The sequence below is a fragment of the Paraburkholderia dioscoreae genome (genome assembly GCF_902459535.1).
GTDB lineage: Bacteria > Pseudomonadota > Gammaproteobacteria > Burkholderiales > Burkholderiaceae > Paraburkholderia > Paraburkholderia dioscoreae.
This window is the reverse complement of record NZ_LR699554.1, coordinates 2,344,008-2,400,712: the sequence shown is the minus strand read 5'-3', so window position 1 is coordinate 2,400,712 and position 56,705 is coordinate 2,344,008. Positions and strand designations below refer to the sequence as shown.

Annotated in this window: 51 protein-coding genes and 2 pseudogenes (2 of these 53 cut by a window edge); 34 read left to right on the top strand and 19 right to left on the bottom strand. The window is 62.8% G+C overall.

What is annotated here, in order from left to right; translation table 11 throughout:
- The 5 genes from PDMSB3_RS30955 to PDMSB3_RS30935 all read left to right on the top strand — a co-directional run.
- Positions 1-504, top strand: the 3' portion of a protein-coding gene (locus tag PDMSB3_RS30955) for an NAD(P)/FAD-dependent oxidoreductase (RefSeq protein ID WP_165188725.1). Its footprint begins 627 nt before the window's first position; only the last 504 of its 1,131 coding nucleotides appear in the window; its start codon lies off the left edge, out of view; the stop codon is at positions 502-504.
- Positions 494-772 carry a 2Fe-2S iron-sulfur cluster-binding protein gene (locus tag PDMSB3_RS30950; RefSeq protein ID WP_007177865.1) on the top strand — a complete coding sequence of 93 codons (279 nt, stop codon included), beginning with the start codon at positions 494-496 and terminating at the stop codon, positions 770-772. Before PDMSB3_RS30955 ends, PDMSB3_RS30950 begins: the two co-directional genes overlap by 11 nt.
- Before the next feature lie 124 nt (positions 773-896).
- Positions 897-2,180: an FAD-dependent oxidoreductase gene (locus PDMSB3_RS30945; protein WP_165189684.1), complete on the top strand. Its 1,284-nt coding sequence runs from the start codon at positions 897-899 to the stop codon at positions 2,178-2,180.
- A 137-nt stretch (positions 2,181-2,317) separates the two neighbouring features.
- A complete protein-coding gene (locus PDMSB3_RS30940) occupies positions 2,318-3,088 on the top strand; it encodes an AraC family transcriptional regulator (RefSeq protein ID WP_007177863.1) in 771 nt (256 codons plus the stop codon).
- Between the two features lie 10 nt (positions 3,089-3,098).
- Positions 3,099-3,428, top strand: coding sequence for a hypothetical protein (locus PDMSB3_RS30935; protein ID WP_007177862.1), 330 nt, complete (start codon positions 3,099-3,101; stop codon positions 3,426-3,428).
- 110 nt (positions 3,429-3,538) lie between these two features.
- Here the strand turns inward: PDMSB3_RS30935 and PDMSB3_RS30930 are convergent, their stop codons facing one another.
- The 3 genes from PDMSB3_RS30930 to PDMSB3_RS30920 form a co-directional block, all read right to left on the bottom strand.
- Positions 3,539-3,799: a hypothetical protein gene (locus PDMSB3_RS30930; protein WP_007177861.1), complete on the bottom strand. Its 261-nt coding sequence runs from the start codon at positions 3,797-3,799 to the stop codon at positions 3,539-3,541.
- A gap of 158 nt (positions 3,800-3,957) precedes the next feature.
- Positions 3,958-4,290 carry a hypothetical protein gene (locus PDMSB3_RS30925; RefSeq protein WP_007177860.1) on the bottom strand — a complete coding sequence of 111 codons (333 nt, stop codon included), beginning with the start codon at positions 4,288-4,290 and terminating at the stop codon, positions 3,958-3,960.
- Between the two features lie 190 nt (positions 4,291-4,480).
- Positions 4,481-6,364 (bottom strand): bifunctional sugar phosphate isomerase/epimerase/4-hydroxyphenylpyruvate dioxygenase family protein, encoded by a 1,884-nt coding sequence (locus tag PDMSB3_RS30920; RefSeq protein WP_165188723.1) that lies wholly within the window; start codon positions 6,362-6,364, stop codon positions 4,481-4,483.
- Positions 6,365-6,683: 319 nt separating this feature from the next.
- On the opposite strand from PDMSB3_RS30920, the gene aroQ reads away from it, so the two are divergent.
- From aroQ to PDMSB3_RS30905, 3 genes are read left to right on the top strand one after another with little or no spacing between them, the layout of a single operon-like run.
- Positions 6,684-7,139: a type II 3-dehydroquinate dehydratase gene (aroQ, locus tag PDMSB3_RS30915; protein ID WP_007177858.1), complete on the top strand. Its 456-nt coding sequence runs from the start codon at positions 6,684-6,686 to the stop codon at positions 7,137-7,139.
- Entirely contained in the window at positions 7,136-8,050 is a 915-nt protein-coding gene (locus PDMSB3_RS30910) for a shikimate dehydrogenase (protein ID WP_007177857.1), read from the top strand. The genes aroQ and PDMSB3_RS30910 overlap by 4 nt, the downstream gene beginning before the upstream one ends.
- 45 nt (positions 8,051-8,095) lie before the next feature.
- On the top strand, positions 8,096-9,466 hold the full coding sequence (locus tag PDMSB3_RS30905) for an MFS transporter (RefSeq protein WP_007177856.1): 1,371 nt from the start codon (positions 8,096-8,098) through the stop codon (positions 9,464-9,466).
- Here the strand turns inward: PDMSB3_RS30905 and PDMSB3_RS30900 are convergent.
- The 4 genes from PDMSB3_RS30900 to PDMSB3_RS30885 all read right to left on the bottom strand — a co-directional run bounded on the left by PDMSB3_RS30900 (position 9,441) and on the right by PDMSB3_RS30885 (position 13,031).
- The gene (locus PDMSB3_RS30900; protein WP_165188722.1) at positions 9,441-10,160 is read right to left on the bottom strand and encodes a TetR/AcrR family transcriptional regulator; all 720 of its coding nucleotides are present in this window, start codon (positions 10,158-10,160) and stop codon (positions 9,441-9,443) included. The two genes, PDMSB3_RS30905 and PDMSB3_RS30900, sit on opposite strands and share 26 nt — an antisense overlap.
- A 97-nt stretch (positions 10,161-10,257) precedes the next feature.
- Positions 10,258-11,538 (bottom strand): NAD(P)/FAD-dependent oxidoreductase, encoded by a 1,281-nt coding sequence (locus tag PDMSB3_RS30895; protein WP_007177854.1) that lies wholly within the window; start codon positions 11,536-11,538, stop codon positions 10,258-10,260.
- A gap of 141 nt (positions 11,539-11,679) precedes the next feature.
- Entirely contained in the window at positions 11,680-12,462 is a 783-nt protein-coding gene (locus PDMSB3_RS30890) for an anti-sigma factor (protein WP_007177853.1), read from the bottom strand.
- Positions 12,462-13,031 (bottom strand): RNA polymerase sigma factor, encoded by a 570-nt coding sequence (locus PDMSB3_RS30885; protein WP_007177852.1) that lies wholly within the window; start codon positions 13,029-13,031, stop codon positions 12,462-12,464. Before PDMSB3_RS30885 ends, PDMSB3_RS30890 begins: the two co-directional genes overlap by 1 nt.
- A 344-nt stretch (positions 13,032-13,375) precedes the next feature.
- On the opposite strand from PDMSB3_RS30885, the gene PDMSB3_RS30880 reads away from it, so the two are divergent.
- Positions 13,376-16,456 carry a transglycosylase domain-containing protein gene (locus PDMSB3_RS30880; RefSeq protein ID WP_165188720.1) on the top strand — a complete coding sequence of 1,027 codons (3,081 nt, stop codon included), beginning with the start codon at positions 13,376-13,378 and terminating at the stop codon, positions 16,454-16,456.
- A gap of 30 nt (positions 16,457-16,486) precedes the next feature.
- On the opposite strand, the gene PDMSB3_RS30875 is transcribed toward PDMSB3_RS30880, so the two are convergent.
- The 10 genes and pseudogenes from PDMSB3_RS30875 to PDMSB3_RS30830 form a co-directional block, all read right to left on the bottom strand.
- Positions 16,487-17,728 (bottom strand): ROK family transcriptional regulator, encoded by a 1,242-nt coding sequence (locus tag PDMSB3_RS30875; protein ID WP_007177850.1) that lies wholly within the window; start codon positions 17,726-17,728, stop codon positions 16,487-16,489.
- A 30-nt stretch (positions 17,729-17,758) separates the two neighbouring features.
- On the bottom strand, positions 17,759-18,556 hold the full coding sequence (locus tag PDMSB3_RS30870; RefSeq protein WP_007177849.1) for an ATP-binding cassette domain-containing protein: 798 nt from the start codon (positions 18,554-18,556) through the stop codon (positions 17,759-17,761).
- A gap of 20 nt (positions 18,557-18,576) precedes the next feature.
- Positions 18,577-19,563 carry an ABC transporter permease gene (locus tag PDMSB3_RS30865; protein ID WP_165188718.1) on the bottom strand — a complete coding sequence of 329 codons (987 nt, stop codon included), beginning with the start codon at positions 19,561-19,563 and terminating at the stop codon, positions 18,577-18,579.
- 92 nt (positions 19,564-19,655) lie between these two features.
- Positions 19,656-20,661, bottom strand: a pseudogene (locus PDMSB3_RS30860) (substrate-binding domain-containing protein).
- Between the two features lie 479 nt (positions 20,662-21,140).
- The gene (locus PDMSB3_RS30855; protein ID WP_165188716.1) at positions 21,141-21,905 is read right to left on the bottom strand and encodes a flagellar brake protein; all 765 of its coding nucleotides are present in this window, start codon (positions 21,903-21,905) and stop codon (positions 21,141-21,143) included.
- 297 nt (positions 21,906-22,202) lie between these two features.
- The gene (locus tag PDMSB3_RS30850; RefSeq protein WP_232064363.1) at positions 22,203-22,868 is read right to left on the bottom strand and encodes an energy transducer TonB; all 666 of its coding nucleotides are present in this window, start codon (positions 22,866-22,868) and stop codon (positions 22,203-22,205) included.
- Positions 22,869-22,920: 52 nt separating this feature from the next.
- A complete protein-coding gene (locus PDMSB3_RS30845) occupies positions 22,921-23,319 on the bottom strand; it encodes an ExbD/TolR family protein (RefSeq protein WP_165188712.1) in 399 nt (132 codons plus the stop codon).
- Complete coding sequence (locus tag PDMSB3_RS30840) at positions 23,316-23,963, bottom strand: MotA/TolQ/ExbB proton channel family protein (RefSeq protein ID WP_165188710.1); 648 nt, start codon at positions 23,961-23,963, stop codon at positions 23,316-23,318. Before PDMSB3_RS30840 ends, PDMSB3_RS30845 begins: the two co-directional genes overlap by 4 nt.
- A 26-nt stretch (positions 23,964-23,989) precedes the next feature.
- Positions 23,990-26,335, bottom strand: coding sequence for a TonB-dependent receptor (locus tag PDMSB3_RS30835; RefSeq protein ID WP_165188708.1), 2,346 nt, complete (start codon positions 26,333-26,335; stop codon positions 23,990-23,992).
- Between the two features lie 551 nt (positions 26,336-26,886).
- Entirely contained in the window at positions 26,887-27,237 is a 351-nt protein-coding gene (locus tag PDMSB3_RS30830) for a DUF4148 domain-containing protein (RefSeq protein ID WP_007177841.1), read from the bottom strand.
- Positions 27,238-27,957: 720 nt separating this feature from the next.
- On the opposite strand from PDMSB3_RS30830, the pseudogene PDMSB3_RS30825 reads away from it, so the two are divergent.
- The 6 genes and pseudogenes from PDMSB3_RS30825 (at position 27,958) to PDMSB3_RS30800 (ending at position 33,653) form a co-directional block, all read left to right on the top strand.
- Positions 27,958-29,201, top strand: a pseudogene (locus PDMSB3_RS30825) (Crp/Fnr family transcriptional regulator).
- 72 nt (positions 29,202-29,273) lie between these two features.
- A complete protein-coding gene (locus PDMSB3_RS30820) occupies positions 29,274-30,038 on the top strand; it encodes a flagellar motor protein (protein WP_007177838.1) in 765 nt (254 codons plus the stop codon).
- Positions 30,039-30,111: 73 nt separating this feature from the next.
- Positions 30,112-30,813: an OmpA family protein gene (locus tag PDMSB3_RS30815; RefSeq protein ID WP_007177837.1), complete on the top strand. Its 702-nt coding sequence runs from the start codon at positions 30,112-30,114 to the stop codon at positions 30,811-30,813.
- Positions 30,814-31,098: 285 nt separating this feature from the next.
- Complete coding sequence (locus tag PDMSB3_RS30810; protein WP_007177836.1) at positions 31,099-31,470, top strand: GFA family protein; 372 nt, start codon at positions 31,099-31,101, stop codon at positions 31,468-31,470.
- A gap of 126 nt (positions 31,471-31,596) precedes the next feature.
- Positions 31,597-32,337, top strand: a complete 741-nt coding sequence (locus PDMSB3_RS30805; protein WP_007177834.1) for a response regulator — start codon at positions 31,597-31,599, stop codon at positions 32,335-32,337.
- Positions 32,334-33,653, top strand: coding sequence for a sensor histidine kinase (locus tag PDMSB3_RS30800; protein ID WP_007177833.1), 1,320 nt, complete (start codon positions 32,334-32,336; stop codon positions 33,651-33,653). The genes PDMSB3_RS30805 and PDMSB3_RS30800 overlap by 4 nt, the downstream gene beginning before the upstream one ends.
- Before the next feature lie 43 nt (positions 33,654-33,696).
- Here PDMSB3_RS30800 and PDMSB3_RS30795 read toward each other — a convergent pair whose 3' ends face one another.
- Positions 33,697-35,370 (bottom strand): FAD-dependent oxidoreductase, encoded by a 1,674-nt coding sequence (locus tag PDMSB3_RS30795; protein ID WP_007177832.1) that lies wholly within the window; start codon positions 35,368-35,370, stop codon positions 33,697-33,699.
- Between the two features lie 417 nt (positions 35,371-35,787).
- Here PDMSB3_RS30795 and PDMSB3_RS30790 point away from each other — a divergent pair, with 417 nt between their 5' ends.
- From PDMSB3_RS30790 to PDMSB3_RS30780, 3 genes are all read left to right on the top strand, one after another.
- A complete protein-coding gene (locus tag PDMSB3_RS30790) occupies positions 35,788-37,701 on the top strand; it encodes an SMP-30/gluconolactonase/LRE family protein (protein ID WP_007177831.1) in 1,914 nt (637 codons plus the stop codon).
- Between the two features lie 86 nt (positions 37,702-37,787).
- Complete coding sequence (locus PDMSB3_RS30785; protein ID WP_007177830.1) at positions 37,788-38,120, top strand: DUF2322 family protein; 333 nt, start codon at positions 37,788-37,790, stop codon at positions 38,118-38,120.
- Positions 38,121-38,162: 42 nt separating this feature from the next.
- Positions 38,163-38,918 (top strand): IclR family transcriptional regulator, encoded by a 756-nt coding sequence (locus PDMSB3_RS30780; protein WP_007177829.1) that lies wholly within the window; start codon positions 38,163-38,165, stop codon positions 38,916-38,918.
- Between the two features lie 108 nt (positions 38,919-39,026).
- Here the strand turns inward: PDMSB3_RS30780 and PDMSB3_RS30775 are convergent, their stop codons facing one another.
- Positions 39,027-39,593, bottom strand: a complete 567-nt coding sequence (locus tag PDMSB3_RS30775) for a VOC family protein (RefSeq protein WP_007177828.1) — start codon at positions 39,591-39,593, stop codon at positions 39,027-39,029.
- 145 nt (positions 39,594-39,738) lie between these two features.
- Here PDMSB3_RS30775 and PDMSB3_RS30770 point away from each other — a divergent pair, with 145 nt between their 5' ends.
- The 16 genes from PDMSB3_RS30770 to PDMSB3_RS30695 form a co-directional block, all read left to right on the top strand.
- Complete coding sequence (locus PDMSB3_RS30770) at positions 39,739-40,590, top strand: fumarylacetoacetate hydrolase family protein (protein ID WP_007177827.1); 852 nt, start codon at positions 39,739-39,741, stop codon at positions 40,588-40,590.
- 67 nt (positions 40,591-40,657) lie between these two features.
- A complete protein-coding gene (gene mhpA / locus PDMSB3_RS30765; protein WP_165188706.1) occupies positions 40,658-42,205 on the top strand; it encodes a bifunctional 3-(3-hydroxy-phenyl)propionate/3-hydroxycinnamic acid hydroxylase MhpA in 1,548 nt (515 codons plus the stop codon).
- Positions 42,206-42,270: 65 nt separating this feature from the next.
- Entirely contained in the window at positions 42,271-43,593 is a 1,323-nt protein-coding gene (locus PDMSB3_RS30760) for an MFS transporter (protein ID WP_007177825.1), read from the top strand.
- A 1,094-nt stretch (positions 43,594-44,687) separates the two neighbouring features.
- Complete coding sequence (locus PDMSB3_RS30755) at positions 44,688-44,876, top strand: Flp family type IVb pilin (protein WP_007177824.1); 189 nt, start codon at positions 44,688-44,690, stop codon at positions 44,874-44,876.
- 132 nt (positions 44,877-45,008) lie between these two features.
- Positions 45,009-45,545, top strand: coding sequence for an A24 family peptidase (locus PDMSB3_RS30750; RefSeq protein WP_007177823.1), 537 nt, complete (start codon positions 45,009-45,011; stop codon positions 45,543-45,545).
- A gap of 37 nt (positions 45,546-45,582) precedes the next feature.
- Positions 45,583-46,416: a Flp pilus assembly protein CpaB gene (cpaB, locus tag PDMSB3_RS30745; protein WP_165188704.1), complete on the top strand. Its 834-nt coding sequence runs from the start codon at positions 45,583-45,585 to the stop codon at positions 46,414-46,416.
- Positions 46,417-46,503: 87 nt separating this feature from the next.
- The gene (locus tag PDMSB3_RS30740; RefSeq protein ID WP_165188702.1) at positions 46,504-48,303 is read left to right on the top strand and encodes a type II and III secretion system protein family protein; all 1,800 of its coding nucleotides are present in this window, start codon (positions 46,504-46,506) and stop codon (positions 48,301-48,303) included.
- Between the two features lie 23 nt (positions 48,304-48,326).
- Positions 48,327-48,620, top strand: a complete 294-nt coding sequence (locus PDMSB3_RS30735) for a hypothetical protein (RefSeq protein ID WP_007177820.1) — start codon at positions 48,327-48,329, stop codon at positions 48,618-48,620.
- A 46-nt stretch (positions 48,621-48,666) separates the two neighbouring features.
- The gene (locus tag PDMSB3_RS30730; protein ID WP_007177819.1) at positions 48,667-49,869 is read left to right on the top strand and encodes an AAA family ATPase; all 1,203 of its coding nucleotides are present in this window, start codon (positions 48,667-48,669) and stop codon (positions 49,867-49,869) included.
- Between the two features lie 65 nt (positions 49,870-49,934).
- Positions 49,935-51,314, top strand: a complete 1,380-nt coding sequence (locus PDMSB3_RS30725; protein WP_165188700.1) for a CpaF family protein — start codon at positions 49,935-49,937, stop codon at positions 51,312-51,314.
- 27 nt (positions 51,315-51,341) lie between these two features.
- The gene (locus PDMSB3_RS30720) at positions 51,342-52,319 is read left to right on the top strand and encodes a type II secretion system F family protein (RefSeq protein ID WP_007177817.1); all 978 of its coding nucleotides are present in this window, start codon (positions 51,342-51,344) and stop codon (positions 52,317-52,319) included.
- 42 nt (positions 52,320-52,361) lie between these two features.
- The gene (locus PDMSB3_RS30715; RefSeq protein WP_165188698.1) at positions 52,362-53,321 is read left to right on the top strand and encodes a type II secretion system F family protein; all 960 of its coding nucleotides are present in this window, start codon (positions 52,362-52,364) and stop codon (positions 53,319-53,321) included.
- Between the two features lie 26 nt (positions 53,322-53,347).
- Positions 53,348-54,214: a sterol desaturase family protein gene (locus PDMSB3_RS30710; RefSeq protein ID WP_165188696.1), complete on the top strand. Its 867-nt coding sequence runs from the start codon at positions 53,348-53,350 to the stop codon at positions 54,212-54,214.
- A complete protein-coding gene (locus PDMSB3_RS30705) occupies positions 54,211-54,741 on the top strand; it encodes a TadE/TadG family type IV pilus assembly protein (protein ID WP_007177814.1) in 531 nt (176 codons plus the stop codon). Before PDMSB3_RS30710 ends, PDMSB3_RS30705 begins: the two co-directional genes overlap by 4 nt.
- 1 nt (position 54,742) lies before the next feature.
- Complete coding sequence (locus PDMSB3_RS30700; protein ID WP_007177813.1) at positions 54,743-55,372, top strand: TadE family protein; 630 nt, start codon at positions 54,743-54,745, stop codon at positions 55,370-55,372.
- Positions 55,373-55,419: 47 nt separating this feature from the next.
- A protein-coding gene (locus tag PDMSB3_RS30695; protein ID WP_007177812.1) for a vWA domain-containing protein crosses the window boundary here: on the top strand, positions 55,420-56,705 show its 5' portion. 55 nt of this gene lie beyond the right edge of the window; 1,286 of the gene's 1,341 nt are visible here — the first part of the coding sequence; it begins with the start codon at positions 55,420-55,422; its stop codon lies off the right edge, out of view.

Sequence of the window (56,705 nt, the reverse complement as noted above, 5' to 3'; positions counted from 1 at the left end):
CAGCCGAAAAAGGGCCACCTGCTGATCACGGACCGCTATCCCGGCCTGATCCGGCATCAGTTGCTCGAACTCGGCTACATCAAGAGCGCGCATCACGCGGCCGGCACCTCGGTGGCGTTCAACGCGCAGCCGCGGCCCACGGGGCAGTTGCTGATCGGGTCTTCGCGCCAGTTCGACAGTACCGATCCCGCCGTCGACCTGCCCGTGCTCGCGCAAATGCTGCAGCGTGCCGCGCGCTATCTGCCGGCGCTGCCGACACTCAACGGCATTCGCGCGTGGACCGGCTTTCGCGCGGCCACGCCGGACGGACTGCCGCTGATCGGCGCGGCCGGCGATTTCGCGCCCGGCGTGTGGCTCGCCGTCGGTCACGAGGGCCTGGGCGTAACGACCTCGCTCGCTACCGCGAAACTCCTTGCCGCGCAGATCGTGGCGGGCGTTGCGCCGATTCCTGTCGAGCCTTATCTGCCCGGTCGTTTTGCCAGGAAGGTGGCCTATGAATCGTAGCGGCAGCGCGGCAACCATCTGCCTGACGATCGACGGCCAGCGCATCGCCGTCGAGGCCGGCACGACTGTGGCCGCGGCGCTCGCTCTGGCGGGCGTTGGCAGCACGCGGATGTCGGTGAGCGGGCAGCCTCGCGCCGCGTTGTGCGGCATGGGCGTGTGCCAGGAATGTCGCGTGACGATCGACGGCCGGGCGCATGCGCTGGCGTGCCAGACCCTGTGCCGGGAAGGTCAGATCGTTCGTACCGACGATTCGATGGACATGCGATGAGACGGCGATTAGGCATGGTCGCCAGGAAAGCCCACCTGGCCGGATTGGACGAAGTGGCGGGCACACTATGAAACAGCAAGTCGACACCGTCGCCACGGGAATCCGCCGGACGCCCGACCACACTATGAGACACCACTTCGATATCGTCGTCGTTGGCGCGGGGCCAGCGGGCCTGAACGCAGCGCATGCCGCCGCGCGCACGGGCGCCTCGGTTGCGCTGCTCGACGACAACCCACGCGCGGGCGGCCAGATCTGGCGTCAAGGTCCGGGCTACGCGCCGCAAGCGCCGTTGCACAACCTCCTCACCGCGATAGGTGGACAGGCCAACATCTCGCACTGGCCGTCCACTCGCGTGATCGCGCCGCTAGGTCCGCGCGGGCTGCTGCTCGAATCGGCGGAACGTGGTGGCGTGTGCATCACGTACGAGCGCCTGATTCTCGCAACCGGCGCGCGTGAAAGGCTCCTGCCGTTCGCGGGCTGGACCTTGCCCGGTGTGACCGGCGCGGGCGCGCTGCAGGCACTCATCAAAGGCGGCATGCCGGTGCGTGGCGAGCGGATCGTGATTGCCGGCAGCGGTCCTTTGCTGATCGCGGCGCTCGCCACCGCACGCGCGGCCGGGGCGCGCGTGGTGGCGGTGGTGGAGCAGGCCTCGGCGTTCGATGTCGCGCGTTTTGGCGCCTCGCTGCTGGCCGAGCCGGGCAAGTTGCGGCAAGCCGTCGGCATGACGCGCGGGTTCGTGGGCCTGCCGTACTGGACCGACAGCATCGTTGAAGAGGCGCATGGGGACGGCCGCGTCGAGCGCGTCACCATCGCGCGCGGTTCCGGCAGGAAGCGCGTCACGCTCGACTGCGACCGCATCGCCTGTGGCTATGGACTCGTGCCGAACATCACGCTGGCGCAGGCGCTCGGCTGCGCGATCAGTGAGGCGGGCGAGATCGTCGTCGACGACGGGCAGCGTACGTCGGTCGAGAGCGTGTTCGCGGCGGGCGAGTGCACGGGCGTCGGCGGCGCGGAACTGGCCGGTGTGGAAGGCGAGATAGCCGGTCTCGTTGCGAGCGGCGCTACGGGCCACACCGCACTCGATACACAACGGGCCCGATGGCGCCGCTTCGGCCGACGTGTCGACACCGCTTTCGCCCTGCGGGACGCCGCGCGCACGCCACCTGCCGACACTACGCTGCTGTGCCGCTGCGAGGACGTGCGTATTGGCGAAGTCCGCGAGTTTTCGAGTTGGCGCGACGCCAAGCTGCATACCCGCTGCGGCATGGGCGCCTGCCAGGGGCGAATCTGCGGCGCGGCGGCGAGCCTGTACTTCGGCTGGCAGAGCGCGGCGCCGCGTGCGCCTTTCAGCCCGGCGCAGGTCGGCACGCTGATGGCGATGAATGCGGAGCCGCCGCCAGGCGAATGACCCGTCCGCTTGCATGCCGGCGCATATTGTTCCGCTGCCGCGCGGCCCTATAATCGACCGCACACGCCGGCCGCCCGGCCGCGACGACGAACGCATCCCCGAATGCCCCCACCAACGCACGGACCAACGGGACCCGCATGACGAACACGCTGGCTCATCCGCCCGAAACGGACGACGCAACGCTGTCGGGCATGCTGTCGCACTTCAGGCTGCTCGAGCCGGTGTTCGACGCCATGCCGGACGTCGTGTTCTTCGTCAAGGACGCCGAGGCGCGCTATGCGCTGGTCAACCGCACGCTCGCGTCCCGCTGCGGCTTCAAGGAAAAGACCGCGCTGCTGGGCAAGACCGCCGAGGACGTGTTCCCGCGCCGCTTTGGGCGCATCTACACGGCACAGGACAAGGCGATCATCAACGTCGGTAACCAGTTGATCGATCAGTTGGAACTGCATCTCTATCCCGGCAGACAGCCGGGCTGGTGTCTGACCTGCAAGCAGCCGCTGCGGAATGCGGCCGGCAAGGTGGTCGGCCTCGCCGGCATTTCCCGCGATCTGAAAGCGGACGAAAGCAGTCATCCGGCCTATAGCCGCCTCGCCACGGTGGTGCAGTCCATCCAGGAAAATTACGTCCAGCCTTTGAATCTGAAGCAGCTCGCGGCGATGGCGGATATGTCGGTCGCGCAACTGGAGCGCTACTTTCACAAGGTGTTTCATCTGACTCCGCGCCAGGTGTTGCTGAAGGCCCGGCTGGACGCGGCTACGGCGCTGCTGGTTTCGCACGACAAGGTCACCGACGTCGCCGCACTGTGCGGCTACACCGATCACAGCGCGTTTACGAGGCAATTCAAAGCGACCGTGGGCGTGACGCCGACCGAATACCGCATGCTGCTGCACGGCACTTCGCGGAGCTGAACCGCTGCACATGGCTCGTCGCAAGCATCACTACTATGTGTACGTCGTCGCGCTGGACGACAAGGTGTGGAACGAGGCGCGCTTTCGCCGCGCGAATCCTGACTACCGGTTCGACAAGCCTTGCGTGTATGTGGGAATGACGGGACTGGACCCGGACCTGCGCTTCGACCGGCATAAGGCCGGCATTCAGGCGAATCGCTATGTGCGCGACTACGGTTTGCGGCTCGTGCCCGAGCTATATGAAGTGTTCAATCCCATGCCTTACCGCGGCGCACAGGATATGGAAGTGGAACTGGCGATTGGACTGCGTGAAGCGGGATACGGCGTGTGGCAGGCATGACTTGCGCGATGCGGCCGCGGCTTACGTCGGCGGGTCTGCTCACCGCTCGATGAGGGGAAGGTTCCCGGAGCTGTATGTGCGCGCCTTTGAACCCGGATATCGAATGCGCGTTACTTCACGCCAAGGCCGCGCAGCACTGCGTTGCCCTCAGGCGTCAGACGGATATGGGAAGAACCGGCGTCGCCGGAAACCGTTTCGATCAGGCCGGCTTCGTGAAGCTGCGGAATCTCGGGTTTCGCGGACGCGTCGATCGGTGCGTGCAGCAACAGCAGCAGCGTTGCCAGTTCGTGATGGCTCAGCAGGCGGCGCAGGATGGTAGGCCGCCTGGCCGGCGCCACAGTGTCGTTCGTGTTCGGGTCGGGCTGGTTCATGGTGCGCCCCTTGTGCGGGATAGTGGTGTCGGGTGGATGATGCGGACGAAGTCTTAAACGATTCTTAAGACACCATTATCCTGTAACACCATGACACGAAGATTGCACCGGACCAAGTTACCAATTGTCACACTTACGGCTGCTTCCGCCGCAAAGCCCTATGGGGCGCAGGTTTTGCCCGCCGTCTCAATCCACAGATTATTCACGTGACGCTTGCCCGCATAAAAACGGTAAGTCGTCGCGCCATTGTCGCTGCGCACCTTGACGATATTCGAATCGCCGAAGTCGAGCATCTGGCCTTGCGGAATCGCGGTGGACTTGAACGCGGCGTTGTGGCTGGTCGCCACTTGCGTCATACACGCCACCACGTCGTTGACGGAGCGCTGCGTGGTGGTGTCCGTGACGGGCTCGCCGGCATCCGGATTCTTCTGGAAATACGCGCACGCGCTGAGAAGCAGGGGAACTGACAGGACTACGGCAAACTTCTTCATATCTCTCCTGGCATGACATTCGGCCGACAGTTCGTGCGACGCCCGCACCTGGCACAGCCGCGCGGCATGGGCCGCGAAATCAGGCGCCATTATATCGGGGCGGCGCGGCTGTCCAGCCGATCCCGCACACGCCGTGCCCGGCGGGCCCGGCTCGGCGCTCCCGATGGCGCCAGCCTGCCCAGAGAAAAGCCTATTTGCGGCGCTGCGCCTGCGCGGCGAGCCGCACGGCGGCGTTGGCCGCGCCGTAGCCGTCGTAGCCGCCGCGTCGTTCGACGACTTCCATGAAGAAACGCTGGTCGAGCTGTTCCGTGTAAGCGTGGAAAAATTCGCCGCCGCGCTCGTCGCGGTCGTACAGGATGTTGTTGGTGCGCAGCGCCGCGAGCGTCTCGTCGGGCAATGCGTAACGGGCGGAGAGATCCTCGTAGTAGTTGCGGGGGATGCGCAGCACCGGCAAGCCGTCGCCGACGAACTCGGGAAGCGCGCTGAAAATGTCGGCGGTGCTGAAGGCGACGTGGTTCAGGCCGGAACCGTGATAGGTGTGCAGCGCCTCGGCCACCGCCGTGTGACGGTCTACGGAGGCATTCAACACGATGCGCACCGACCCGTCGTGGCTGCGCAGCGCGCGGCTGCGCACGAGGCCGTACGGATCGGGCACCAGCACGCCCGGCTCGGCGTCGAACCCCAGGGCGGTTCGCAGAAACAGCACCCACGTATCCAGCGAATTCGCCGGCACCGACAGACAGACATGGTCGATGCGGCTGAGCGGTCCCACTTCGCTCGGACCGTTGATGTCGGTGAGGACGAAATCGGCTTCGAACAAAGTGGGCTGATCCGGCGTTTCGTCGACGAAATAGTTCAGGCTGCTGTCCGGCGCCTGTACGGCAGGCAGCACGCGCTCGTTCGGGCCGATCTGCCCGGAGAACGGCGCGTAACCGAAGCCGGCGGCGCGTTCGAACGCCTGATGGGCGTCGTCCACACGAAATGCCGACGCGCACAGCGACAAGCCGTGCTGCTGGAAGAACGCATTGGCGAACGAATCCGGCTCGGCGTTCAGCACGATCGAAGCCGCGCCGTGCTGATAAAGCGTCACCTCTTTCGAACGATGCCGGCCGGCCTCGCGAAAGCGCAGCTTGCCGAGCCAGTCGACGAGTTGTGCGCGCGTGGTGTGGTCGACCGCGAATTCGAGAAACTGATAACCGACGTGCGCAGGCGCCGCGGGTGAGCGGTAAAGCCCGCCCATCGGCTGCTGTGTGGTTTCGAGCAGCGCGCGGGTCTGCTCCTCGAGGAACAGCAGCGAACGATGGCCGTCCGCAGCCGTGATGGTGGTGGGCGCGGCGCGAAAGCCGTCGTTGAAAATCTCCAGTGAAAGCGGCCCGCTATAGCCGGTTTTCACGACCTGCGCGGTGAAACCGGCCAGATCGAGATCACCCTGGCCGGGAAAGCAGCGATAGTGGCGGCTCCATTCGAGCACGTCCATGGTGAGTTTCGGCGCGTCGGCGATCTGCACGAAGGCAATGCGCTCGCCCGGAATGTCGGCGATCCCCTCTACCGAATCGTTCAGCGAAAGCGTGTGGAAGCTGTCGAGCACGAGTCCGAGATTGGGATGATCGACGGCATTCACGAGTTTCCACGCGTGCCGGTAGGTCTTGACGTGCTTGCCCCACGCGAGCGCTTCGTAGCCCGCGATCACCCCGGCCGCTTCGGCGGCGCGGGCGAGCGCGCCGAGTTGGTCGGTCATCAGCGAGTCGTCGCCGATGGTGTCGGTCGACACGTTGCTGCACACCAGAATGCGGACCGTGCCCAGTTCATGCATCACGTCGAACTTGCGCTTTGCGCGCTCGAGGTTGCGTTCGAGGCGCTCAGGGCTCACACCTTCGAAATCGCGGAACGGCTGGAACAGCATGATTTTCAGCCCGAGATCTTCGGCGATGCGCCGCACGTCGGCGGGCGAGCCGTCGAAATACAGCAAGTCGTTCTCGAAGATCTCGACCCCTTCGAAGCCCGCCGCCTGGATCGCGGTCAGTTTCTCGACGAGGGTTCCGCTGATCGACACGGTGGCAATCGAACGTTGCATGGACGGCTCCTGCAAAACAATCAAAACGGCTGTTGGATAAGGCGCGCGACAGCCCGCGCGCGATGCTCGCATGTGCTGGTGACAGGTGTGACGAAATGCTTAAAATGGACCAGTTCGTTACTTGTGCCAGCAAGACACAGACCAGAATCGCCCAAATTAGACTGAATTTTAAACAGATTATACAAACTAACTAGATGGTACAAACTCGTATAAACCCCGAATGACGACGGCATCCAATGGGCGCACACTTCGTTCACGCTGCCAGAGCGCCGCAGGTGGTGCGCCCGGCTTCATGCCTTACTTTGCAGGAGTGGATGTCATGAGTTTTGCGTCAGTACTGGTCCTCAATGGACCGAATCTCAATCTGCTCGGCACGCGCGAGCCGGCCATCTACGGCTCGGAAACGCTCGATGACGTCGCGAAACTCTGCGGCGACGCGGCAGAGCGTCTAAAACTGTCGATCGACTTCTGCCAGTCGAACGCCGAGCATCAACTGATCGACTGGCTGCATGCGGCGCGGACCAAGGTTGACGGCATTGTGATCAATCCGGCGGCTTATACGCATACCTCGGTGGCGATTGCCGACGCGCTTTCTGCGATCGCAAAGCCGGTCATCGAAGTGCATATTTCAAACGTGCATCGCCGCGAGGCGTTCCGGCATCACTCGTACGTGTCGGCGGTGGCGGACGCGATCATTGTCGGTTGCGGCACGCAGGGCTATGTGCTGGCTTTGGAGCGGATGGCGACCATTCTTGAGCATAGGGCAGCGGAATGAACGCACAAGCAAACGCACAAGCAAACGCACAACCGAACGCACAAGCGAACTCACAGGCAACACCCCATTCCTGCCTGGTCGGTCTGATCGGCTCGGGCATCGGCGGATCGCTCACGCCCGCCATGCACGAGGAGGAGGGCAGCCGGCTCGGCCTGCACTACGTGTACCGCCGCATCGATCTGGAAGCGTTGAAGCTCGACATCACCGCACTGCCGGATCTGCTCATCGCCGCCGAGCGCATGGGCTTCAACGGTCTGAACATCACGTATCCATGCAAGCAGGCGGTGATTCCCCTGCTCGACGAACTGTCCGACGACGCACGCGCACTCGGCGCGGTCAACACCGTTCTGTTCAAGGACGGCAAACGCATAGGCCACAACACGGACTGGTCCGGTTTCGCACGCGCGTTCCAGCGCGGCTTGCCGGACGTGTCGCTGGAGCGCGTCGTGCAACTGGGCGCGGGCGGCGCCGGCGCGGCGGTCGCGCACGCCGCGCTGACCCTGGGCGCGAAATCGCTCACGCTATTCGATGTGGATGCCGCGCGCGCCGTGTCGCTCGCCGGCGAATTGCAGAAGCGCTTTCCCGCCGCCGCGGTCAGCGCCGGCAGTTCGCTCGCCGGGTCGCTAGCAGCTGCCAATGGCCTGATTCACGCCACACCCACCGGCATGGCGAAATTGCCTGGCCTGCCGCTGCCGGTCGAATTGCTGCACCGCGACCTGTGGGTAGCGGACATCGTCTATTTCCCGATTCGCACGGCGCTCCTGCAGGCGGCCGAGGCACTCGGCTGCCGCACGCTGAGCGGCGGCGGCATGGCGGTGTATCAGGCGGTCGACGCCATGCGCATCTTCACTGGTCTCGAACCCGACGCCGAGCGGGTGTATGGCCATTTTCAGTCGTTGTTGCAACGCTAACCGGTAGCGCCCCAACCGGTAACAGGCAGAGGAGACGAACACGACATGCACCGACCCATTCAATCTACCCACGCCGGCGCCGCAACGCCGAAAGACGTGGCGGCAAGCACCGTGCGCCGCTCGAACGCCCGCTATAAGATTCTGACGCTGCTTGCGGTGGGAACGATGATCAATTATCTCGACCGCACGGTGCTCGGCATCGCCGCGCCGCAGTTGACCAAAGAACTCGGCATCAACGCCGCGCTCATGGGACTGCTCTTTTCCGTATTTTCGTGGAGCTACGTGGCCTCGCAAATTCCGGGCGGTCTGTTTCTCGACCGTTTCGGCAGCAAGCTCACTTATTTCCTGTCGATGACCTTCTGGTCTCTGTGCACGCTCGCACAAGGACTGGTGCACGGTATCGGCGCGCTGTTCGTGTTCCGGCTCGGCCTCGGCGTTTCGGAAGCGCCGTGTTTTCCAACCAATAGCCGCGTGGTCGCGACATGGTTCCCGCAGAGCGAACGCGCGATGGCAACCGGCACGTACACGGTCGGCGAATATATCGGCCTCGCTTTTTTCAGTCCGTTCCTGTTCATGCTGATGGGCGCATTCGGCTGGCGTTCGCTGTTCTATGTGGTCGGCGGCATCGGCCTCGTATTCGGCGTGATCTGGTGGATGTTCTATCGGGAGCCGCGCGATCATCCTGCGGCGAATCGGGCGGAGCTCGACTATATCGAGGCGGGCGGCGGTCTCACGAACGCGAAGAAGACCGCCGATGCACAGGGTACCGCGGCCGGCGCTTCGACGAACGGCTTCGAATGGCGCACCATTGGACGCCTGCTCAAGCATCGTCAACTGGCGGGCATCTGCCTCGGCCAGTTTGCCGGCAACTCGACGCTCGTGTTCTTCCTCACCTGGTTCCCGACGTATCTCGCCACCGAACGCCATATGGCGTGGCTGAAGATCGGCTTCTTCGCGATCATGCCGTTCATTGCGGCGTCGATCGGTGTGATGTTCGGCGGCATTTTCTCGGACTGGCTGCTGCGCCGCGGCAAGTCGCCGAATGTGGCGCGCAAGCTGCCGATCATTGCCGGCCTGCTGCTCGCGTCGACCATCGTGCTTGCCAACTATGTCGAGAGCAACGTGGTGGTGATCGCGATTCTGTCCGCGGCGTTTTTCGCGCAGGGCATGGCCGCGCTGGGCTGGACGCTAGTGTCGGACATCGCGCCGGAAGGGTTGCTCGGCGTGACCGGCGGCATCTTCAACTTCGCGGCTAACCTCGCCGGCATCGTGACGCCGCTGGTGGTGGGTTTTATCGTCGCGGCAACCGGCTCGTTTGTCGGCGCGCTGGTGTTTATCGGCGCGATCGCTCTGGTGGGCGCGCTGTCGTACATCTTTATCGTCGGCGATATCAAGCGGATCGTGCTGGTGGATTGAACGTCCGGGACCGGACGAAACGCAGCACGGCATCAACGATCATCGCGCGATGCCGCGCGCGCAAACGCGGATGCGACGGGTCGCGCCCGAACGCGGCGCCGAAGGTATGCCGGTTGCCGATGCGGTGAAAGCACAGCGAACTGATCAGCAGATGCAGATCGATCGGATCGATGTCGCTGCGGAACTGTCCGGACGCGATGCCGCGCTTGAGCAGGTCTTCGATCGTATGAATCACGGTGACGTTGCGGCCTTTGAAGCTCTTGACCTGCTCGACGTACTTCGCGCCGTGAATATTTTCGATGGTGACGAGCCGCACGAAATCGCGCTGACGGTCGTGATAGTCGAACGTAAACTCGACTAGCGCGCGCATGCCCTCGACCGGATCGAGTTCGCTGACGTGCAGATCCTGTTCGAGTGCGCGAATGTCGCCATACACCTTCTCCAGCACCGCCTGGTACAACCCTTCCTTGCTGCCGAAGTAGTAGTACAGCATGCGCTTGGTGGTGTTCGTGCGTTCCGCGATCGCGTCGACGCGTGCGCCCGTCAGTCCCATCGCGGAGAACTCCTGGGTCGCGACCTCGAGGATGTTGCGCTTCGTCTGTTCGGGATCGTACTTGCGCCGGGTGTCGGTACGCGGACTGTCGGACGGGATGCCGTTGGTATCAGGCTCGGCAGCCTTGCTTCCCTTTTTCATTGTGTATTCGAGCGGCAGTGACGGCGCATTCTAGCATGGCGAAAATGGCGTCCGGCGCGGGGTTCCGGGCTTGAGCGGCCGCATAGGTTGGCCGACGTCAAACAGCGGGCCGGCGGCGCGCGGCGAGCGCGTCGCGTGTCTGCATGGCGGTGTAGGTGAGTTGCGCGGCCGCCAGACCGAGCGCGCCATAAGCGGGCGTCAGCCCGAACGAAGCAAACGCCTCGGGCACCGGCCGCTCTCCGGCAATCGCCGCCGCCAGCAGTTCGCCGGACACGGTGGTCGGCGCCATGCCGTGCCCGCCGAAGCCGACTGCGTACCAGACGCCGTCCGTGCTGCGGCCGATTTGCGGCATCTTGTGCCGCGCGTAGCTCATCAGGCCGCCCCATGCGTACTCGATACGCACGTCGTGCAACTGCGGATAGACCTTCAGCAGATCGCGCCGCAAGAGGCGCGCGATCACCTCGGGCGCGCGGTCGCGCACCGAGATGCGGCCGCCCCACAGAATGCGCGTGTCGGGCAGCGGCCGGTAATAGTCGAAGGCGAAACGGGTGTCGTAGACGGCGGCGCGGGTGTCGATCGCGTCTGGCAGACGTGAGCCAAGCGGTTCGGTTGCCATCACGTAGGTGGCGATAGGCAGCACGGCGCGCTCGACCCGCGGGTAGACGCGACGCGCGTAGCCGCCGCCCGCCATTACGACGTGGCGTGCTTCGAGCGCGCCGTGCTGCGTGTGCACCACGAACCCGCCGCCCTCGCGCTGCAAGCGCACGACCGGCGAGTGCTCATGAATCTGCACGCCGGCATGGGCCGCGGCGCCGGCCACGCCGAGCACATACCTGAGCGGATGAAAGTGGAACGCGTTGCGCTCGAACAGACCGCCGTGATAACGGCGCGTCTTCAGTTGCGAAGCGAGCTGCTCCGCCGGCACCGGTTCCCATTCGACGCCGAACGAATCGCGCATCAAACGCCGCTGCGACTCGAGCCGCGCCGGTTCGTCGAACCAGTTGGCGAGGATCACGCCGGCGTCGGTCGCATCGCAGTCGATGTGATAGCGTGCAATGCGCTTCCTCATCAGATCGACGGCGTCGGTGGTCAGCGTATAGAGCTCGCGGGCGCGAACTGCACCGAGAGTTTTCAGCAGGTCGGCGCAATCGAGGCTGTAGCCGCCGAACACGAACCCGCCGTTGCGCCCGGATGCGCCGAAACCCACCTGCCGCGCTTCGAGCACGGTGACGTCGGCGACGCCCCGCTCGGCGAGTCCCAACGCGGTGGACAATCCCGCCAGGCCGCCGCCGATAATGCAGACATTGGCGCCACGCCGGCCGGCCAGCGGCGCATAGGTGGAGGAACGGGTGACAGTGGCTTCGTAAAAGCTTTGCATGGAACTAGGGTAGCGGCATTCGTGCGCTCGCGTCCAGCCGTCGCGCGATGCCCGTGTCGAAGAACGGCCGGGAAGGCCGGCACCCGCATAGAGCAAATGCCGGCGTTGCCGGACCGGGAGTCGAGACGAAGCTGAGCGGCCTCAGGATACCGGCAGCAGTTTGCCGGTGTACACCACCGGACCGCTTGGCGCGTTGTGATCCGGCGAGCCGCCCGGCGCTTCGATCGAGACCGCCAGCGCCGCATAATTCTCAGGCTTCTGCTGGCCGGCTGCGACCTTGCCGTTCGCGCTGTCCGGCAGCATGCCGAGCGAGACCGGCTGGCCGCTCGCCGGAATGCCCCACAGCTCCATCGCCCGGCCCGCGGGTAGCTCGACCTTGCCGAGCGGTTGCACCGTCATGGTCGAATGGGCTTCGTCCCATGCGACCAGCATGACCGGATGCGCATCCTTATTGTTCAGCACGGCGACATGCGACACGGCTGTTTCGGTTTGCTGAGCAACGGTCGGCGCACTGACCGGCGCCGTGCTGGACGGCAACAGCGAGTGCACGGCGACCACCACGGCAACCGCGGCGAGACCTGTGACGCCGAGTGCCCAGCCGCGCCAGAACGCCAGGTTTCCGAACGGGCTGCGCGACGGTTGCGCGGGCATTTCAACCACAACGTGCGGGCGTGCCGCGTCACGCGCGGCCGTGAAGCCGAGGCGCCGTTCAATGGCTTCCCACACGGCGGCCGGCGGCATGCGCGGCGCCGCGAGTTCGGCCATCGGAGACACGCGCCGCTGCCATTCGTCGACGGCCTTGCGGATCGTCGTGTCCTGCTCCGCGTAGCGCTCGAAGCGGCGCCTGGCGCCGCCGCGCAGCGTGCCGAGCACATATTCTGCGGCCAGCAGATCGACTAGCTGGGGATAACGATGGAGATTCATCACTCGCCTCCCAGGCAGGTCTTCAACCTGGCGAGGCCGCGCCTGATCCACGACTTGATGGTGCCGAGCGGCACCGCCAGTACTGCGGCGATCTCGCTATGGCTTTGATCGCGCAGGTAGGCGAGGGCAACCGCCTGACGCTGCGCCGGCTCCAGTTGCTGCATGCAGCCGGCCAGCAGACGCGCCTGCAGGCTGACCGCGCTCAGCGCTTCGGGATCCGGGCCGCCGGTTGCTACGAGATCGTCCAACGCATCGCTCCATTCTGTTTCCTGCGTGTTGATCCGCCGCAGGTGATCGAGAGCACGGTTGCGGACGATCGCCGACATCCACGTCATGGGGGCGGACAGCGCGCGGCGATAGTCGCCGGCAAAGCGCCAGATATTGACGAAGCTGTCCTGCAACACTTCTTCGGCCCACTCATGCCTGCTCAATATACGGAGAGCGAGGCCAAACAGTTTCGGCGCGGCGAGATCATAGAGTTCACGCAGTGCCGCCGCGTCCTGTCCGGCGACACGTTCGAGCAGTTCAGCAAGCGTTTCCGGCGTCAGTTCTTGAGGATTGGCGGTCATGAAAACAGTCAGGGTGAGCTTGGCGGGCCAGGTTCGTGACGCGCATGGGCGACGTGCCTTCGGCACCGCGGAAGAGTTGACCGGATTGCCGCGGAGCCGGCACGAAGACGGTTGCCGGAGCGCCTGGCACGAATGCAAAAAGCGCCTGCAACGGCGCTTTTTCGACACGCGAAATACTTTGAATATCTCACGGCAATGGGCACTGCGCCATGCCTCGCGAATGGGTGTTGTAGCCGCGACACTCTCGGGTAAATCCGAACCGATTGCGAATTCGCGTTCCGGGCTACACTCCTTGGAAGGTGCGCCAGGTCAGAAGAGCATGGCGCCCGCTCGGGGAGAGCAGCATGAATCGGCCACTGGTTCGGTTACCGCTTCGCGCAACAGGCACGGCGCCTGTGCGGAGGTGGTTCAAATGGGTGCTGGCGGCGGCGTTTCTGTTCGCGCTGGCAGTGGCGGCGCGCTTTTGCCAGTTCGAGATCGAAACCTCGCGATTGCAGGCGCGCTATCTCTCCGAATTGACTCGCGACGTGGGTTTCTCCGTCGCCGAGGGTCCCAGTCACTCCATCCGTTTTCCCGAAGCCGACAAAGGCCCTTACGACAGCCGTCTGGGCTACGCACTGCTGCCGTCGATCCAGCAACGCCTGCTGCAACGCGGGTTTGAAATCAGCGCGCAGGCGCGCGATTCCGAGCGGATGCTGTCGCTGGCGGATAACGGCCTCTTTCTGCCGTACGAAGAAAAAGATCGGGCGGGCCTGCAACTCGTCGACGGCACCGGCGCGCCGCTCTTCGCCGCGCAGTTTCCGGGCCGCGTATACGACAACTTCGACGCGATTCCGCCGCTCGTCGTGAATTCGCTGCTTTTTATCGAAGACCGCTATCTGCTCGATCCGAATCAGCCGAACCGCAACCCGGCCATCGACTGGGGACGTTTCAGCCGCGCCCTGGCCGATCAGGGCGTGCGCGTATTCAACCGCCATCAGTCGCAACCCGGCGGCAGCACGCTTGCCACGCAGATCGAAAAATTCCGCCACTCGGCGGGCGGACGCACGGCGACGCCGCCGGAGAAGTTGCGGCAGATCGCGTCGGCTTCGGTACGTGCCTATCTGAACGGTCCGCAAACCATGCCGGCGCGCCGGCAGATCGTTGTTCACTATCTCAACTCGGTGCCGCTCGCCGCGCAGCCGGGCATCGGCGAAATCAACGGTATCGGCGACGGGCTCGCCGCCTGGTACGGCCGCGATTTCAACGACGTCAATCGCATCCTGAAAGCGCCGTCCACCGAACAGAATCTGCCGGAGCAAGGCGTGGCGTTCAGGCAGGTGCTCTCGCTGATGATCGCGCAGCGCGCGCCGTCGTATTTCCTGCATCACGGCTATGCCGAACTCGAACGGCTGACCGACAGTTATCTGCGTTTGCTGGCGAACGGCGGCATCGTGTCGATTCCGTTGCGCGATGCCGCGCTGTCCGCCGCGGTCGATCTGCACCGCGCACCCGCTAGAACGGCGAGCACGGATTCCTTCGTGTCGCGCAAGGCGGTGACGTCCATGCGTTCGCATCTGCTCGCCGCGCTCGGGGTTTCGAGTTTCTACGAACTCGATCGCCTCGATCTGCGGGCGAAAGGCACGCTCAACAACGCCGTTCAGCAAGCCGTGAGTGAACGGCTCGCCGCTGCCGCCACGCGCGACGGCGCGAAAGCCGCCGGTCTGGTCGGTTTCGAAATGCTGCGCGCCTCGGACGATCCGTCGAAAATCGCTTATAGCTTCACGCTGTTCGAGCGCCGCGACGGTGCCAACCTCGTGCGAGTGCAAACCGATAGCGTCAACCAGCCGTTCGATATCAATTCCGGCGCGCGCCTGAATCTCGGTTCAACGGCGAAACTGCGTACCGTTGTCACGTATTTGCAGATCGTCTCCAATCTGCACAAGCGTTATGCACCGCTGAGCACAACGGAATTGAAAGCCGTCAATCCCGATCCGAACGACCAGCTCACGCGTTGGGCGCTCGACTATCTCGCGCACACTTCGGACCGTTCGCTGCAAGCCATGCTCGACGCGGCGGTGGAGCGCAAATACTCGGCCAATCCCGGTGAAACGTTCTACACGGGCGGCGGCGCGCAGACCTTCAACAATTTCGAAGCGGATGACAACAGCCGTATCCTGACCGTGCATCGTGCGTTCCAGCATTCGGTGAATCTCGTGTTCGTGCGCCTGATGCGCGACATCGTCCATTACGAAATGGTGCAGACCACCGGGCCGTCGTCGCAATGGCTCGGCGATCCGGAAACCCGCAAGATGTATCTGACGCGCTTCGCCGATCAGGAAAGCCGTGTGTATATGAATCGTTTTTACACGAAGTATCACGGCAAGACGCGCGATCAGGCCATGGCGTTGCTGCTGCTCGGCGTGCGCAAGTCGCCGTCCAAAGTGGCAACGGTGTTGCGCAGCGTCGCCCCGAACGAGTCGAACGCATGGTTCAACACGCAGATGCGCGCGGCGCTCAAAAACACGCCCGCCGCCTCCGTGCTCGACGACGAGGATCTGGCGAATCTGTACGCGAAATACGCTATCGACCGCTTCAATCTGAACGACCGTGGCTACATCTCCAGCGTCCATCCGCTCGAACTGTGGACGCTCAACTATCTGCGCGAGCATCCCGACGCCACGCTCGACCAGATTCAGAGTGCGAGCCGTGACGTGCGTCTGTCGACGTATTCCTGGCTCTTCAAGACTCGTTATCACGCAACGCAGGACCGCCGCATCAAACGGATGGTCGAACTGCGCGCCTACGATGCAATCGGCAAATCGTGGCAGGCGCTCGGTTATCCATTCGCGACGCTCACGCCTTCTTATGCTGCGGCAATCGGCGCCTCCGGCGACCGGCCCGCCGCGCTCGCGCAATTGATCGGCGTGATTGCCAACAACGGCAACAAGGTGCCGACCGAAAGCCTCACTCAACTCGACTTCGCGAAAGACACGCCTTACGAAACCCATTTCCGGCGCGCGGCGGTGGCGCCGCAACAGCAGTTGTCGCCGGAAATCGCCGGCGTGGTGAAAGTTCTGTTGCGTGACGTGGTGACGGGCGGCACGGCGAGGCGTCTTGCGCAAGGCATGACGTTCCCCGACGGCCAGACGCTCGAGGTGTACGGCAAGACCGGCACCGGCGATCAGCGCTTCAACGTGTTCGCCAAAGGCGCGCGGCTGATCGAGTCGCGCAAGGTCAACCGCAGCGCGACTTTCGTGTTCGCGATGGGCGACCGCTTCTACGGCACCTTGACCGCGTGGGTGCATGAACCGTATGCCGCGCACTACGAGTTCACGAGCGCGCTGTCGGTGCAGTTGCTGAAGTCGATGGCGCCGGTGTTGCAGCCGTTGCTGGACAATCCGCCTGCAAAGACGGCTTCGGTCGCAAAGGTCGCTGCGCAATGAGCATGGATGAAGCGTGCGGGTGTTGATGAGTCACGCCGGCGGTGTTGGATAAACCGTCTCCGCTGCCGGCTTCAGGAATAGCTCATGCACCGGCGCGAAATGCGCGTAGAGCGGCAGAATCGCGCCGCCCATCGCGCGCGCATCGGCGCCAATGGCGCCTTCCAGCAATTGCGGACGCACCATGCCTTCCCATTCGATGCGGTCGAGCACGCGCTCGGTGCGTCGAATGATTTCCCGCACCAGTTGCCGGTCGAGTTCGCCGTCGATCACGACCGCTTCGAGGTCGAGCAACGCGGCCGCATTGGTCAGCGCATTGGCGATCGCGGGGCATGCGCTATCGAGCCATTGTTCGGTATGGCGCCACATTTCCGGTGACAACGCGCGATGATCGTGGGCGGCCGCAGCCGGCGCGCCCGCATCGCTCAACAGCTTTTCGAGCACGAAGCCCGACGCCGCGTGCAGCAACTGGCGCGCGGGTTTGCGCGGGCCGCCTTCGCGTAACGGAATCGAACCGACCGCGCCCGCGTTGTCGTGCGGGCCGCCATGCAAACGGCCGTCGATCACGAGACCGCCGCCGATAAACGTGCCGACGAACAGATACAGAAAATTGTGGATGCCGCGGCCCTGGCCCATCACGAGTTCGGCGGCGCAGGCGGCCGTGGTGTCCTTGGCGAACTCGACGGGCAGGCCCGTCATGGTGGCGACGCGCGAACGCAGATCGATCTCGGTCCATGCTTCCAGCGCGTCGGGCGGCGCGCCGAGAAAATCGCGCCAGCCGCCGAGCCACAAGGGCGCGGCGACGCCCACGCCGACCACCTGGCTGGCCTTCGCGCCAAGCGTCTGGTTCACGCGTACCAGTTTGCTTTCGAGTGCGGGAAACAGCGTGCGTGGATCGGGATAAGCGTATTCGAACACATCGCGGTGCACTACGTGGCCGGCAAAATCCATTGCCAGCACGTCGAGACTGCGGCGTCCCACCTTGATGCCGATGGTGTACGCGCCTTGCGCGCGCAACGCGATCGGCACGGACGGCTGACCGATCCTGCCGCGCACCCGCGCCTGCTTTTCGAGCAGGCCATCGTCGATGAGGCGCTCGACGATCATCGACACCGTCTGCATGGAAAGACGCGTGAGGCGGCCCACATCGGCTTTCGGCAGCGGCCCGTGCAGGCGGATCGCCTGCAGCACGATGCGTTCGTTGAACTGACGCATGCCGACCTGATTCGAACCGACCGTGCGTTTGAGGGGCGAGCGGGTGCCGGTGGTATCCATGATGGGCGCCCGCTCAGCAGGATGCGTGCATCATGCAATCGCCTTGACGTCGGCTTCCTTCGCGCCCGTCATGATCGCCACGGCTTCCGACATATGCACGTCTTTGGTGTTGACGAGCGCGGCGCGCCGGCCGAGCCGCTGGATATGGATGCGGTCCGCGACTTCGAACACGTGCGGCATGTTGTGGCTGATGAGGATTACCGGCAGGCCGCGATCGCGCACGCGCCGGATCAATTCCAGCACCATGTTGCCTTCCTTGACGCCGAGCGCGGCGGTGGGTTCGTCGAGAATCACCACGTGCCGCGCGAAAGCCGCGCTGCGCGCCACGGCCACGCCCTGGCGCTGGCCGCCCGAGAGCGTTTCGACGGCCTGGCGCATCGAACGGATGCCGATCTGCAGATCCTTCATATGCGCGGTTGCTTCCTCCAGCATGCGGCGCTTGTCGATCATCTTGAAGATCGAGCCGCGCCAGCCCGGTTTCACCAACTCGCGGGCGAGGAACAGATTTTCGGCGATGCTCATGGCCGGCGCGACCGCGAGTTCCTGATACACCGTTTCGATGCCTTGCGCGCGGGCATCGAGCGGGCTGCGGAACCTGACCGGTTTGCCGTCGAGCAGAATCTCGCCTTCATCCGGCACCGTGGCGCCGGAAAGGGCCTTGATCAGCGAAGATTTCCCCGCGCCGTTGTCGCCGATCACGGCGAGAATCTCGCCGGGCAGCACTTCGAAATCGCAACCGTCGAGCGCGGTCACGTTGCCATAACGTTTGACGAGTCCGCGCGCCTGTAGAACGGGCATTGCGGTTGAAGCGGAAGCGGGTGTCGACATGACGGAGTCCTCGTGAGTGCTCAACCGCGACGATGGGAGAGTTTGTCCGCGGCCACCGCGAGAATCACCAGCATGCCGGTGATCAACACCTGGTAGACCGAAGAAACGCCGATCAACGTCAGACCATTGCGAAATACGCCGACAATCAGCGCGCCGAGCAGCGTACCGACAATCGAACCGCGCCCGCCGAACAGACTCGTGCCGCCGAGCACGACCGCGGTGATGCTGTCGAGATTCTCGGTCTGGCCGGCCTGCGGGTCGCCCACGCCGGTGCGCGACACGGACAACAGCGCGGCGATGCCGTAGATCGCGCCGGCCAGCGAATACACCGTCATCAGGATTTTCTGCGACGACAGGCCCATCAGCCGCGCGGCCTCCGCGTTGTTGCCGAGCGCGTATAGATGCCGGCCGGGCACGGTGTCGCGCAAGACGAACCATGTGGCCAGATACATCAGCAGGGTGAGCACCGTGCCGTATGTGACATCCGCGGGGCCGAGCCTGAACGTGTTGCCGAAGAACATGAGCGCGTCCGGCAGGCTCGACACGCTCTCGGCGTTCGAATAGATCTGCGTGAGGGCGAATGCGATATTCAACGTGCCCAACGTGACGATGAACGCGGGTAGTTTGATGCGCGTGATCAGCACGCCATTGAGCGCGCCGAACAGCGTGCTCGCCGCGATGCCGCACAGAATCGCGAGGATTGGCGGCACGCCGAGCGTGACGGCGAATTTGGTCATGATGATCGAGCCGAACGCCATCACCATGCCGCACGAGAGGTCGATGCCGCCGGTCAGCACGATCAGCGTCTGGCCGATTGCGATGACGGCGACCACCATGGTCTGCTGCAGGATCAGCGAGAGGTTCTGGAACGACAGAAAGCGGCTGCTCTGCGAGATGAAGAAGCCGCAAGCCAGCACCAGCGCGATGAGTGGCCCGATCTCGGCAAGCGACGGCAAGCGGTCGGCGAACGGGCGCGAGTGGCCGGCAGGCGCGGAAGGAGTCGACATGATGGATGTCCTCGATGCATGCGCGTGGCGCTGCGGCCACGCGGCAATTCCAATGGCGGCCCAGCAAAGCGGGCCGCTCCATTCAGTCCGTGTTACTTGTTGCCCCAGCAGTTGTCGAGGCCGAACTTCGTGTCCTTGCTGTCGATGCCGGACATGGGCTTGTCGCTGATCAGCGTCACGCCGGTGTCCTGATAGCCGGAGACCTTCTTGCCCGTCTTCGCGTACTCGACACCGGCCGTCACGCCGAGCGAGGCCATCTTCAGCGGATATTGCTGCGAGGGTCGCGGCAATGGCGCCGGACTTCACGTTGCGCACGCCCTCACAGCCGCCGTCGATCGAGACGATCATTACGTTCTTATCCTTGCCCGCCGCCTTGAGCGCGCGGTAAGCGCCCGCTGCGGCCGGCTCGTTGATCGTGTAGACCACGTTGATGTCGGGTGACTTCTGCAGGCAGTTTTCCATCGCCGTCTGGCCCTTGGCCTGATCGCCGCGCGTATCCTGGCTGCACACCACCGAGGGATCGCCTTCCTTCACGCCGAAGCCCTGCAGGAAGCCGTTATGACGCAGCACGCCAACCGAAACGCCGGGCGCGAGATCGAGCGTGGCGATCTTCGCGGGCTTGCCGTTCAGCGCGGCTTTGGCGTATTTGCCGATCAGCACGCCGGCCTTGAAGTTGTCGGTGGCGAAGAGGGCGTCGGTGGCGTCCTGCGGGTCGGTCGGCGTGTCGAGCGCGACCACCATCACGCCGGCGGCGCGGGCTTTCCTGATGCTCGGCACGATCGCCTTGGTGTCGCTCGGCGTGATCAGAATCGCTTTCGCGCCGGCCGTCATCATGTTTTCGATGGCGGTGACCTGGCTCGCGTTGTCGCCGTCGAACTTGCCCGCGGCGGTGATGAGCTTCGCGCCGTCTTTCGATGCGGCTGCTTCGGCGCCCTGTTTCATCTTCACGAAGAACGGGTTGGTGTCGGTCTTGGTGATGAGGCCGACAACAGGCTGATCGGCCGCCTGGCTCGCGCTCGCACACCACACCGCCGATGCCGCGACGCACATCGACACGATTTTCCTGACAACAGGAAGCCTGCGGGAATTCAGATTCATGGGACGCTCCTCCGGTTTTTGGCAACGACGTTATGGACTACTGGCGGGTGCCCGCGCGAACGCTGCGCGCTGACAACCTGGTTTGCGGCTTGATGCGGGAGGGGTGGTTCGAAACGATCCGGACCGGTTCGATTGCCGCCACCTAAATCACTTTGGTTGATTTAGTACAGCAGGCGCGCCGACGCTCGTCAAGGAAACGATCGGCGTGGCAGGTGCCGTGCGAAAACTTGCTGGAAGGCTGTGAGCCATACGCCGTGCGGGTTGAGCGGCGTGGTGCGACGCAAGATCGAGCGTTCGGGCTTGGGGAAAGTCCTGGCTCGAATGAAAGTGGATTGAAGGCTGAATGAGTTTTCTCGACAGCAAATGGCTGGTGTCGTGAGCGTGTTCAGCGAACCCTGAAGTGCACGGCACGCGTGGTTCGCGCGGCGGCGATCGTATGATCGTCGCCGACGTGAAGTCTGCGGCGTATGCGTACGGGCTTATCCGCGCGGTGCGAGCGCTTGCCGCCTGGTTTCGAGTTGCGTGACGACGCGTTGCAACGTCCGCTCAGCCGGCCCTAGTGTCGCGCAGAATTTGCAACCGGTCACGAAGCGCCGATCGCCCTTCGCCGTGGTCAACTGGCGTGGCGCGACGATTTCCAGATCGAGCCGCAGCGTGCCGAAGCTGCCGAGTTGCAATGCGACGTCGCGCAGAACCGTGCCGCTTTGAAGCGAGCCGAAGCGTTCGTCGGCCGTCTTCAACGCGACGCCGCCCAATGACAGATCCTGCAATTCCAGCCGGAATGAGCCGCCGTCCGCATACGGGCCGCTTGCGATGTACGGGTCGAGCACGGGCGTTTGCACGCGGAAGAATTCGCGGCGTTGAACGTAGTAGAGCAATGGAGGGAAGGGCGCCTCGAACGCCGGTAGCCCGTCGAACACGATGGAGGTGGCATCCTGTGTCGTGAACTCGGTGCGAATGCCGCCCGGCAGGCTGCGGAACGTCAACTGCCGCGCGGCGGGTAGCGCGCTGTTGTCGACGGCCATGCTGCCGGCATCGAACACGAAGCGCGCGTTGCGCGAGTCGACGTCGAGTATCTGCGTGACGATTTGCCGGCCGCCGAACTCGACTGTGACGAAGTCCTGTCCGGCCACCAGGTTGCGCAGACAAACGGCGATTTGCAAGGGGTGGCGCTGCGCGAAGTTCGAGTCGAGATCGTGAGCTTGTCCGGTGACGTCAGCGTCCAGCAGAAAATCGGCAATCATTGGAATATCCACGCGTGTTATGGCCTTGGCCGGGCCGGTTGGGGAGCACGCGCGGCCTTCCGGTCATGGCGGTGCTCGGCCTTTGCCTGTCTGATTGCAGGGACCGTGCCAACTGCAGGGATAAGCTGGATGAACGCGTTTCGGATGCTGCCGAAGCGTTTGCTGCGGGCGTTTGGGGGGCGTTTGGGGGGCGTTTGCGGGCGATGCGCGGGGAATGCGGCGTGTGCACAAGGTGGATTCGCTACGTAACGTTCACGATGTTGTTACGGCCACATCAATCAATGCGAACGCGGCGCGCTAGTTCACATTGAAATGCACGCGGACGTCCTGCCGGCTTTCGACCGGACGGCCGCCCTGCAACGCGGGGAAAAAGCGCCACTTGTGAAGCGCTTCGAGAAGGAGCTGGTTGAGCCGCGGATTAGGTGTCGGCTTGATGAGTTCCACGTCGACAGAGCCGTCGGCATGAATCACGAAGCGCGCGGTCGCGACGGTTTGATAGGCCTGCTCGCGCAAATCGTCGGGTAACGCTGGTAACGGTTGCGCGATGGAGCGTGCGGCGGTATCGCCCGGCGAGGTGGCGGGTGGTGATGTGCTCTGTTTTTCTTCCGCGGAGTTGCTTGCAGGCGTGGGGGATTCGGCAGAGGGGCCGGGCTCCTTTGATACTGGCGTGGTGGTGTCGGCCGGGTGTCTGGCTGGTGTCGGAGTTTCGGGCAGTGCAGTGAGTGCCGGCATGGCATGGGTGCGTGGTGCGCCCGGTCGCGACGGTTTGACCGCAGGCGGTGGAGTTGATGTTTGCGTTTGCGTTGGCTTGGGCGCAGCGTGCGTCGGCGGCTCGGGATCAAGTTCCACTACACGCATCTCCAATGCCTTCTCCGGTGCCGGTTCGGATCTCGTTGCGTCGAGCCAATGTCCGAGCGCGAACAGAAACACGAGCCAGACCACGAGCGCGATGAGGATCGCCAATGCAAGGCGCAGCTTCGGCGAATCATCGACGGTAGTGCTCAGACGCATCGCGCTATTCACGATGCACGGCGACCAGAAACCGTGCGGCACCGGCGCGCCGTGCCGCGAGCATGGCTTGCACGACTGCGCCGTGGCCCGCGGCGGCGTCGGCGGCAATGACGACATCCGCGTTGGGTTGCAACAGGCGCTTCACCGTCGGCTCGATCTGATCGGGACGTACCGGCAGATGGTTCACGAATATTTCATTGCGGCTATCCACCGAGATAGTCAGGGGTTCATGCGCGGCCATCTGCTGTGCGCGGCCGGTTGGTAACGTCAGCTTGACGGCATCGAGCCGCTGCATGGCGAGCGAAGCCAGCATGAAGGTCGCCAGCAGAAAGAACATCACATCGATCATCGGAATGATTTCGATGCGGCCGCGCCTCGCCGCGCGCGATCGCTTGAACTTCACGACTGCGCTCCGGCGGTGGTGGTGGCAAGGCGGATTTGACCGAGCCGCGCATTCGCGAAAGATTCGAGTTCGTCCATCAGACGTTCGAGCCGGCGGGAAAAATAGTTGAACGCGAAGAGTGCGAACAGTGCAACGACGAGTCCGATCGCAGTCGCCACCAGCGACTGCGCAACCCCGCCCGTGACGCCGGCGGGATCGACGAGCCCAGTTCCGCCAAACAGCTGAAACGAATGCATCATGCCGACGATGGTGCCGAGCAGACCCAGCAGCGGCGCCGCCGTGACGATCGTCTCCAGCACCCAGAAACCTCTGCTCATGTCACGCTCGATCTGTGACGCCACCGATTCCGCTTTGACTTCGCGCAGCCATAGCGGCACGGACGGATCGGGTAGCCACGGAGAGTTCATCCGCCTGAATGCGTTCTGGGCGGAAGCTTCATTTAACAGGTTATCCAGATCAATATCGGATCCCAACACGTCGATTTCATGCGCGGCATGAATCGCCGCCGGCAAGCGGCCAAAACGCAGAAATACATAGGCGCGATCGAGGACGATCGCAACCGCCAGAACAGCGAGTAACGTGAGCGGATAGATAACCCACCCGCCCACGCGCACTGCTGCCAGAATATTCATCCAGTCTTGCATGACCGTCCTCGCTGCTGGGTGACAGATTAGAAATGCTTGGTGATGCCGGCATAAACGGCGAAGTGCGGGCCGTACTGCGGCGCGCCCACGCCGATGCCCGATCCGTCGCGCAACTCATAGACACGATTGAATGCATTGACGACCATCAGGCGCGCATCGAACTTGCCGACAAGCGGCTGGTTGAAGTGCTGGATCACGCCGAGATTGATCTGCGCATAGACGGGAAGGCGATCGGTGTTGGCAAAACCGCTTCTCAAGCCGCTACCAACCAGTCCGTCGAATGTGAACGTCGTTCTGCCGAGGTCGTACGTTCCTCCGAAAGAGGCGGTGACGCGCTGGTCGTGATCGAGATACACCCAATGACTGTTGATATAGGCAAGTTCCTCCGGGTCGAAATTGAACTGGGCCGAGTCGATCTGTTTGCCTTGTGCGCGGCTGTAGGCGAGGTTCAGATAGGCAGATACGTTGTCCTGCTTATAGTTTGCGGTGAACTCGAGCCCGTACACGCGTCCGTACTGGTAATTGAACGGTGTGAAAATGAGGGCGGAGCCGAACTGTCCTTCGTCGAGCAGGTTGGTGGATTTCTTGTAGTAGGCGTCGACGCCGATTGTCACGTTCGAACCCAGACGTTGCGTGACACCGAGATCGAAGTAATGACTGCGCTCGGGTTGTACCGGATCGTTCTGGCTCGACGGGCTCTGGTTGGTCGTGCCGTTGAAGCGGCTGATGGTCGAACCCGACAACAGTTCGAACGCGGGCGGCGTGAAGTAGCGCGCGTAGCCGGCGTGAACCGTGGTGGTCGGTGTCAGCGCATAGACCAGGCCGATGCGAGGACTCAACTGGCTCGCGCTCACATACTCGTCCATCTTGTCGTATCGCAGCCCGTAATTGAGCGTGAGCTTGCTGGTGATTTTCCATTCGTCCTGTACGTAGGCGCTATACAGGTAGCCCGTCTTGCTGCTCGAGTCATGGATATTGAAGGGCTGGTCCGATAACTGATTGCCGTCGGCGTCCGTTGCGAACACGTTGACGCTGTCGTCGAATACCGCGTGCTCCTGCTGGAAGAACAGGCCGGCGCGAATCGTATGTTTGTCGTTCAGGCGCCACGTGGTGTCCACCTGGGCGCCATTTGCCGAGTTACTGTGAAAGTCCTGCGATGCAACGCCGTTGAAAAGCAGGTCGCCTACGGGATCGGGATTGAACTGCGTTCGCGTGTAGCGGGTAAATAGCGCGACCTGGTAGTCCAGTGCGCCGCCATTGGTGCCCTGAAGCGCCACCACCGCAAAATTGTTCAACTCCGATTGCGTTTCGTTCAGCTGACTCGAATCGAACGTGCTATTGCCATTGAGCGTGAAATTGGTCTGCAGACCAGGGGTGTTGGGGATTTCGAACTGATTGCTCGTGGTGCCGAACATCAGGCTCACCCGCGTGAGCGGATTGATGATGTACGACATATAGCCGAATGCATCGCCCTGGCGAGTGTGGTCATGCACGGCGTTCGCGCTTGCAGTCGGGTTCTCGATACCGAGGTTGTTCACGCCGAGGGAGCCGCTGAAGTAGTAGCTGAACGGACCTTGCGTGCCGAACACATCCGCGCTGGTCTTGAGGGTCTGGTGGCTCCCGCCGAATATGTCGATGCTGCCGCCGTTGCCCACATCGCCCGTCTTCGTGCGAATGTCCACGACACCTGCCGTGCGGTAGCCGTACTGTGCCGGCAGCGCGCCGGTCAGCAGATTGACCTGGTCGATGATCCGCGTATCGAGCGCCTGCCCGAAGCCGCTGATCGGTTCGGGGATGATGATGCCGTTGATGCGGTATTGCAGATTGGCATGGTCTCCGCGCACGTGTAATTGCCCGTACGAATCGCTTGCCACGCCGGGCGCCTGAAGCAGCACCTGATTGAGCGGCGTGTCCTGGCCCGCGGGTAACGCATCGATATCGGCCTGGCTGAAGCGGTACACGCTGCTGCCGGTCTCCGGCGACAACCCGTTGCGCGCTCTGTCCAGTCGCTTCGCATTCACCTGAACGTCGAGTGTGCCGCTCTTCGCGAGACTGACACTGACGGCGCTTTGCGTGCCGGTGCCCGTAGTCGCGATGCTGTTGCCACTCGCAAATCCCGCTGCGGTGACGACGACCGCATAAGTGCCCGGCGTCACATGCGCGATCACGAAGCGGCCTTCGGCGTCCGTTTTCGCCTCGCCGATGGCGGCGCCGCTCGCGTTCTGCACGATCACTGTGGCATTGTTGACGGGTTGTCCGGCGGAATCTGTGACCGCACCGGTTACGGACCCTTCGTCGGTTGCGGCATGAGCGTGGGCAGCCAGGGCGAATAGCAGCAGAGCTGCGGAGGAGACGCGCGTGCGGTTTTTCATCGTTATGTATTCGAGTGTGTTGGCGACTGGATGGATGCGGGTTTTTCTGTTCCTGTCGACGGAATGTTATATCATTACATTCATGGAAAACAATGACAAATTAAAGGCGTGATGGTTTTTGACGAATGGGATGAGAGGACTGGCGCAATTCGCAGGTGAACGGTGGCTTGTTTTTTTGGCTGCCGCTGTCGTTCTACGTGCCTTGGTGAGCGTGGGTGTCGCGCGCAGACTGATGCGGCGCAGAGGCGGGTTTGATCGTGTTTCGAGTGTTTTGTCGAGCCGACCGGCTAGCCATTGCCGACGACCTGGGTCATCCAGCGTGGGCAAAGTTGCTGCCATGAGCGCTGAAACTCAAGGAGTGGCTTGTCGGGGAAGCACGAGCATCGCTGGCAGTGGGAACTGCCTGGCGGCTAGAGAGATTGGCGCGCGAAGCGAGTCTCTTCGAATTTGCAAAGTTTGAGTTTTATCTGGAAAGACTATCCCGGATTGCTAAAAAAAGGTAGGAATCCTATCGATATAAAGGACTAGACAGGATTCCCGACACGTGTCATTCAGCTACCAAAGAAAACGTTGCAGAAACTGACAGGGCCGACGCAAGTGGCATCTGACGACGAATGCTTGCGCATGCCGGCCGAAGAGTTGCCGTTCTGCGCCACGCCGCCATACGACGATTGTGTTGTTTGCGGAGCATTTTGTGCGGCGACCTTCGCTTCGGCAGCCTGGATCGCGGCCGGGTAGTCAGCGTCGTCCGCAAGCGAGGGGTTGTAGCCCGCCTGTTCGAGGCGCACCAGGTCGGCACGCACTTCGGCGCGGGTGACTGGAGCATTCGATTGTGCGAAGCTCAGAACAGGAGTGGCCAATGCGCCGGCGGCGAGAGCGAAACAAACAAGAGCTTTTTTCATGATAAAAATTCCTTTGTGAACGTGATGAGTTGACGGGCAACGATTGCCGGGAAACGGTACGTATTTAGCTGCCGAAGTACGGGGTGCAGAAACCTGCGGGACCGACACACTGCTGCGTGCTCGCGTGAACATGTTCCTTCGCCGAAGCTTGGGTGACGACGCCTGCCGAAGCGAGGACGATCAACGAGAGGATGATTGAGAGTTTGCGTTTCATTTTGGATACCTGAATATAAATAGATTGAAAATACCTTGCGGTTCGAGTGAAGCTACGTCTCTGCCTATCTACCAACATGACTTACTTGCAACAGGAGCATCGCATGCGTATCTGTTTCGTGGGTTGCGATGCAGCTTTGTTGCTGTCTACGTAGGGGCAAACACACCGGGTTTCCGCTTATTCCAAATTTTTTTCGGCACCGTGCATGCGGACGTGATTCTTACATTTGCCTGAACGTATTGCTGCGCAAATGGCGGACGCATTTCGTTGCAGAACCTCGCTCGAGATCAGGCCGTCGTAGCGCTACCAGAAAAGTCGGCGTGGCGCAAAGCCTTATTGGGAAAGGCAACCAAACGTTTGCGCTATCACATCTGACGATTACATTTATTAAAGCTTTGCGTTTTGCATGTCGTTATCCAGTCAAACAAATCAGGACCATCGGGGCACGCGCTAGCCTTCAGCACGGCGCGCGCTGACCGGGAAATAGCTCTTCGGGGGAATCAATCTTGAATCACCAACGATCGCCATGGTCGCGTACAGCGGCTCCGGGCGAAGTCATCTATTCCGAAGGCTTCGCGGGCGACGCCGTCGTCTACGTCATTGCAGATGGCAAAGTCGAAATCTCCACCCAGTGCGACGAGAAAAAAGTGATTCTCGCCACGCTAGGCAAAGGCGAGTTTTTCGGCGAGGCGGCCTTGCTGCCGCCCGAACCGCGAGCGCACACTGCAAAGGCGCTGAGCTTCTGCCAGTTGACCGTCGTCGCGGCGGACGTGGTGGAGGAGGAACTCGCGCGCGTATCGCCGTTGCTTCGTCATATCGTACGCACGCTGATCCGGCGCGTGAAGAAGAAGGACGATATCCTCGCCACGAATACGCATGCGGACTTCCTGCCGGGCGTCGTATCGTACGCTCACGTTCTCTCATTGATGGCGGGAAGCGAGAACGCCGACCGGCTCGACAGCCGCGTTCGACGTGCGCAAGGCGAGGAATTATCGGTGCCCTTGCCCGAAGTGATCAAAAAGTGCCATGCGATTGCCGGACATTCGCGTCCGCATGTGATGGCCATGCTCAAACGGATGGAGAAACTCAATCTCGTCTCGCTCGAACCAGGGCGGTCCGATCGTGTGAGCAACACATCGGCGCGCTATTCCGCGCAGGACGGCGCGGCGAACCGGCAACTGGTCGCCTTCGATCCGGTGCGAATCATCGAGCGTGCGCAACAGGTGGCGGACCACGATCTCGATCTCTCCATCAGCAGCGATTGGAACTGATCGAACTGGACGACCTGGAGGCCTTGATCGGCGTCGAGAAGAAGGTGATTCTCAACAAGCTGTCTCATGCGGAAATCGCGGAAGATATCTTTGCGTTTCGCAAGACCAAGGTGTTGAACTACGTCGAGGAAAAGGGCATCAGCTATTTTTCGCGGCGTACTACTCGCGGTCTGAGCGACCTGAAATCGCTCGACGATCTGGAATTCGTCGATCAACGAACGTTGTTCGAAGCGCTGAGCGCGTTCGACACATACGACCTCGCGAAGCTGCTTTCCGCGGTGACGGGCCAGCCGATCGCCGAGCGTCTGCTTTCCGTAATGACCGAAGCGAGAAAGAAAGAAGTTTCGTGGGTCATGCGCCGTGAGGTCAAGATCGATCCGATCGAGGTCGCCGAGATCGAGGAGCGCTTTCTCGAAACGGTGCGAGCGATCAAATCTCCGCCCGGCACGAACGCTCCGCATTCCAATCTGGATGTCTGACGCGCAACACGCCGGCTTCATGCAATGTTTACTTCGGGGTTCGGTGGCGCGAGCGGCCATTCGAGAGGACGTATGGATCTTCTGACGCTTTTTGGCGCGGTGTTCGGCGTGACGGCAATCGTCGTGGGCTTCTCTCTCGAGGGCGGCCACTTTACTTCGCTGTTCCAGTTGGAAGCTTTCGTCATCGTTGTTGGCGGCACTTTCGGCGCGGTGATGATCCAGAACACCTGGGCGAGGTTTTACGACGGCCTGAAGCAACTGCGTCTGGCTTTCGTGAAGGCGAGACAGGTGGACCGCGAGACCCTGGCGGTCCTGCTGGAGTGGGGCGATCAGGCCAAGCTCAACGGCATGCTGGTGTTCGAATCGATCGGGGCGGGCGGCATCAATCCGTTTGCCCAGAGAGGGTTGGAGTTGCTGGCAAACGGCGTATCGACCGCGGTGCTCGAAGACGCTTTGCAGCGGGAATTGCTTGCCTATGAGCGCAATCACATGGCGGCTGCGCGAATCTGGCAACAGGCTGGCGGTTATGCGCCGACATTCGGTATTCTGGGCGCGGTACTCGGTCTGATTCAGGTAACCGGTCATCTGCTCGAACCCGCGCAACTCGGGCAAGGTATCGCGATGGCCTTCGTTGCGACGCTGTACGGCCTTGCTTTGGCGAATCTCGTCTTTCTGCCGTTGTACGGAAAGATCAGGGCGCAGGTGGATAGCGAATTGCGTTTCAGGCGTTTATATCTCGACGGTTTGCTCGCAATCTCGCGCAAGGAGTCACCTCACACAATCGAAACGCGGCTTGCGGGCGATGTACGGGAAAGATCGGCTGAGTTGCTGGGCTAACCGGTTTTGGCCGTACAGGTAGCGAGCGGCACGGCGCGAATCATACGCAATTTCGAACGCAGGCTCTTCGGGTATGGATATCTCTTCGGGTAACAAACGCCTCATGGCGAATAAGACCGGCTATGATGCCGCCGGCGAAAGCGAGGAGCAGTCTGGACGCTGGCTGATTTCCTACGCCGACCTCATCACCACGCTAATGGTGTTGTTTCTTGCTCTGTATGTGCTGCAGTTGGCCAAAACGAGGGAGCTCGAAATCAAGGCGCTCGAGCGCCACGCTTTAACTGAGGCGGCGTCTGCCGGCAACGCCCAACCGTCCAATGCCATGCCCTCTGCGCCGGATGTCTCGAAGAAGCGGTTGCTCGCTCTGCTGGCGCCGCTTCAGGACAAGCGCCAGATCGCGATTTCAAACGCCGCTCAAGGCGTTGAAATCGCTATCAACGCCAAGATTCTGTTCAACTCGGGCGACGCGCGCTTACTGCCGGAATCATTCGAGGTGTTGAACCAGATTGCCGGCGTACTGCGGGACCGGTCGAAGAACAACATTCTCGTTGAAGGGCACACGGACAATGTGCCCATCTCCACGGCGAAATACGAATCCAACTGGGAGCTGTCTTCTGCACGGGCCGGCGCGGTGGTGCGCTTCTTTGCGGACAAAGGCATAGAAGCGCACAGGATGGCTGCTATTGGCCGCGCCGACAATTTTCCCTTGATTATCGGCGACGACGCAGCCGCACGAGCCGCGAACCGGCGCGTGACCATTCTCGTCGAATACTGAGTCGCTCGTTCTTTCGCGCTTTGGACAGAAGCCAGCACTTGCGGTCATGCGATAGCTTCTGAAAAGCGGCGTTGATGTATTGAACCGTGCCTGCGTATCTGGCATGTGTGAGGGAATCGGCGAATTGCAATCGTGTGTATCGTCGGAATCCGCGAATACATTTTTGTGTCGCCCGACCCGCGCGAGTGCAATGTTGTGTATCCGCCCGGCGTCCAGATACACTGCGACACAAATCGCCGTGCGCGCCAGGCTATAAAGCAGGCATTGCCAATCGCGGAGAGCACCATGAGCGCCGATTTGCTGCAAGGATCCTGTCACTGCGGAGCCGTCAGATTCGAAGTTCACGTCGCGATCGTCCCTGCCGGCCGCTGCAACTGCAGCTTGTGCCGGCGCAAGGGCGCATTGATGACGCCGCTGTTCCCGGCGAGCCAGTTAAAGATTCTGAGCGGTGAAGACGCGCTGACGCTTTATCAATTCAACACGCGAGTGGCCCGGCATTATTTCTGCAAGCACTGCGGTATTTATCCGTTTCATCAGACGCGCAAAGATCCGCAGCAGTGGCGGGTCAACATCGGTTGCCTGGAAGGCGTCGATCCGTATAGTCTGGAAGCCGGGCTTGCCGACGGCGCCAGCCTTTCCGTGCTGGAGGACGCATGAGACGCCTGCTGGCAATCCTCGTATTCGTTTCCGGCGGCCTTGCCGCCGAACTGGCGCACCCGGCGCACTGTTCGCTGCTCAATGCGAGCCGGGCGCAGATAAAACGCCAACGGAGATGATGCATTGATGGAAACCATCGACCACGTGCTGATTGTCGACGACGACCGCGGCATTCGCGAACTGCTCGCCGGATACCTCGAGAAGAACGGCATGCGCGTCTCGCTCGCGGCGAACGGACGCCAGATGCGCGCGGCGCTGGAGCAAGGCGCGCCCGATCTGATCGTGCTGGATCTGATGATGCCCGGCGAGGACGGTCTGGTGTTGTGCCGTGAACTGCGTGCGGGCAAATTCCGCTCAGTGCCCGTGGTGATGCTGACCGCACGCAACGAGGAAGCCGACCGCATCGTGGGCCTGGAGATGGGCGCCGACGATTACCTGCCCAAGCCGTTCGCCGTGCGTGAACTGCTCGCGCGGATTCGCGCCGTGCTGCGGCGCGCGCGCATGTTGCCGCCCGGCATGCAGGTGACGGAATCGGCGCCCATGCTGGCCTTCGGCGACTGGCGCCTCGACACCACCGCGCGCCATCTGCTCGACGCAGAAGGCACTATGGTTGCACTGAGCGGCGCCGAGTACCGCTTGCTGCGTGTGTTTCTCGATCATCCGCAACGGGTGCTGACGCGCGACCAGTTGCTCAATCTCACGCAAGGACGCCAGGCCGATCAGTTCGACCGTTCGATCGATCTGATGGTGAGCCGTTTGCGTCAGCGCTTGCGCGACGTCGCGCGCGAACCGCGTTACATCAAGACGCTGCGCAGCGAGGGTTATGTGTTTTCCGCGGCGGTGACTGCGATCGGGGATCCGCAATGAGCCGTTGGTCATGGCTGCGCTGGCCGCGTACATTGTTCGCGCGGCTCGCGCTGATTCTTTTCGTCGGCCTCGCGTTGGCGCAGACGCTGTCGTTCTGGCTTACGCTGACCGAGCGCGATCAGACCATGACCAACGTGATGATGGGCTACATCGAGCGCGAAGTGAGCAGTTCGGTGGCGCTGCTCGATCATTTGCCGCCGGGCGAACGTGTGCAGTGGCTGCCGCGCCTCGCGCGGCGCAGCTACGAGTTCATTCTCGGGCCCGGCATGACCGGCGGACCGGTCGATGCGCGTCTGTCCGCGCGCGTCGCGCAATCCATCGCGGACGGTATCGGCACTCGCTACCCGCTGACGGTGAATGCGGTTCCCGGCGACAAGGAGCGCCTGCAGGTTCATCTGCGACTGAGCGACGGCTCGCCGCTGACGATCGATATGCGCCCCATGGCGGGCGCGCCGTTATCGCGCTGGCTACCGCTCGTGCTCGCGTTGCAACTGGCGGTGCTGGTCGCGTGCTGCTGGCTGGCGGTGCGGCTCGCCACGCGCCCACTGCATCAATTGGCGCTCGCCGCGGATACGCTCGGCCCCGACCTGAAGGCGGCGCGCCTGCCGGAGGACGGACCGTCGGAAGTGTCGCGCGCCGCGCGCGCCTTCAACGCCATGCAGGACCGCATTGCCACTTACATGACTGAACGCATGCAGATTCTGGCGGCGATTTCTCACGATCTGCAAACGCCGATCACGCGGATGCGTCTGCGCATCGACGTGATGGACGACGACGAGCAGGGCGCGAAGCTGCGTCAGGATCTGCACGAGATGGAAAGCCTGGTAAAGGAGGGCGTGACGTACGCGCGAACGCTGCACGGCGCAACAGAAGTGCCGTGCCGGGTCGATCCCGACGCGCTGCTCGACAGCCTCGTGTGCGACTACGTCGACGCCGGCCAGGCGGTTAGCCTGCAGGGACGGTTCGGCGTTTCGCTGATGACGCGTCCGCAGGCAATGCGCCGCATATTGGGCAACCTGGTGGACAACGCGCTGAAGTTCGGCGGCGCGGCCGAGATCACGGTGAGCGCATCGCCCGACGGGCAGACGTTGATCGCAGTGCTCGACCGCGGCCCCGGCATACCGGCGCAGTCGCTGGAAGCGGTGTTCGAGCCGTTCTACAGGCTCGAAGCATCGCGTAATCGCGACACGGGAGGCACGGGGCTGGGCCTTGCCATTGCGCGGCAGCTTGCCTTGGCGATGGACGCGACGCTGTCTCTGCACAACCGTCCCGGCGGCGGCCTCGAAGCGCGTCTGACGTTAAGGAATCAGCGTTAGACGTATCCGCCTTCCCGCATCACCGGGCGCCACTCACTGAACCTCAGCGATTGAGTGCCAGATATTGATGAAGCGACTGGATCGCGGCGGCGCCTTCGCCAACGGCGGCCGCGACGCGCTTCACCGAGCCGCTGCGAACGTCGCCCACGGCGAAGATGCCGGGCCGGCTGGTCTCCAGATAGTATGGAGCGCGGTCGGACGGCCACTGGTGAACCGCATCGGGGCCCGTGAGCACAAAGCCGTTCCTGTCGAGCGCAACGCAATCGCCGAGCCAGCCGGTATTCGGTTGAGCACCGAGAAACAGGAACACATGGCGGATCGGTTTCTCCTCAATGTATCCCTGCGTGTCCCATTTGATCGATTCGAGTTGCGTTTCGCCGTTCAGCTGGACAATCTGCGTGCGCGGATGAACGGTGATGTTCGCCGTCGCTTCGATCCGCCTGATCAGATAGTTCGACATGCTCGCGTTGAGCCCGTCGCCGCGAATCGCGATATGCACGTGACGCGCAAGTCCTGAGAGAAATACGGCGGCCTGGCCGGCTGAATTTCCGCCGCCTACGATCACCACTTCTTCGTTGTTGCAGAACGCGGCTTCCATGAACGTCGCGCTGTAGTAGATGCCGCGGCCTTCGAATTGTTCGAGGCGCGCCAGCAGCGGTTTTCGGTAGCGCGCGCCGGTCGCGATGACGACCGAACTGGCATACACGTGCTCGTCGTAATTGAGGCGCAGATGAAAGGGCGGCGCGCCCTCGCATTCAATGCCGAGTACTTCGATCGGTACGCCGACTTCGGCGCCGAATTTCCGGCATTGCGACAGGCCGCGGCCGGCGAGCGCCTGACCGGAAATTCCGGTCGGGAATCCGAAGTAATTTTCAATCTTCGAACTGGTGCCGGCCTGGCCGCCCGGTGCCTTGGTGTCGAGAACCGCCACCCTCAATCCTTCGGATGCTGCGTAGACCGCGGCCGCGAGACCGGCCGGTCCCGCACCGACCACGACCACATCGAACCGCTCGCCATTCAACCTGTCGGGACTCAGGCCGATCGCATCCGCCACTGCCCGGTTGGTCGGCTGCCGGAGTACGGTGCCTTGCTGGGTGATGATCACCGGAATGTCGGCTTCGGTTGCGTCATAACGCTCGAGAAGTGCGTGCGCTGCCTCGTGCTCGACGATATCGAAGTAGGCGAAAGGCTGGGCATTGCGGCTCAAAAAATGCCGCAGGGCTAGCGTGGGCCAGGACGCCGAACTGCCGATCACCAGGAGCCCGCCGTGCTCGTCCTGAATGAATGCGACGCGCCGCAGAATATAGGCCCGCATGATCGTCTCGCTCAACTGCGCTTCCGCGACCACGAGCGCCCGTAGCGATTCCTCGTCGATCACGATCACTTCGCAGTCGCTGGTGGCGCGCGCCGTTGCGACCGCGCCGCGGCCCGCGAGCGTGCCCACTTCGCCGGTAAAGCTGCCGGGGCCGTGCTCGCCCAGAACGTGGCGCTTGTCGCCGGCGCCTCTCGTTGCCTCGATGGTTCCCGAGACGATGGTGAACATGGGAATGTGCCGGTCGCCTTCGGCGAACAGGATGTCGCCCGCTTTCAGCCGGCGCCGTTCGCCGTAGCGCTCCAGCACAGCAAACTGGGCTTCATCGAGCCTTGGGAAAATCTGATGGTGACGGCTGCCGCCTGCCATCAGGTCTTCAAGTCTGCTTGACGATTTATTGCTCATTGTGCTTTCCGAATAGAGAGTGCGCATGGCGCCCGTGGTGAGCTTACCGCCGGATATCGCGCCGGTACGGACAACCTGAAAGATCAGGTAGCGGCGGCGGACCGCGATATCCGCAGAGATTGTGCGCCTGAGTTCAGTTATCGGTAAAGAGCGGAAAAGAGGGGTAATTGCACGCGGCGCGCATCGGTAAAAACGGTCGCTGAAATGACGTCGCCGGCAATCTCCGCGTGATTGCGCCGTGGCGCGGAGCACGCCGGAGAAAACAGCCGTGAAGTTTCTTTTTTTTATCTTTTTTTATTTGTATCTGCGCTGTATGGATTGTCCTGTCTACTCAACAAGATATTTTCATATCAATCCCCTGTCGTTACATCCGTCGGGTCAAATTGGCGAGGAATAGTCGTGCGGAGAGCTTTACCCATGATCAAGCATCGAATCAGTGTCGTCTTATGCGCAATGATGGTCATGGTCGCGCAGACCTGTCAGGCGCAATACACCACCGACTGGTTGGCAAACACGTTCGGCACGCTCGCGGGACACGTGGGAAACACCGCGCGCTCAATGTGGGTCGCGCCTGAAGGCGTCATTTACACGGCTTCGCTGTGGGACGAAAACGAGGGCGGCGTCGCGATCTACCAGAATGGCCAGAGCATTGGCTCGATCGGAACACATGCCGACTTTCAGGGCAGTGCCATAACCGGCAACGCCACGTCGATCTTCGCAGCATTGCAGTACAACAAGTCGTTCGGCAGTGGTTCGGTGGGACGCTACAACCGGGCCACGCAGACGCGCGATCTGATCATTCCCGTCAGCGTGTGGACGGGCATACCGCATGCGGATGTCATCACCGGCCTCGCGACCGCGGGCTCACTGCTGTATGCGAGCGACTTCTTCGGCAATCGCGTGCGGATCTTCACGACCGACGGCGTCTGGCAGCGGGACATCAACGTATCGAGTCCGGGCGCACTCGCGCTGGATAGCGCCGGCAATCTCTGGGTCGCGCAGCAGAGCGCCGGTGCAATTGTCGAATTCAATCCGGCAGGGACTCTGCTGAACACCATTCAGATGCCGGCTGCATCGCGGCCTTCCGCGCTTTATTTCGATGCAGCGTCCGGGCAACTGATGGTCGGCGACCAGGGACCGGACATGAACATCAAGCGCTACGCCATCGCGGGCACGCCGACGTTGGCCGGCACGTTCGGCATTCAGGGCGGTTATCTCGACACGACCAGCGGGATCAAGGGGCAGGTGGGCGACAAGCGCTTCACACGCGTGGTCGGTATCGGCAAGGACGCCGCCGGCAACCTGTATGTGCTGAACAATCCTTGGGGCGGCGGCTGGGATCTCGGCCGCAATGGCGCCACCGATCTTCATGCATACGACACGGCCGGCAATCTCGAATGGAAGCTGCAGTCCCTCAATTTCGAAGCGGTGGCGGCGCCGGACCCATCGACTGACGGCGCCTACTTCTATAGCGGCACGCATATTTACACCGGCACGGCGGGCGGCACGTTCGTGGCGAACACGGTCGATCCGTTCACGTATCCGTCCGACCCGCGCCTGAACATGAACGACACGCAGCGCGACGAACATTTCGGCCAACTGGTCACGGTCGGCGGGAACCGGATTCTGGTGGCGTCCGGACAGAACCCCGGCATCTTCTACTTTTTCCATTTCAATCCAGCGAGCGGCTACATCGCGATACCGGATGCATCGATTCCAGGCACGGCGTTCAATACGAACGTCCAGGTCACGGGCGGTTTCTGCATCGACAGCAGGGGCGACGTGTGGGCCGGCCTTGACCGGACGAATCACATTTACCACTATCCGCTGACCGGCTTCGACGGCAATGGAAAACCGGCATGGGGTCCGGCGGTCACCATTTCCATTCCGCAGAGCATCCGGCCGCTTACGCGCATCATCTACCTCGCCGAAAGCGACACCATGATTCTCGCGCAGGGTATTGCCGGAAGCTGGGACTGGACGGCAATGCAGTCGAGAATCGAGGTGTATCACGGCTGGAGCGCGGGCAATACCACGCGGCCTGACCCGGTGATCAATCTCACCAGCGCCAATCCCAAGTCGATCACAGCGGCGGGCAATTATCTGTTCGTCGGCTACGTGCATACGGTGCCCAATATCGACGCCTTCAATCTCACTACCGGTCAACTCGTCACCACGCTGATCAATTCGAGTCCGGCAACCGTGGATGTCGGCAACGACGTCGATTCGATGTACGGTCTGCGCGCGTATCTCCGAGCCGCGGGCGAGTACGTGATCACGAAAGACAACTACAACGGCTCCAGCATGGTGGTGTATCGCTGGACGCCGTGATGGCTTTGCGCCCGGTGATCGAACGACACCCTATCGGATAAGATACGGCCCGCGCTGTCATTTTCCGAATAGAAGGAGTGTTTCCAATGATCCAACCGGGCAACGTATTCAAGGACAACCTCGCGCAGATGCCAGGCATCGAGGGCATCGCGCGTATCGATCTGATCGACGGCAAGGGCGCCGTGGTCGCCAGCATCGAGAACAAGCCGGGCAAGCAGGGCTCGCTCGCGGTGTACAACTATCTGCAGCAGACATTCGGCACGCTCGACGCCAAAGCGGCCGCGCACGGCCTCGTCGTGTTCGCCGAGCACACGGCCGACGCGCGTAACCGGCCGGGCGCGCACCCGAACGTCGACATCCTGCTCGCGATCGCGGCGGGTGGCGAAGCCCTGCGTATCGGCGTCGTCGCCGCGGGCTGAGGGCTATAATTCCGCGACCCCACCCGGAAGGCAATCTCCTCGATGTCGAGCATCGCCAAGCTTCTCTCCATACTCGAACTCTTTTCGGAGGGGCGCCCCTTTCTCTCCGCGGAAGAAGTGGCCGCCGAGCTCGACTGCTCGATTCCCACGGCCTATCGCTATGTGCGTGAGCTGGTCGAGTCCGGCATGCTGGTGCGGTTCTCCGGTGGCGAATACGGGCTGGGTCCGCGCATCATCAAGCTCGACTACAACCTGCGCATGTCCGATCCGCTGCTGAAAGTGGGGCAACCCATCATGCGCGAACTGAGCGAGCATTCCGGCTTCGATGTGGTGATGTCGCGCTGGTACGGCGACGAGTTGGTGGATACGCATCGCGAGAGCCTCGATTCGAAGCTCGATCTGCGTTATGGGCGCGGGCGTCCCCGGCCACTGTTTCTCGGCGCCGCGCCGAAAGCCATTCTTTCCACTTTCCCGAAGGCGAAGCTCGCGCTGCTGTTCGAGCGGCACGCCGCCGACATTGCAACGAGCGGGCTGGGCCCGAGCTTCGAAGACTTCCGTGCCGCCTTGCACAAGATTCGCCGGGCGGGCTTCTATCTGTCGAAGGGCGAGCTCGAATCAGGCGTCTCGGCCATTGCCGCGCCGCTTTTCACCGACGATCAGGGCGAAGCCGTCGGCTCGCTCGCGCTGATCGTGCCGACGCCGCGGCTCGAATTCGTGAACCTGGAGCGGCTCGTCGAGTTGATCCGCGAAGCCGCCGCCCGCACGTCGCAGCGAACGCGAGCCGTCATTTCCGGCTGAGCGTGCGGCCGGCACCGGTGTCGGCACCAACGCCAGTAGTGTCGGGCAACGGCAGCGCGGCGCTGCCCCGCAGCATCACACAGGTTCACGCAACGGCAGCGCCACGCATCAAGCGATGCCCATGCGCTCCGCCATCTCCGCTTCCCACTCCGCGCGCGGGCGAAAGCCCGGCAAGCCGCGCGCATGATGTTCCACCGATTCCATCAGTTGCGCATCGGGTAGCGAGAAATCCACCGCCACGCGCATTGGCTGATCCACGTACCACGGCGTGTCGATAAACAGTTCCAGCCGGTTTCCCTCCGGATCTCGCGCGTAGAACGAGATCGCGTTGCCGTGCGTGACCGGCGTGATCTCCTTCGCGTCCTCTTCGATAAAACGCCGGTAGAAGCGCTTTAGCGACGCAAGGCTGTCCGCCTCGAACGAGATCTGGTTGATCGGATTGAACGCGAGGTGCTCGGGCCTGCCGCTCGCCAGCACGATCTGATGATGCACGGCCGGATCCCGGCTCAGAAACACGAGCCGCACATCGCCATGCGGCGTCGACAGACTGCCGCGGTCGGTCACGGTGAACTCCAGCACGCGCGTGTAGAAGTCTTCGACCCGTGCCATGTCGCTCACGTAAAAGCCCATGTGGCTGAGCGACAGCCCGGGGCGCCTTGTCTTCGTCGATGTCATGTCGTCCCCCTTGGTAGTGATAAACCCTGATAAAAAGTGTCTTGTGAAACCTGTTTTTATAAGTGTATTCTCAAATAACGATAAATATGCAAAAACAAATGCATAAATTTTCTTGACCATCATCTGTTTTTATCCACGGAGCAACATGAAACTCGTCAGCTTTTCCACCCATGAAGGGCCGTCCTTCGGCATCGTTCGCGATCAGACAGTGATCGACCTTGGCAAGCGCCTGAACGGACGCTTCGCCGACCTCAAGGCACTGATCGCCGCGGATGCATTCGACGAAGCGCGCCGCCTCGCCGACAGCGGCGCGAGCGACTATCCGCTGGCCGAGGTGACGCTGTTGCCGGTCATTCCGAACCCCGGGCAGATTTTCTGTGTCGGCCTCAACTACGCGGAGCATGTGAAAGAGACCAACCGCGAGACGACCGAGCACCCCGTGATCTTCATGCGCGTGCCGGCCTCGCAGATCGGCTCCGGCCAGCCGATGCTGCGGCCGCCGGAGTCGACGCAGTTCGACTATGAAGGCGAGATTGCCGTGATCATCGGCAAAGGCGGGCGGCGCATTGCCGAGCAGAGCGCGTGGGATCACATTGCGGGCTACGCCTGCTACAACGACGGATCGATTCGCGACTGGCAGCGCCACACCGGGCAGTGGGGGCCGGGCAAGAACTTCTATCGCACCGGTGCATTCGGTCCGTGGATGGTGACGAGCGACGAGATCGAGCCCAACGCCACGCTGACGCTGACCACGCGGCTGAACGGACAGGAAGTGCAGCGCGCGACGACCGACATGCTGATTCACGGCATTGCCAGCCAGATCGCCTATCTGTCCACTTTCACGCCGCTCGCACCCGGCGACGTGATCGTGACCGGCACGCCGGGCGGCGTGGGCGCCAAGCGCAATCCGCCGCTCTTCATGAAAGCGGGCGACGTGGTCGAGGTCGAAGTGGACCGTGTCGGCATTCTGTCCAACCCGGTCGCCGACGAACTCTGAGCGCGTCCGGCCGGCGCGCGCGCATGTTCGCAGCGCCGCGCCGGCCCATCATTGAAGGCAGATATCCATGTCACAGCCCATCCCCAACCCTGACGCGTGCGACTACGACGTCGCCGTGATCGGCCTGGGTCCGACCGGGGCCACGCTCGCCAACCTGCTCGCCCTCGACGGCTTGCGCGTGCTGGTGCTCGAACGGGACCAGGACATCTTCGCGCTGCCGCGTGCCGTGCACTTCGACGCGGAATGCATGCGCGTATTCCAGACCATCGGTCTCTCCGAGACCTTGCTGCCCAACCTGTTCGTCGGGCCCGGCATGAAGTTCGTCAACGCGGCCGGCCAGTTGCTGATCGACTGGCCGCGGCCTACCGGAGTCGGTCCGCTCGGCTGGTGCGCGAGCTACAAGTTCCATCAGCCCGATCTGGAACGCGCGCTGCGCGCGCAACTTGCCAGGCAGCCGCACATCGACGTTCGTCTGCGGCACGAAGCCTTCGCGCTTGATCAGACCACCAACGGCGTTGCGCTTCGCTTTGAAGACACCCGCACGGGCAAGCTCGGACGAGCGACCGCGCGTTACGTGGTGGGCTGCGATGGCGCGCGCTCCATCGTGCGTCGCTTCATGGGCACCGAACTCGACGATCTCAAGTCGCACGAGCGCTGGGTCGTCGTGGATGTGCTGCTCGACAAGCCGCGCCCGGATCTCGGCGACTACTCGATCCAGTATTGCGACCCCAGGCGGCCGAGCACCTATACGCGCGGGCCGAACAATCGCCGCCGGTGGGAACTGATGGTCATGCCCGGCGACGATACGTCGAGGCTTTCGTCATCCGAGTGGCTATGGGACAAGCTCGCTCGCTGGGTGACGCCGGCCGATGCAACGCTCGAACGTTCCGCGGTCTACACGTTTCACTCGGTGGTGGCGAAAGGCTGGCGCAACGCGCGCCTCCTGCTCGCCGGCGACGCCGCGCATCAGACGCCGCCGTTCATGGGGCAGGGCATGGCGGCCGGCATCCGCGACGCGAGCAACCTTGCGTGGAAACTCGCTGCGGTGATTCGCGGCGAAGCGGACGGCGCGCTGCTCGATACCTACGAATCGGAACGCTCTCCGCATGTGCGCGAGTTCATCGAGACCGCTGTGCAACTCGGCGCGGTGATCCAGACGACGCCTTTGCACGCTGCCGGTCCCGATTCTGCCGCGGGCGAAACCGGCGAAACCGGCGACGCGACCCGCGCGGTCCGCAATTTCGTCACTCCGCAGCCGAGGTTGGGCGAAGGCGCGCATCTTGGCCCCGCTCAGCCACTGGCCGGGACTATCGCCGCGCAGCCGAGACTCTCCGACGGACGTCTGCTCGATGACGCCGTCGGCTACCGGTTCGCGCTCGTCATGTTGCCGCAGACTTTGCTTGACCATCCCGGCCTCGCCGAACGCGCGGCGCTCGCTGACATGGCGCTCGTCGCCGATGGTTCCGCAGCGGTCCGGGCGTGGCTCGCGCAGATCGGTGCGAGCGCCGTGCTTATCAGGCCGGATCGGTACATACACGGCGCGGCTCACGACGAAGCGTCACTGCACGCATTGCTGTCGCACGTTTTCGCGGGTTTGCAGACCGAACACGCGTAAAGGTATTGCCGGCACTCACATCAGTACTGGCCAGCAGAAGCCAGACAATCCTATCGGAGGAGTCAATGGAAACATCCCAGCACGAACCCGGCGCGGCGCAGCGTAGCGCGTCTCGCGGCATCTCACGCGCGCAGTGGAAGATGATCCTCATCGCGAGTCTTGGCGGCTCGCTGGAGTTTTACGATTTCATCGTCTACGGGTTCTTTGCGCATTACATTGCCGCACAGTTCTTTCCCAACGCGTCTTCGCTGATCAGTTTGCTGTTCTCGTTTTCCGTTCTTGCGGTCGGCTATGTGATCCGTCCGCTCGGCGGTATCGTCCTGAGCAGTTGGGGAGATCGCTATGGGCGCCGGCCGGTGTTCCTCGTCTCCATCGTCGTCGTGACGGCGGCCACGATCTGCCTCGGCCTTCTGCCCAGCTATCAGAGCTGGGGCGTCACCGCGTCGATCCTGCTCATCGTGCTGCGCATGCTGCAAGGATTTTGCGTGGGCGGCGAGATGCCCGGCGCCATCACCTATGCCGTGGAGGCCGCGCCCGAGCGCGCAGGACTGGCTGCGGGGATCATCATCTGCGCGGTCAATGTCGGTGTGTTGCTGGCGACGCTCGTGAACCTCGCCGTGCAAACCTTTCTCTCCAGCGCCGACGCCGCCGCCTACGGATGGCGCATCGCGTTCCTGTTCGGCGGCGCGTGCGGGATCGTGTCGTACTGGATGCGGCGCAATCTCGACGAGTCGCCCGAATTCGAGCAGATGCAAGGCGCGGTCGCGAAACAGCCGTTTCGTGAAACGCTGCGCAACCACAGCAGAGCGGTGCTGGCCGGCGTGATGTCGATCGCGGTGATGGCCGGCGTGAACGGCATTCTGTACGGCCACATGCCGGCGTTTCTCGTTCAGCAACTGCACTATGCGCCGCGCACGGCGGCGATTGCGCAGAACGCTTACCTCGTCGTCAGTTCGTTCGGGCTGCTATTCGCCGGATGGCTGGGCGACCGAGTCCCGCGCCGGCATCTGCTGCGCTTGTCCGCCTTGTTGCTGATCGTGCTGAGTTATCCGTTCTATGTCGCGCTCAGCAATCATACGGTCGACCCCGTCGTGCTATTCGTGCTGGCGGCGCTGGTGTTTTCGCTGGCAAGCGGTACGTGGGCGTCGGTGCTCGCCGATCACTTCCCCGTGCAGATCCGCTTCAGCGGCATTGCGCTGTCGTATAACGTTGCCGTGGTCGCGTTCAGCGGCTTTGCGCCTCTGCTCGCCACGGTTCTGATCCGCGAGACCGGGTCGCTCGCGGCACCGGCGTATTACGTGATCGGCGCTTCGGTAGTCACGTTGATGGCAAGTCTTGTGGTGCCGGGAACGCGGACGCTGGCCGCGGGTGTGCAGCACGTTCATTGATCGACGGATCCCAGGCCGTACGCGAGATTCAATCGTGTCTCGCGTGAACGCGCTTACCGGCGCGATAAACGTCGGGGCCAACGTTGTTGGCGGACCCAATTCTTTTGGGTCTGCCTTGCAAGGCAGAATGAAAACGGACGCGTTGCGGCTCCGTTCTATCGCGTTCGTCATTTCGCACATGACGAGTGGTGGTTTTCTTGTCCTTACGCAAATCCATGACGCCGTGTAGCAGTCCGGACCGTTGCGACACGCGCTCCCCGGTAAGGCGTTGCGCAGCGTCCACGCGTTTATCGCGGCATAGTCGAAAAATTGCTGGCGCGGCATCGATCTGAAGGGCTTCATCGCAAACCCGTGCGATGGAGTGATCCGCCGTCAATCGCGCAATGTGCGCGACCCCACATAGGCAGGCAGACGAGTGCCGCTTTTGCGTCCGCTGCCATGCTGCCGCTCATCGATCGTTCGTCTCATGCTTGCTACATGTCGGACCGCACCGAGTAAAAGCTACTTCATCGGCGCGGGTGCGGGCATATTTGACCGGTGATCCGCCAAACTATTGCCAGTCAATGATCCTAAGGGTTTTCCGCCCTCCGGAAATAAGCCCTCCTGCATGTTTAGAAGACTCCGCCACGGCACTTTCCGGCGTCTCAAATCCGAGTCATCGCGTGTTGCGAACTCCCCGAAGCACCCCCCGCCAAATCTCAGATCATTACGCAGCAAGGCTTTGACACCGCATGGCACAGCCGTTGCAAATAGCGAGTCATACAGCGAAATACGCTGCAGCCGGGAAGCGGCAAAGAGATAGACAGGCGGCAATAGTTTCCCGGCAGCAGCAACAGTCTTCGTGAATCGCGTTCGGGGAGGTCCACGCGTTTTACGGGGGTGCGGCGGGGCCAACGAAAAACGGATGTCGATAAACAACGACACAGGCAATCGATACGGGGTATCGGCCAACCGTGATCGTGACGACGTAAAGCGCTGACCTCGCCACTTTTTCCGTCCTCGTGACGGGCTTGAACGCCGCTTCGGCACACCTGTTTTTCAGGCAGCTTCAAGCGGCATGAACCGAAGTCAACTTTCACTCTACGGGGGTTAGCATGAAGAACACGATCCAACAATTTCTGCGCGAAGAAGACGGCGTTGCAGCGATCGAATACGGCCTGCTGGCCGGTCTGATCGCAGTGGCGATCATTGCGACGATCACTACGGTCGGCAGCAAGCTGAACAACGTGTTCACGTATGTGCAGAACGCGTTGAACGGCGTGGCCAACCCGGCCGGCGCCTGACACGGCCAGAGGCGCAAAGCCGCTCGCTCGCCCTGCCTCGATGGTCCTTCGGGATAGGGTAGCGACGGCCCCGCGCCGAACGAATCGACTCCAGCAAAGAAGGGCAATTCGATCCTCAGAACGGAGCGGGCAATGAACGGGGTTCCTTTTCCGGTTGGACCGTGCGTGATGACGCTGGTATTCGTCGCCGCACTGTGGGACATGCAAACGCGCCGGATTCCTAACTGGCTGGTGGCGGCAGGATTGATCGCGGCGATGCCGGTGCAGTGGTTCACGCACGGCGCTGTCGAGGGAATGACGATGTGGTTGGGCGGCATGCTGGCCGGTGGCGCAATTTTCCTGCCGGGCTACGCAATGCGACTGTTGGGCGCGGGCGACGTAAAGCTGATGGCGGCAATCGGCGCCTTCTGCGGCGCTTACGGCGCACTCGAAATTGGTTTGGCGACCTGTGTAATCGGTGCAATCGGGTCGCTCGCCATATGGCTGCGGCGCCGCCAGATGTGCGCCGGGCTGAGTGGAATGGCGGCACTCCTGATCGACTGCGCGACGCCGGGAAACGGCGCGCGGCGAAGGTCGGGCAGTGTGGCTGAAAGCAGTGCGACGGGGACCATGCCGTACGGCGTCGCGATAGCAATAGGCAGCGCATGCGTGCTGTTCGCCAGCGTGTGACGCGTGCCGGGGCAGGACAAAAATTCGGGGGTTGAAAATGAAAAACGCGCGCGCTGTAACCATGCTGCTGATCGCGACGCTGGCGGGCCTCACCGCGGTGGTGTTCGCTTCTCGCTGGATGATCTCGCAGTCGTCGAATGCCACGACCAAAGTCGTGGTGGCGGCAACCGACATCAATCTCGGTCAACGGATCGGCCCGGATTTCCTCAAGCTCACCGAGTGGCCGTCCAACAGCGTGCCGCCCGGATCGTTCACCGACATCCAGAAACTCGACGGCCGCGTGCTGAAGGAAAGCCTGCTGCACGGCGAGCCGGTTCTCGAGGCGAAGCTCACGCCGGTCGGCACGCTCGGCGGCCTCTCGGCGGTAATCGGCGAAGGCAAGCGCGCCATCACGGTGCGCGTGAACGACGTGATCGGCGTGGCGGGCTTTGCGCTGCCGGGCAATTACGTCGACATCATCGTCAACACGCAGAAGGATGCCCGCGATCCGGGCACCCAGCGCGATCAGAACATCTCGAAGATCGTGCTCGAAAAAATTCTCGTGCTGGCGGTCGCGCAGGAAGTGGGCCGCGACGAGACCAAGCCGAAAGTGGTCGATGCGGTGACGCTCGAAGTGTCGCCGGAACAGGCTGAGAAGATCGACCTTGCACGCAGCATCGGCACGCTGTCTCTGGTATTGCGCAATCAGATCGATCCGCAGGCGATCGACACGGCCGGCGCCACCAAGGCCACGCTGCTGAAAACGCCGGTGGCCGTGGCGCCGGTGCCCGAACCGAAGCCGGTGCACATCGTGCGCAAAGTCGTGGCGCACGCACCGGCCAACTGCGTGCGGGTACTCGACGGCGCCGACGCAAGACAGGAATGCTTTTGACAGGCTCGAGCCTGCAAGCCGTGACCGATGCGTGACTGACATCCAGACCAGCACGTAAAAAAATGCGGCATATAACGGGGGTAGGACATGAACGCCAGAACCACTCAGCGCGCTAGCGCGCCGCAGCACCCGCTCGGCCCACGCAAAGCGGATTCGCACTCGCCGCGCGGCCGCACCCGGATCGCCGAAGCTTGCGCCGGTGTGCTGCTCGGCCTGTACCTGACCATGCTGCCGGTGGCGCAAGCAGCCGGCCAGAATGCGGCAGCGGCGGGCATGGCAAACGCGCCCGGACTGCCGGACATGCCGCTCACGGTGGCGTCGAACGGTTCCGTGCATCTGACCATCGCCGCGAGCGGCATGGGTCCGGGTGCTTATTCCGGCGGCGCGCAGCAAGGCGGCCGCGGACCGAATTGCACCGGCCCGGTTGCCGAACATAGCTCGGTGACGATCCCGGTCGGCAAATCCGCGATGGTCGATGTGCGCGAACCGGTGAAGAGCCGCACCGTCGGCAATCCGTCGATCGTGCAGGCCATGCTCGTGTCGCCGCAAACACTTTATCTGCTCGGCTCCGACGTCGGCACCACCAACATGATCGTGCAGGGGCGCAGCGGCTCCTGCACGATCATCGACGTGAGTGTCGGCGCGGACCCGGGCGGTCTGCAACAAACCCTCGCCGCGCTGATGCCCGAGGAAACCGGTATTCAGGTGAAGGCGGCCGCCGACACCCTGGTGCTCACCGGCACGGTCTCCGACGCGGTCAAGGCCGACCGCGTGCTCGAACTGGCGCGCGCCTTCGTGGCCCGTCCGACCACTGCGTTGCAAGGCGGCGCGCCGATGGGCAGCGGCCCGTTGCCGGTCGGCGCCGCACCGCGCGCGATGGGCATGCCGGCGCCTTCGCTCGGCGGCGCGGGCGGCGAACGCATCATCAACATGATGCATGTGGCCGCGCCGCAGCAGGTCATGCTCGAAGTGAAGGTCGCCGAAGTCTCGAAGACGCTGATCGACCAGCTCGGCGTGGCGGCCAACATCAACGGTGGCATTGGCAGCTGGAGCTTCGGCTTGCTGGCCGATTACCTGTCGGGCGGACTCAGCGCGCTGACCGCATCGAAAGCGAACAATTCGCCGCTCAAGGCCGCTATCGACGCGCAGAAAACCGATCAACTCGTGAAGATCCTCGCCGAGCCGAATCTGATGGCGATCAGCGGCCAGGAAGCGAGTTTCCTCGCAGGCGGCAAGGTCTATATTCCGGTGCCGCAAAGCAACGGCTCGGGCGGCACCACCATCGTGCTGCAGGAGGAGCAGTACGGTGTCGGTCTGACCTTCACACCGACCGTGTTCGAAGGTGGCCGCATCAACCTGAAGGTGTCGCCGGAAGTGTCCGAACTGTCGTCCACTGGCGTAGTGGTCAGCGCCGGCAACTCGAACACCACGTCGATCCTGCCGTTGATCACGACGCGGCGCGCCTCCACCACGCTGCAGGTGTTCGACGGTCAGAGCTTCGCGATCGGCGGCCTCCTGAAGAGCAACGTGACCGGTTCGATCAAGGGCTTGCCCGGCGCCGCGGAATTGCCGGTGCTCGGCGCGCTGTTCCGCAGCACGAGCTACGAGCAGGACAAGACCGAACTGGTGTTCGTCGTGACGCCGCGTCTGGCCAAGCCGCTGCCGCAGCACTATCCGCTGCCTACCGATAACTTCGGCGACGCCAGCGAAGCGAACGTCTACCTGACCGGCCACATGGAAGGCACGAAGCGCGCCGCTCCTGCTGCGGGGGCTTCGGCACCGGCACCGGTCCCCGCACCCGCACCCGCACCCGCACCGAGCGCGGCCGCGTCCGTGGCGGTGCTCCCGGCCGCGCCGGAAACCAGCGACTCACACGCCTCGCAGTAATGCGCGGCCTACCGGAGATCGACATGACAACCACCAGAACACTGATCCGCACGGCGCTGTGCGCCGGCCTGAGCGCCGCGCTCGCCGGTTGCCTGAGCTCAACGCCGCACTGGGACGCGACCTTCGGCGACTCGGTCAACCAGATCAAGGAAATGCAGACGCTCAACCCGCAAGCCTCGGCCAATACCGATCCGGTCGCGGGTATCGACGGCAAGGCGGCAGCGGCGGCACAGAAGAGCTACACGAAGTCGTTCACGGCGCCGCCCGCGCCGACCAATAACTTCACGATCGGCATCGGCTCATCGAGCGGGTACTGATGCAGTCCAACCAGGCGGCTCCGATCGGAGCCAGCGGAGATTGACCATGATCGACACTCTTCTGATTTCGTCCAGCAGCGAGCGTGCGCCGCTGATCGCGGCGCGTCTCGAAGCGAGCGGCATTGCGTTTCGTCTGCGTACGCTGCACGGTACGGCGAAGCAGTTGCGCGTGCACGCCTCGGCGATCAAGGGCGCCGATCTGCTGATCGTCGACGACGCCGAGTTGACGCCGCGCGATCTGAGCGGCGTCGAGGAACTGCTGTCCCATCTGCCGAATCTTCATTGCATGCTGGTGACGCCCACGCCGTCGACCACGCTGTTGATGGCGGCAATGCGCGTCGGCGTACGGCACGTGCTGTCCTGGCCGCTCGACGACGGCGAGATCGCCGACGCGCTCGCCCACGTCTCGGCGAAGAAACACGCAGGCGTGCGCCGCGACGGCCGCGTGGTGTCGTTCACTTCCTGCAAGGGCGGCAGCGGCACCACATTGATCGCCGTCAATCTTGCTTACGCACTCGCCGCGTTGCGCGACAAGCGCGTACTGCTGATCGACCTGAACCAGCAATTCGCCGACGCGAGTCTGCTGGTCGCCGACAAAGCGCCGCCTGCCACGCTCGCGGATCTGTGCTCGCAGATCGACCGCCTCGACGCCGCGTTCTTCGAAGCCTGCGTGATGCACGTGCACGCGAATCTCGACGTATTGGCCGGCGCGGGCGATCCGGTCAAGTCCGGCGAACTGCGCGCCGCGCATCTCGAACGGATTCTCACGCTGGTTCGCGAGCAATACGACGCGGTGCTGATCGATGTCGGCCAGAACATCAATCCGCTCGCGATCCACGCGCTCGACCACAGCGACTCGATCTGCATGGTGGTGCGGCAGAACATTCTGTACCTGCATGCGGGCCGCCGCATGCTCGACATTTTCAGGGAGCTCGGCTATCCGGCGAGCAAGGTGAAGGTGATCGTCAACCAGTACGACAAGAACGCGCGCATCGACCTGGCGACGCTGGAAGAAACGTTCGGCGCGAAGGTCGCGCATCATCTGCCGCGCGACGAAAAGCAGGCGACCGAAGCGTTGAATCACGGCGTGCCGCTCGTGAACGGCGCGAAGGGTGGCGCGCTCGCGCAGGGCATTTCGCAACTGGCCGCGCTGTTGTGGCCATTGCCCGTGGTGGCGCGCAAAAGCGTGCTTGGGCGTCTCTTTCCCGGCCGGCCGAATTCGCCGCCGCAACTGAAGCCCGGACACTGAAGTCTGGAAGCCTCGCCTGAATCCGTTCAAGCGCGGCTGCCATCGAAAAGAATGCGGAGAGCACCATGTCATTGCGCGAACAGTTGATGATCCAGAGCGGCACCCTGCCGTTCGACAGCACCAGTCCCGCGGCAGCCGCCGGCGCGGCCGCCGAAAGCCTCGCGGCGCGGCGCGCGTATCAGCAGCTCAAGATGAACATTCATCAGGCGATCATCGACCGGGTGGAGCTCGACAAGCTGCAACGCCTGTCTCCTGAGCAGATCAGGCGTGAACTCGCGCAACTGGTGGAGCGGATCGTCGACGAAGACAAGATTCCGATGAATGAACTCGAGCGCCGGCGTCTTGCCCAGGACGTGCACGACGAAATGGTCGGTCTCGGTCCGCTCGAACCCTTGCTCAACGATCCGACCATCTCCGACATTCTGGTGAACACGTCGCAACACGTCTACGTGGAACGGTGCGGCCGTCTCGAACATACCGACGTGACTTTCTACGACGACGCGCATCTCATGAAGATCATCGAGCGCATTGTCTCGCGCGTGGGTCGCCGCATCGACGAATCCACGCCGATGGTCGATGCGCGCCTGCCCGACGGCTCGCGCGTCAACGCGATTATTCCGCCGTCCGCGATCGACGGACCGCTGGTGTCGATTCGCCGCTTCGCGGTGAATCCGCTCACCGTCACCGACATGGTGAACAACCAGAGCTTCACGCCCGCGATGGCGCAACTGCTCGAAGCGCTGATCAAGGCGAAGCTGAACGTGCTGATTTCGGGTGGCACGGGCAGCGGCAAGACCACGCTGCTCAATCTGCTGTCCGGCTTCATTCCCGAGGACGAGCGAGTCGTGACGATCGAAGACGCGGCCGAATTGCAGATGCGCCAGCAGCATGTGCTGCGGCTCGAAACCCGGCCGCCGAATATCGAAGGTAAGGGTGAAATCTCGCAGCGCTCGCTGGTGCGCAATGCGCTGCGGATGCGCCCGGACCGCATCGTGCTTGGCGAAGTGCGTGGCGCCGAAGCGCTCGACATGCTACACGCCATGAACACCGGCCACGAGGGCTCGATGGCGACGCTGCACGCGAACACGCCGCGCGACGCGCTCACCCGCCTGGAGAACATGGTCGGCATGGCGGGGCTGACGATGCCGATCAAGGCGATCCGTCAGCAGATCGCCTCGGCGATCACGGTGGTGGTGCAGGCTTCGCGCCTGACCGACGGACGCCGCAAGCTGATGAGCATTCAGGAAGTCACCGGCATGGAAGGCGACATCATCAACATGCAGGAGATTTTCACGTTCAAGCGTACCGGTGTCGATGAAAACGGCCTGATTAAAGGCTATTTCTGCGCGAGCGGCGTGCGGCCGAAATTCTGCGACCGGCTGGCGGGCTTCGGCATCGTGTTGCCGGACCAGATGTTCGATCCGGCACGGCGTTTCGAAGTATGAGCGCGCAACGAGCTTGAGGAGAGGCACATGAACACGTCGTTTATCGGCTTTGCGGTGCTGGCGTTTCTCGCGGTCGTGCTGTCCATCGAGGGCGTTTATCTGTTCTGGACCAGCCATCATAGCAAGGGCGTGAAGCGCATGGACGAGCGTATTCGCGCGCTTTCCGCTGGCGGCAACGTGAGCAGCGAGCAGCTCTCGATTCTCAAGCGGCGCATGCTGAGCGACTCGCCGTTCGTCACCAGCCTGCTGCTGCGCATGCCGCGCGTGCACGCGCTCGACCGGCAGTTGCAGCAATCCGGGCTGAAGTGGTCGGTCGCGCGCTTTATCGCTTATACGTTGTTGAGCGCGCTCACAGGCGCGTTTGCCGGTTTCGTGCTGCACGTGCCCGCGCCGGTGCTGGGCGTGTTCGCCGCGGTGGCCGGCCTGTTGCCGACCATGATTGTGCGCCGCAAGCGCGTGAGGCGCATATTGCAACTCGAACGCCAATTGCCCGATGCGGCCGATCTGATCGCCCGTGCGCTGCGCGCCGGGCACTCGTTTCCGGCCACGCTCGGCATGGTCGGCCAGGAGCTGCCCGATCCGCTCGGCGGCGAATTCGCGCTGGTGTTCGACGAGATCAACTACGGCGTTTCGATGAACGACGCGCTCCTGAACATGGTGAGCCGCGTGCCGGTCGAGGATCTGCGCTACTTCGTGATCGCCGTGCTGATCCAGCGCGAGGCGGGCGGCAATCTGGCGGAGATTCTCGGGTCTATCAGCGGCATCATCCGCGAGCGGCTCAAGCTGCTCGGCAAGGTGCGTGTGCTGTCGGCGGAAGGACGCCTGTCGGCCTGGGTGCTCGCCGTGTTGCCGTTCGCGATTCTCGGGCTGCTGACGGTGCTCAATCCCGGCTATATCAGCGTGTTCTGGAAAGACCCGGCCGGCGTGCAGCTCGCCGGCGTGGCGATCACCATGATGCTGTTCGGCATCTTGTGGATGCGCAAGATCGTGCGCATCCATATCTAGACCAGCGGTTCGATACGAGGAGCGCGGGCCTGCCCGCAGACCATGAAAATAGAACAGATCGCGATGCTGGGGGTGATGTTCCTGATCGTGTTCGGCGCGGCGCTCAAGGCGATGACGCTGCTGCTGCGGCCCGATCCGGTACAACGGCGCATCGAGGAACTCGCGCAGCCGGGCGTCGCCAGTGAAGCCGATGCCGGCGCCGAGAAGAACTGGGTCGAGACGGTGACGAAGGTGTCCGAACGGGTAGCCAGACTGTCGCTGCCGAAAGAGGACTGGGACAAGTCTGCACTGCGTCTGCGCTTTGCGAATGCGGGCATCCGCACGCCGTCCGCGCCGGCGATCTATTTTGCTGCGAAGACGGTGCTGGCGCTCTCGCTGCCGGCGGTGGCGCTGATTTTCTTCGGCAACGCCTTCGAAGCCGATCAGCGTATCTATCTGCTGCTGACGGTGCTGGCCGCGTCGGCGCTCGGCTTCTATCTGCCGAATCTCGTGATGACGCGCCTCGTTGAAAGCCGTCAGCGCAAGCTCTTCGAAGATCTGCCCGATGCGCTCGATCTGATGACCGTGTGCGTGGAAGCAGGCCTCGGCCTCGACGCGGCGATGATGCGCGTCACCCAGGAAATCGGCGTGAAGAGCCACGCGCTGAAAGACGAATTCGACATGGTGTTGCTGGAATTGCGCGCCGGCTCGGGACGCGACAAGGCGTTGCGCAACCTGTCGCTGCGCACCGGCGTGGAAGACATCGACACACTCGCCGCCATGCTGATCCAGGCGGACCGCTTCGGCACCAGCGTCGGCGATTCGCTGCGTGTGTATACCGACAACCTGCGCACCAAACGCCGCTTGCGCGCGGAAGAACTGGCTGCCAAGATCGCCTTGAAGCTCCTGTTTCCGCTGATGTTTTTTATTTTTCCGACGCTGCTGGCCGTGCTGGTCGGTCCGTCGGCGATCCAGATCGTGCGCCAGCTGTTCCCGGCCATCAACACGATGGCGGGTGGTTGAGCGCCGCGCATTCACTGGGGAACCCCATGTTCGCATCCAGCCCGCTTCCCGATCTGCTGAACCACTCAAGCTTGTGGCTGCGCGCGTACGCGCTCGCTCTCGTGATGATGGCCGTGGGCGCGGCGCTGGAGCGGCGCTGGCCCGCCGCGCGGCTGCAATCGCGCGCCGCGCAGCGCTTCAACGTGGCCTATGCCGGCATCTATCTGGCGATGGTGGAAGCAATGAAGCCGTTGACGGCGGCAGCGAGCATTGCGATCGTGAATGCGTTGGGTGGCGGCATGGTGGTGCTCAATTCGCACGGGTGGGGCGCGTTGGCTTCGTTCGCGATCGTGCTGTTGACCATCGATGTGCTCGAATACGCGTTTCACCGTTTGCAGCACACGTGGCCGGTGCTGTGGAAGCTGCATTCGCTGCACCATAGCGCCGTCGAGTTCAATGTCACGGTCACGTGGCGGCACCACTGGGTGGAATTCTTCATCAGGGGCTGTTTGCTCTATCCGCTCGTCGGCGTGCTGTTCAAGGTCGAGCCGTGGATTGTCGGTTCGACCTCGATCGTGTTCATGGTCGGCAATTATTTTGCGCATCTGAATCTGCGCGTGGACCTGGGCCGCTACATCACGTGGGTCAACAATCCGCAGTATCACCGCCTGCATCATTCGAGCCGCAGCGAGCATTTCGACCTTAACTTCACGCAATTGCTGCCGCTGTGGGATCACCTGTTCGACACACAGTGGGTGCCGTCCAGAAAAGAGTGGCCGGCCACCGGTCTCGACGACGGCGCGCAACCTCATTCGCTATTGCAAGCGTTCTGCTGGCCGCTGCGCGTGCACGCCGGACGCGGTGCGGGTTTCGGCGGCAAGGCGGTGCCGGTGCTGGACAAGGAGACGAAATGAAAGCCGCTCGCCGGAAGTCCATTGCTAACGCAGAGGCGCGCGCAAAGAAGCGCGGCCTCACGCGCAGGCAGCGCGGCGTTGCCACGATCGAATTCGCGTTGATCGCACCGCTGCTATTCCTGCTGCTGTGTATCGCGATGGATCTCGGCATTGCGCTGTGGGTCAATCTGACCATGCAATACGCGGTGCGGGAAGGCGCGCGCTACTCGGTAACGGGCCAGGCCAATCTCGATCCGAATGCGACCAACCAGCAGCGTTATCTGGCTGTCGTGCAGGAGATCAGGAATAGTTCGATGGGCCTCTATTCGCTCGTCTCGCCCACCTACGTGATCACCATCAACGGGGCGAGCCAAACCTATAGCACGCAGACGAGTTACAGCACCGGCATGTTCGGCAATCCCGGCGACATTGTGGTGCTGCAGATCAATTGCATCTGGCCGCTTCTCACGCCGCTGGTCAAGCCGTTCTTCGCCAACGGCAAGTTCACCTTCAGCGTCGCGGCGACGATGCGCAACGAGGGGTTCTGACATGCGCACACGTTCCCTGCGAAGCCGCCGCGCGTCCAGAGGCATTGTCAGCGTGGAAATGGCGCTGTTACTGCCGATGCTGGTGGCACTCGCGCTACCGGTATACGACATTGCCCGCAACATCCAGGCGCAGATGATTCTGATCAACGTCAGCCGCGAAGGCGCGAGTCTGTCCTCGCGCGCGTCGCTCACTTATCCGATGCAGACCATCATGTCTTCGCTGACCGCCACTACGCCGCCGTTGAACATGACGGCGCACGGCATGATCTATATCACCGAGATCATGGGCAACAATAACTGCGACAGCAGCGGCAATAACTGTACGGGCGTGGTGGTCGCGCAATACCGCTGGAATGGCGGCAACTACTATCCGGCGAGCCAGTTGTGGAGCTGCGGCAATAGCGGCACGCGCTGGGCGACCGACGGCAGCGGCGGCTGCAGTGGAATTCCGGCAGCGGGGAGCACGTCGCCGGTGGTGAACCTGCTGCAAGGCAAGCTCTCCGACGGTCAGATCGCTTACGTGGTGGAGGCGTTCTATCTGCAAACGCCGCTGATCGGTTCGCTGAATCTAGGCGGTGGCATCAAAACGCCCGCGCTCTCGCCGAATCTCTATGCAATGACGGTGTTCTGACGCACCGAAAAGCCGGGTCAAATAAAAAAACGGGTTCGGGGGAAGCAATGAAAACAACAGTGGCATGCAGAAGACGGCAGAGGGGATCGGTCAGTATCATCGTCGCGGTGTCGCTGATTGCGTTGCTGGGTATTCTCGGTCTTGCGGTGGATTCCGGCCTCGGCTACGTGATCAAGGCACGCCTCGACGCCGCCACCGACGGCGCGGTGATCGCGGCCGGCGAAGCGGTCACGCGCGGCAGCAACCAGACGGAGCAGACCAATAACGCGCAGCAGGCGGCAACGGCTTTTTTTACGGCGAACTATCCGGCGGGTTTTCTGGGTTCGAGCGTGGCAGCGGGCACGCCGTCGATCGTATTCGACGCGGGCACGGTAACGATCGGCATGACCGCACAGGCGAGCGTACCGGTCAGCTTTTCGAAGGTGCTCGGCTTCAAGGTGCTGAACGTGAGCTCGACTTCGCAGGCGATTCGCAAGACTCTGGACATGGCGTTTGTGATCGATACGACGGGTTCGCTGAACACCTCCGGCGTGCCGGCCGCCGTACGCTCGAATGCGGTGGCATTCCTCAATAATTTCGACGTGACCAACGATCGCGTGGCGCTCATGCACTTCGCCTACGGCACCGTGGTCGATGTTCCGTTCAGCGGCAATGCGCGCGGTTTCGATCGCACGACGATGACCGCCGACATCAACAAATACACCTTCAATGGCAGCACCAATTCGGCCGAAGCGATCTGGAACGCGCGCAACCAGTTGAACACGGTGATCTCGCAGCCGTCCAGTTTACGGGTGATCGTGTTTTTCTCGGACGGCGCACCGAACAGCTTCTCCTCTTTCTTCACGACCAATCAGAGCGGCTGCAACAAAAGCGCCGGCACGATTGCGAGCCCGGACAGCACGGGCACGATGTCCGGGCTGTACAACATGAACGCGCTCAACCAGACGCTCGGCTCGCCGTGTTTTCAGAGCAACGTGACCAAGCTCGTGACGGCCATGCCGAAGTGGTACAACGCCCACGACGTCAACGAGAAAACCTTCCCGATCTGGCCCGTGACCGCGCCGCGTGCCGTGCCGAACGGCAACGTCACCTATGTGAACGTCAACCGTGCGTCGCGCAATCTGCTCGAAGCGATGGCATCGGCGGCGCGCGATGAGGGCACCTACGTGTTCACGCTCGGCTATGGACCCGAGCTGGTGCAACCCGCCGGGCCTGACAATGAACTCGGCCAGGACGTACTCAAATGCATGGCCAACACCGCCGACTCGTTATCGCGCTGCTACAACCCGAAACAGCCGGTCGGCGTGTATTGCTACGCTGCAACGCCGGCCGA

Bases quoted from the DNA above. Each gene is read 5' to 3' on its own strand.
- PDMSB3_RS30950 (WP_007177865.1), top strand. From the start codon at position 494: ATGAATCGTAGCGGCAGCGCGGCAACCATCTGCCTGACGATCGACGGC.
- PDMSB3_RS30945 (WP_165189684.1), top strand. From the start codon at position 897: ATGAGACACCACTTCGATATCGTCGTCGTTGGCGCGGGGCCAGCGGGC.
- PDMSB3_RS30940 (WP_007177863.1), top strand. From the start codon at position 2,318: ATGACGAACACGCTGGCTCATCCGCCCGAAACGGACGACGCAACGCTG.
- PDMSB3_RS30935 (WP_007177862.1), top strand. From the start codon at position 3,099: ATGGCTCGTCGCAAGCATCACTACTATGTGTACGTCGTCGCGCTGGAC.
- PDMSB3_RS30930 (WP_007177861.1), bottom strand. From the start codon at position 3,799: ATGAACCAGCCCGACCCGAACACGAACGACACTGTGGCGCCGGCCAGG.
- PDMSB3_RS30925 (WP_007177860.1), bottom strand. From the start codon at position 4,290: ATGAAGAAGTTTGCCGTAGTCCTGTCAGTTCCCCTGCTTCTCAGCGCG.
- PDMSB3_RS30920 (WP_165188723.1), bottom strand. From the start codon at position 6,364: ATGCAACGTTCGATTGCCACCGTGTCGATCAGCGGAACCCTCGTCGAG.
- aroQ (WP_007177858.1), top strand. From the start codon at position 6,684: ATGAGTTTTGCGTCAGTACTGGTCCTCAATGGACCGAATCTCAATCTG.
- PDMSB3_RS30910 (WP_007177857.1), top strand. From the start codon at position 7,136: ATGAACGCACAAGCAAACGCACAAGCAAACGCACAACCGAACGCACAA.
- PDMSB3_RS30905 (WP_007177856.1), top strand. From the start codon at position 8,096: ATGCACCGACCCATTCAATCTACCCACGCCGGCGCCGCAACGCCGAAA.
- PDMSB3_RS30900 (WP_165188722.1), bottom strand. From the start codon at position 10,160: ATGAAAAAGGGAAGCAAGGCTGCCGAGCCTGATACCAACGGCATCCCG.
- PDMSB3_RS30895 (WP_007177854.1), bottom strand. From the start codon at position 11,538: ATGCAAAGCTTTTACGAAGCCACTGTCACCCGTTCCTCCACCTATGCG.
- PDMSB3_RS30890 (WP_007177853.1), bottom strand. From the start codon at position 12,462: ATGAATCTCCATCGTTATCCCCAGCTAGTCGATCTGCTGGCCGCAGAA.
- PDMSB3_RS30885 (WP_007177852.1), bottom strand. From the start codon at position 13,031: ATGACCGCCAATCCTCAAGAACTGACGCCGGAAACGCTTGCTGAACTG.
- PDMSB3_RS30880 (WP_165188720.1), top strand. From the start codon at position 13,376: ATGAATCGGCCACTGGTTCGGTTACCGCTTCGCGCAACAGGCACGGCG.
- PDMSB3_RS30875 (WP_007177850.1), bottom strand. From the start codon at position 17,728: ATGGATACCACCGGCACCCGCTCGCCCCTCAAACGCACGGTCGGTTCG.
- PDMSB3_RS30870 (WP_007177849.1), bottom strand. From the start codon at position 18,556: ATGTCGACACCCGCTTCCGCTTCAACCGCAATGCCCGTTCTACAGGCG.
- PDMSB3_RS30865 (WP_165188718.1), bottom strand. From the start codon at position 19,563: ATGTCGACTCCTTCCGCGCCTGCCGGCCACTCGCGCCCGTTCGCCGAC.
- PDMSB3_RS30855 (WP_165188716.1), bottom strand. From the start codon at position 21,905: ATGATTGCCGATTTTCTGCTGGACGCTGACGTCACCGGACAAGCTCAC.
- PDMSB3_RS30840 (WP_165188710.1), bottom strand. From the start codon at position 23,963: ATGCAAGACTGGATGAATATTCTGGCAGCAGTGCGCGTGGGCGGGTGG.
- PDMSB3_RS30835 (WP_165188708.1), bottom strand. From the start codon at position 26,335: ATGAAAAACCGCACGCGCGTCTCCTCCGCAGCTCTGCTGCTATTCGCC.
- PDMSB3_RS30830 (WP_007177841.1), bottom strand. From the start codon at position 27,237: ATGAAAAAAGCTCTTGTTTGTTTCGCTCTCGCCGCCGGCGCATTGGCC.
- PDMSB3_RS30820 (WP_007177838.1), top strand. From the start codon at position 29,274: ATGGATCTTCTGACGCTTTTTGGCGCGGTGTTCGGCGTGACGGCAATC.
- PDMSB3_RS30815 (WP_007177837.1), top strand. From the start codon at position 30,112: ATGGATATCTCTTCGGGTAACAAACGCCTCATGGCGAATAAGACCGGC.
- PDMSB3_RS30810 (WP_007177836.1), top strand. From the start codon at position 31,099: ATGAGCGCCGATTTGCTGCAAGGATCCTGTCACTGCGGAGCCGTCAGA.
- PDMSB3_RS30805 (WP_007177834.1), top strand. From the start codon at position 31,597: ATGGAAACCATCGACCACGTGCTGATTGTCGACGACGACCGCGGCATT.
- PDMSB3_RS30800 (WP_007177833.1), top strand. From the start codon at position 32,334: ATGAGCCGTTGGTCATGGCTGCGCTGGCCGCGTACATTGTTCGCGCGG.
- PDMSB3_RS30795 (WP_007177832.1), bottom strand. From the start codon at position 35,370: ATGAGCAATAAATCGTCAAGCAGACTTGAAGACCTGATGGCAGGCGGC.
- PDMSB3_RS30790 (WP_007177831.1), top strand. From the start codon at position 35,788: ATGATCAAGCATCGAATCAGTGTCGTCTTATGCGCAATGATGGTCATG.
- PDMSB3_RS30785 (WP_007177830.1), top strand. From the start codon at position 37,788: ATGATCCAACCGGGCAACGTATTCAAGGACAACCTCGCGCAGATGCCA.
- PDMSB3_RS30780 (WP_007177829.1), top strand. From the start codon at position 38,163: ATGTCGAGCATCGCCAAGCTTCTCTCCATACTCGAACTCTTTTCGGAG.
- PDMSB3_RS30775 (WP_007177828.1), bottom strand. From the start codon at position 39,593: ATGACATCGACGAAGACAAGGCGCCCCGGGCTGTCGCTCAGCCACATG.
- PDMSB3_RS30770 (WP_007177827.1), top strand. From the start codon at position 39,739: ATGAAACTCGTCAGCTTTTCCACCCATGAAGGGCCGTCCTTCGGCATC.
- mhpA (WP_165188706.1), top strand. From the start codon at position 40,658: ATGTCACAGCCCATCCCCAACCCTGACGCGTGCGACTACGACGTCGCC.
- PDMSB3_RS30760 (WP_007177825.1), top strand. From the start codon at position 42,271: ATGGAAACATCCCAGCACGAACCCGGCGCGGCGCAGCGTAGCGCGTCT.
- PDMSB3_RS30755 (WP_007177824.1), top strand. From the start codon at position 44,688: ATGAAGAACACGATCCAACAATTTCTGCGCGAAGAAGACGGCGTTGCA.
- PDMSB3_RS30750 (WP_007177823.1), top strand. From the start codon at position 45,009: ATGAACGGGGTTCCTTTTCCGGTTGGACCGTGCGTGATGACGCTGGTA.
- cpaB (WP_165188704.1), top strand. From the start codon at position 45,583: ATGAAAAACGCGCGCGCTGTAACCATGCTGCTGATCGCGACGCTGGCG.
- PDMSB3_RS30740 (WP_165188702.1), top strand. From the start codon at position 46,504: ATGAACGCCAGAACCACTCAGCGCGCTAGCGCGCCGCAGCACCCGCTC.
- PDMSB3_RS30735 (WP_007177820.1), top strand. From the start codon at position 48,327: ATGACAACCACCAGAACACTGATCCGCACGGCGCTGTGCGCCGGCCTG.
- PDMSB3_RS30730 (WP_007177819.1), top strand. From the start codon at position 48,667: ATGATCGACACTCTTCTGATTTCGTCCAGCAGCGAGCGTGCGCCGCTG.
- PDMSB3_RS30725 (WP_165188700.1), top strand. From the start codon at position 49,935: ATGTCATTGCGCGAACAGTTGATGATCCAGAGCGGCACCCTGCCGTTC.
- PDMSB3_RS30720 (WP_007177817.1), top strand. From the start codon at position 51,342: ATGAACACGTCGTTTATCGGCTTTGCGGTGCTGGCGTTTCTCGCGGTC.
- PDMSB3_RS30715 (WP_165188698.1), top strand. From the start codon at position 52,362: ATGAAAATAGAACAGATCGCGATGCTGGGGGTGATGTTCCTGATCGTG.
- PDMSB3_RS30710 (WP_165188696.1), top strand. From the start codon at position 53,348: ATGTTCGCATCCAGCCCGCTTCCCGATCTGCTGAACCACTCAAGCTTG.
- PDMSB3_RS30705 (WP_007177814.1), top strand. From the start codon at position 54,211: ATGAAAGCCGCTCGCCGGAAGTCCATTGCTAACGCAGAGGCGCGCGCA.
- PDMSB3_RS30700 (WP_007177813.1), top strand. From the start codon at position 54,743: ATGCGCACACGTTCCCTGCGAAGCCGCCGCGCGTCCAGAGGCATTGTC.